The organism is Nocardia sp. CC227C, from assembly GCF_030767025.1.
Taxonomy (GTDB): Bacteria; Actinomycetota; Actinomycetes; order Mycobacteriales; family Mycobacteriaceae; genus Nocardia.
This window is the reverse complement of sequence record NZ_JASITE010000005.1, coordinates 1-56222: the sequence shown is the minus strand read 5'-3', so window position 1 is coordinate 56222 and position 56222 is coordinate 1. Positions and strand designations below refer to the sequence as shown.

Sequence of the window (56222 nt, the reverse complement as noted above, 5' to 3'; positions counted from 1 at the left end):
GAACAGCTCAATGACGAACAAGGTGCTCGATCGGGTCCGGGACCTGCTGCCCGCGATCCGGGAACGAGCCGTGCAGGCCGAGGAGCAGCGGCGGATTCCCGACGCCACCATCGCCGAGCTGTCCGCGGCCGGGGTGTTCCGCATGTTGCAGCCCGCGCGGTTCGGGGGCGCCGAGGAGTCGCCGGTGGCCTTCTACGAGGTGATTCGCGCCATTGCCACCGCCTGCCCGTCCAGCGCCTGGGTGGCGTCGGTGCTGGGCGCGCACCCGTGGCAGCTGGCCCTGTTCGACGATCGCGCCCAACAGGACGTGTGGGCCGAGAATCCCGACACCCTGGTCTCCTCCTCGTACGCGCCGACCGGCAAGCTGAATCCGGTCGAGGGCGGCTACGAGATCTCCGGCCGCTGGAGCTTCTCCTCCGGCTGCGACCACGCGCGGTGGGTGTTCCTGGGCGCGCTGGTGCCCTCGGACAAGGGCATGGACTACTTCACCGTGCTGGTGCCGCGCACCGACTACGTCATCGAGGACGTCTGGGACGTCTCGGGTCTGGCGGGCACCGGCTCCAACGACATCGTCATCGACAAGGCGTTCGTACCCGCCTACCGTGCCTACAGCGCCGAAGACCAGGCGAATCTGGTCGGCCCCGGCCAGGAGCTGAATACCGCTCCGCTGTACAAGATCTCGTTCGGCAGCGTGTTCTCCAACACCATCACCGCGCCCATCGTCGGTGCGGCGCAGGGAGCATACGAGGCGCATATCGCGCGGCAGCGGGAGCGGGTGCGGCTGTCCTACGGCGGCCAGAAGGTGGCCGAGGATCCGTTCGCCCACGTGCGCATCGCGCGCGCCGCGTCGGAGATCGACGCCGCGATCCTCCAGATGGAACGCAATATCGGCGAGCAGTTGCGTTATGCCGAAGCGGGCGAGGAGATTCCGTTCGAATCGCGGTTGCGGGCGCGCCGGGACCAGGTGCGTGGCACCGAACGGGCGCTGGAGGCCATCGACCTGCTGTTCAAGAACTCCGGCGGGCACTCCATCCGCCGCCCCAACCCCATCGAACGTCATTGGCGCGACGCGCACGCCGGAAGCGTGCACGCCATCAACGACGTGGAACGCGCCCTCGCCATGTTCGGCAAGGGAGCCATGGGGCTCGAGGTCACGGATCGGATGCTGTAGATGACGTTCACCGCCGAGGGCACCTCGCGCCGGTTCAGCGTGGACGGTATCGAACTGCGGTATCACGACGCGGGATCCGGTGCGCCGTTGGTACTTCTGCACGGCTCCGGGCCGGGGGTGTCGGGCTGGGCCAATTTCGGGGCCAACCTCGAAGCGCTGTCCCGGCACTTCCGCTGCCTGATCCTGGACCAACCGGGCTTCGGTGCCAGCGGGCGGCCGGAGGTGTACGAGCGCAACTATCTGCGCATCGCCATGGACGCGGTCATCGCGCTGCTGGACGAACTGGGCATCGACAAGGCGAGTCTGCTGGGCAATTCCATGGGCGGTGGGGTCGCGACGCTGACCGCGCTGGAACATCCGGGGCGGGTGGACCGGCTGGTGTTGATGGCTCCCGGCGGCGTGGGCGTGAACATCCTCGGACCGGAGCCGTCGGAGGGCATCAACCGGCTGATGGCCTTCAATGCCGATCCGACGGCCGGACGCGCCATCGACTGGTTGCGGACCATGGTCTTCGATCCGGCGGTGCTGACCGAGGAATTGATCGCCGCCCGCACGGCGGCGGCCACCGACCCCGCACAGTCCAAGGCGCTGGCCGATGCCTACGCCACCTTCTACGACCCGAATATGGCCGAACCGCTGCCGCTGTGGGTGCGCCTGAAAGGCGTTCGGCACCAAGCCCTCATGCTGTGGGGACGCGACGACCGCGTCACACCGGTGGAGGGCGCATTGTTCCCGGCCCGTCAGCTCCCGAATGCCGACCTGCGGATCTTCTCGCGCTGCGGGCACTGGGTGCAGGTCGAGCGCAAGGACGCGTTCGAACGCGCGGTGATCGACTTCCTCACCCGGGGAATGTGACCGTGTCGGTGCGTCGGTCGCGTTAGATTGCGAGAATGACTTGGACCGCACCGGAAGTCGACCGCCGCGCGTTGGCGTTCGTCGGTGACGAACGCACCCTGCTCCAGTCGTTCCTGGACCGCTCCCGCGACACGCTGCTGTGGAAGTGCCAGGGGCTCAACGGAGTTCAACTCACCGCACGCAGCGTGGAACCGTCCTCGATGTCGCTGCTCGGCCTCGTTCGGCATATGACCGAGGTCGAGCGCGGGTGGTTCCGGCAGACGGGGGCGGGGGAGCGGGTGGGGTACGTCTATTGCACCGAATCCAATCGGGACGGCGACTTCGACGATGTTTCGGCAGCGGACGCGGAGGCGGATATCGCACTGTATCGCGAGGAAATCGCATTGTGCGACAAGGCTGTTGCGGGGCTTCCGTTGGACTGCACCGTGAAGCATCCTCGGGGTGGGCGGGGTCTGTCGTTGCGGTGGATCTATCTGCACATGGTCGAGGAGTACTCGCGGCATCTGGGGCATGCTGATTTGCTGCGGGAGCGGGTGGATCGGGTTGTGGGGTATTGAGTGGGAGGGTTTCGGCCTTGTCCATGTGCTGTTGTCGTGCGGCCGCTCTCGTGCGGGGGTGTTGCTGCAGAGATGAAGAGAAATAGTGTGGTGGGGTTGGGTGCCTTTCCTGGCTTTCGCTGACGCCGGGTTGGGTGCCGTGGGCTGCGATTCCGGGGGGCGGACTGGCTGTGGGGGCGTTTCGAGACTTCGGGGGCCTGGGCTGGATGTGGTTGTCAGGCGTGAGTAGCGGGCGGACGCTTCGGTAGGGCTATGCCGGTTCGGGCCGTGCTTTCATCGAGAAGGGTGAGATATTCGTGCGCTCGGCGGCCGAGGCCGATCGCGGCCACGACTGAGGGGTGGGAACGAGTGCGGGCACCCCGGGAGCGGCACGGTGGCCGTGCGCCTGAAAGGGTGCTGCGGGCGCACGGTATTCGTGTGCGGCTGCGGGGTGGGTGGGTTAGTTGCGCAGGTGGGTGAGTTTGGCACGGTAGCGTTTCATGCTTTCGGCCAGGATGTGTTCGGGGTGGTGCAGGTGGTTGACCTGCGGGCGACGGGCCGGGTCGATGCCGATCGGGGGCCGCCACCGGGTGCGTCCGGCCAGTGCTGATCCGGGTGGGGTGGTGTCGGTGGCCCAGCCGTGCGGGTCGTCGGGGTCGGCGGTGATGTGGGCGTGGCAGCTGTCGCAGACCAGGGTCAGGTTGTCGATATCGGTGGGACCGCCTGTCGCCCACGGCACGATGTGGTGCATGGCGCACATCGTCGCCGCAGCGGTGCGGCCGGGGCGGGTGCAGCCGCGCTCGATCGCGGCCTTGGCCACCGCGACCGCCCAGTCCGAGGGCGCGATCTCGGCAACCCACGCCCGCGCGGTCATACGAGTGATGAACCGGCTCCCCGACGCCGTCGACACCGCCACCCGCGCGGTCGCCGAACACCACCTCGCCGACGCCGCCCGGCAGGCTCGGTTCGCGCACCGCGCCGCTGGGTTCGCGGAACACCCCCAACGCTTCGGCCGCGTCGATGCGGGAGGCGGCCTCGAACCGTGACAGGCGCAGGGTTTCCACCAGATACCGGTGCAGGCCCCGGCGGCCGAGCATGCGGGGCAGGTCCCGGTCCCCGATCTCGATCAGCAGGCGATGCGATACCGATTCGATTATGCGGCGGCAGGTTTCGAACTCGGCCAGCAAACCCTCGAACTCGCTATCGGTGAGGCCGGTGAGGTCCACGGTCTGCAACGCGGTCAAGCCCGCGCGCACAGCGGCGAGACCGCTGGTGTCGTGGATTTCCTCCCCCGGATTCATGCGTCTATTCTATCGCGGAATCGGTTGCGGCAGAAGCGAACAGGCTATCCGAACTGCGGATATTCAGACCCGAAATGTCTGTTCCGGACTGGATTCACAGCCCGTGCTCGTGCACCCACGCCGCAACTTGCGTGCGGGAGGTGAATCCGAGCTTGGTGAGAATGTGCTCCACATGCGTTTCCGCCGTGCGAGTGGAAATCACCAATTCGGTGGCAATGCGTTTATTGCTGTACCCGGCGGCGATCAGGCGGGCGACGTCCTTTTCCCGTCGGGTGAGCACGTCGGTCTCGGCGGTGGTCGTGGCGGGGGTGTGTGGCGGGCGTTTGCGGGGTTCGGGTTCGATGATCGGGGCGGGGGTGCGGCCGAGGGCGTAGTCGATGGCGTCTTCCAGCGGGAGTTTGGCTCCCGCGTCGAACTGTTCACGGAAGATCTTGTCGCCCAGTGCCTCTCGCACCCGGCGGCGTTCCTCGTCAGCGATGACACTGGTGATGTGGTGGGCGAGGCGGACCGTGCTGCGTTGCAGGGTTTCGGCAGCGCCCATGAGACGGGCGGCGCGGTGTGGCTCGCCGCGTGCGGCCTCGGTCCAGGCCAGGCCCTCGAAGGCCGAGGCCAGCCAGACGCAGCGTTCGAACAGCGCCAGCTGTTCGATGGAGCGGCCGTGGTACCGGGCGGCCGTGTCGTGGTCGCCGCGTCGCCAGTGCACGATGCCGACGGTCCACAGGGCCAGGCCGCCCAGCAGGTGGGAGCCGGAATCCTCGGTGAGCTTCAGGAAGCGTTCGGCCAGTTCCGCGCCGCCGGTGGCGTGGGTGACCTCCGCGCACATGAAAGCGAAAGCGTGGCTGTCCATTTCGATGGCGGGTTGGCGGGTGTCGACGGCCAGGTCGATGGCGGTTCGGGCCAGTTCCAGTGCTCGGGTGCCGTCGCCCTCGGTGAAGGCCAGCAGGGAGCGGTCCAGGTTGATCTCGGGCAGCAGGTCGGTACTGCCGATTTCCGTTGCCAGCGCCAGGCATTCGTGTACCAGGCGGGCCGCGGACGCTTGGTCGGACAGCAGGGCCGCCAGGGAGGCCGCGGAGGACAGGGCGCGGGCGCGGGCGCGGGTGGGTTCGGGGTTCAGTTCGAGTGCTTCGGTGAGCCAGCGGTAGCCCTCGGAGAGGAAGCGGTGGTGCTCCCAGAACGGGCGCAGCACGCTCACCGTCTCCATGGTGGCCAGTGGCTCGTCCTGGAGTCCGGAGCGCAGTGCCGCACGCAGATTCGCGTGTTCGCGGGTCAGGTCGCGGAACCAGGCCACGTCCTCGCCCGTCCAGTAGGCCGTCTGGCCGCGCAGCGCCAGCTGACGGTAGTGCTCGCGATGGCGAGTCCGCACGGCCTGTAGGTCGCCGCGTCCGGCCAGTCGTTCGGCGGCGAACTGGCGGATCGGCTCCAACATCGAATACCGGCCCACCGCACCGTCATAACGCGGCGTCAGCACCGATTTGTCCACCAGACCGGTGAGCGCCTCCATGAGGGACGCGCCGCCCAGATCGCACACCGCCTCGGCGGCGTCGATGTCGAAACCGCCGGCGAACACCGAAAGCTGTTCCCACAGCAGCTGTTCCGCGGGCGTGCACAGGTCGTAGCTCCAGCGGATCGCGCCCTCGATGGTCTGCTGGCGCTGCGGGGCCGTGCGCGGTCCGGCGCTGAGCAGATCCATGGTGTCGTCGAGCCGGGCCAGGATCTGTTCGGGGGTGAACATGCGCAGGCGCAGGGCCGCCAGTTCGAGGGCCAGCGGCATACCCTCCAGGCGTTTCACGATCTCGGCGAGTACGGGGCGGTTCGCCGCCGTCACCGCGAATCCGGGGTTCGCCGCGCTGGCCCGTTCGACGAACAGGCGCATGGCATCGCTGTCCTCGTCCGACCCCGCCTCCCGCACCGGCAGCGGCGGGACCGGCATCACCTGCTCGCCGGGAATCCCCAGCACCTCGCGGCTGGTCGCCAGTACCCGCACATCCGGTGTGGTGGCGATGATCCGACCCGCCAGCGCGGCGCACGCGTCGATCAGATGCTCACAGTTGTCGAGCACGAGCAGCAGCCGTTTGTCGGCCAGGAACTCGGTGAGCCGGGGCAGCGGAGCCGTGGTCTCGTCGCGCAGCTCCAGCGCCTCCGCCACGCTGAGTGTCACCAGGTTCGGATCCTGCACATCGGCCAGTTCCACCAGCCAGACGCCGTCCGGGAACGCGCGGGCCACCAACTTCCCGATCTGCCGGGACAGCCGGGTCTTACCCATGCCACCCGGCCCCAGCAGGGTCAGCACCCGAGTGGTGGGCAGCAGTCGCTTCGCGGTAGCCAGCTCGTCGCGGCGGCCGACGAAACTTGTGACCTCTTCAGCGAGGTTTCCGATGACACGCCGCGCCATGGGATCAACCTAAGGTATCGCGCACTGTCCCGGCCAGAACCCGCGAATAAAAGCCGGAAGAATCGGACAGGGCCTCGTGGCGGGATCGTGCCGTGGCGGCCGGTCGACGCGGGCATCTCCAGCCCCTCGGCGACCGCATCGGCCGCGGCGGTGGTCGGTACCCGCCTAGACTGAACCGGTGCCCGGCCGATCGCGACGCGCCCGACTGGACGATGTGCACGAACTCGCCCTGGGAATGCCGCATGTCACCGTGGACCACGCGGCGGGCGGGCGGCCGGTCTATCAGGTCGGTCGCAAATCGTTCATCTTCTTCCGCAATCCCCGGCCCGACGCCTTCGATCCCGCGACCGGGGAGCGCTACGACGATGTGATCGTGTTCTGGGTGCCCTCGCCTTCGGACAAACTCGCCCTGGTGCAGGATCCGGACACGCCGTTCTTCACCACCCCGCACTTCGACGGGCACCTTTCGGTGCTGGTGCGCGGCAGCCGCATCGGTGAGCTGAGCCTGCGGGAGCTCACCGAGGTGGTGCAGGACGCGTGGCTGTCGCGCGCCTCCGCCACCCGGGCCCGGCAGTGGCTCAGTGCGCGGCGGCTCCCGTGAGGAAGGACGTCATGGCGGCGGCCACCGCCTCGGGGCGGTCGAGCATGGACAGCACGTAGGCGTCGTCGATCTCGACCAGACGCCCACGGGGGAGCAGCTCGGCCAGGCGGCGGCCGTGCTCACGCGGCATCACCTTGCCCGCCGCGGACCACAGCACCAGGGCGTCGCCCGAGAAGTTCCGCAGCGCTTCGGTGTCGGCGATCAGTTCGGCCTTGCGGAGTCCGGATCGGGTGTAGGACCGCAGATCCCGGCGAATGCGACGGTCCCGCAGCCCGGGCTCGGTCCAGCCGTGCACCACATCGTCCGGCAGCGGCCGGCGCGCCATCCGGCCGAACATGAGCGGGGAGTCGCGCAGCCACGATATCCGCAGCTGCCGCAGCGCCAACCACAGTCCGCCCGGCACATAGGACGCGAGGACGGACATCCTGCCCGGCAATCCGGGCGGGAAGTTGTCGAATGCCTCGCACGGCGTGATGATCAGCCGCCCGACCCGCTCGTCCAGCCCGTAGGCGGTGAGGAAGAGTCCACCGCCCCAATCGTTGTGCACGAGGGTCGCCTCGCGCAGGTCCAGGGCGGCGAGGAAGTCGGCGATGATCCGGTTCTGGCCGCGCAGGCTCAGATCCGCGTCCGCCCGCATCGGCTCCGGATGCGCGCCCAGCGGCAGATCCGGCAGCAGGTACCGGAACCCCTCGGGCAGCCGGTCGAGCACCCGGTCCCACACGGTGTGATTCATGAACAGGCCGTGCAGCAGCACCACGGGTGGCCCCTCGCCGCGCTCGGCATAGTGGATTCGACCCGCGGCGATATCGACAGTGGGCATCTCGGACCTCCGGTAGAGCAGACGCTCTAGTGCGTTTGCTCTAGTCTGGTGGGGTGGGTGAGAAGATGTCAACCGGGACCAGGGAGCGCCTCGTCACGGCGGTCGCCGAACTCATGCGGGTGCACGGGTACAGCGCGGTCACGGTCAAACAGATCACCGCCGCTTCCGGTGCGCCGATGGGCTCGCTCTACCACCACTTCCCGGGCGGCAAGCCGCAGCTCGCGGCGGAGGCGCTGCGCACCTCCGGCGCGGCCTACATCCAACTGCTGCCCCTGCTCATGGACCCGCACGACGATCTGCGCGCTGCCGTCCCCGCCGCCTTCGCCGCGGCCGCCGACACCATCGAACAGAGCGGCTGGATGAACATGTGCCCGGTCGGCACCGTCGCGGGCGAGATCGCCGACAGCGAGCCCGCCCTACGCGAGGTCGCCGCCGAGGTCATCACCGACTGGATCGACCGGGGCACAACCTATTTCGTGCGCCGCGGCCTCACCCCGGCCGACGCCCGCGAGACCATCCTCGCCATCCTGTCCGCCCTCGAGGGCGCGTTCATCCTGAGCCGCACCCTCCGCTCGGCCGAACCCCTGCACGCCGCGGGCGCGGCCATGGCGGCGCGTCTGGACAACCTGCTGAACGCACCGGAAACCGGTGCGGTGGCACAGCGTGCGAACCACGCCGAGTAGTGCGCGCTCGGCCGACCGTGCCCGACCGGCCGCGCCGTGCCCTGGCCCGCTATCTCGACGCCACGCGCGCCGCCGCCGATCAGGGATAGCCGACGGCCGGGTCCACCTCGGTGAGGTGATGTCGCATGCGGTCGCGCTTGGCCCGCAGGTAGCGCACATTGTGTTCGGTCGGGCTGGTTTGCAGCGGGATGCGGTCGGTGACGGCGATACCGTGCGTCTCGAGGCCGGACTGTTTGGCGGGGTTGTTGCTGAGCAGCCGCACCGATCGGACGCCCAGATCGGTGAGGATGCGGGCGGCGGCCCCGTAGTCGCGGGCGTCGACGGGCAGTCCGAGTGCGAGATTGGCGTCCACGGTATCGGCGCCTTCATCCTGTAATTCGTAGGCGCGCAACTTGTTCAGCAGTCCGATGCCTCGGCCCTCCTGGCCGCGCAGATAGACCACCACCCCGCGACCCGCGTGGGCGACGGCCCGCAGGGCGGCGTCGAGCTGTGCGCCGCAATCGCAGCGCAGCGAGCCGAATGCGTCACCGGTGAGACATTCCGAGTGCACGCGCACGAGCGCGTCCGCGCCCGCCGGTTCCCCGTACACCAGCGCGAGGTGTTCCGCGCCCGAATGCTCGTCGGTGTAGCCGATCACCCGGAACTCACCCGCCGGAGTGGGCAGGCGGGTCTCGGCCACCCGGGATACGCCGTGCTCCAGCCGTTTTCGGTGGGCGATGAGATCGGCGATGGAGATGATGGGCAGCTGGTGGGCGTGCGCCAGGGTGAGCAGCTGCGGCAGCCGCGCCATGGAGCCGTCGTCGTTGACCACCTCGGCGATCACCCCGGCGGGCCGCATCCCGGCCAGCCGCAGCAGGTCGACGGCGGCCTCGGTGTGGCCCGGACGCCCCAGTACGCCACGGGGATTCGCGCGCAGCGGCAGCACGTGCCCGGGCCGCGTCAGCTGTTCCGGCGTCGTGCGCGGATCGGCCAGCAACCGCATGGTGTGCGCCCGGTCGGCGGCCGAGATCCCGGTGCTCACCCCGGCGGCGGCGTCCACCGCCACCGCGTAGGCGGTTCCCTTGGGGTCCTGGTTCACCGCGGTCATGGGCGGCAGCCGGAGTCGGTCGAGATCCGCGCCCGTCATGGGCACGCAGAGCAGGCCGCTGGTGTGCCGCACCAGGAACGCGATGCGTTCGGGCGTCGCGTGCTCGGCGGCGAGGACGAGATCGCCCTCGTTCTCGCGGTCCTCGTCGTCCACCACGAGCACCATGTCGCCGCGGGCGAGTGCCGCCACCGCATTCGCGATCGGGTCGAGTGCACCGGTCATCGTCGACCACCTCCTCCGGTCTTTCACATCGAAATATGCCGGGCCGAGAACAGCGAGGTAGCGTCCCGCTGACCGGATCCGGCCCGGAGGCACGACGCCTCCGGGCCGGATGTCGGTCGGACCGGGTCCACTCAGTAGGCGGTGCCGCCGGTGGCCGGGGTACGCCCGTGCTTCATCCAGATCGCGCCCAGCAGCGCGATGAGCGAGGTCGCGGCGATCACCCAGAAGGTGATCTCGTATCCGCGGTCGGAGAACAGCAGCGGTATCTCGTTGGTGACCGTCGGCTGCCCGGCCACCGTCACATCCGCGGCCACCGGATTGGCGTGCAGGAAGGCGGTCGCCACCGCGAGCCCGATGGCGACGCCCATGGCCTGCATGACGCCGAGCATGCCCGCGCTGACGCCCTGCTGCTGGGCGGGCACCGCCTCCACGATGAGGTTGGGGGTTGCGGCGTAGTAGATACCGAAGGCTATTCCGAAGACCGCGCTGATCAGGGCGAGGGTCACCCAGCCGTGCCCGAGCGCGGCATAGGCGACGGCCGCGCCGACGAAGATGCACAGCGCCACGATCAGCGGTACGCGCGCACCCGACCGGCGAATCCACAGCCCGGCCACGAAACCGAAGATCATGGAGATCACCGCCTGCGCCAGGGCGAGATGGGTGGCGAACTCCAGCAGACTGAAGCCTTCGCCGTAGGAGTATCCCGGGTTCATCTCCACCCGCACCATATCCGGCGGCAGCTGCGCGAGCACCGCCTCCTCGGGCACCTGGACCGCGCCCGGCGGCAGATCCACCCCGGGCGGCAGCTGTGCCCGCGCCTGCGCCTCGGCGGCGGCCTGCGCCTGTTGCATCGCACCGGATCTCACCTGTTCCCAGGTGGCGGCGGTGACCTCGCCCGCCACCGCGGACTCGGGCGGCGACTGGGTCATGTAGCCGATGGCGTAGGACTGGTACCCGATCATGAACGAGGCCAGCAGGGCGATGAACAGCACCACGCTCACCCGCGGCGTGAACAGCAGCTTCATATCCATGATCGGCTGCTTCACCCGCAGCTCCACCACCGGGAACAGCGCCAGCAGCACCAGGCCGCCGATCAGGTAGGCCAGCGAGGTGGGTTCGGTCCATCCCCACGCCTGGCCGTTGTCCAGGTAGATCAGGGTGAGCACCGCGCCCGCGCCGAGCAGCGCCGCGCCGACGACGTCGAGCCGCTGCGGCACCCGCAGTTTCGATTCGGGCACCACCAGAATCACCAGCGGGATCATGACGGCGGTGAAGATGAACAGGAACCAGAAGATGGCGCGCCAGCTGTTGTGTTCCACGATCCAGCCGCCGATGAGCGGACCGGCCAGCGCCGAGACGCCCAGACCGGTGGCGGCGATGCCGATGCCCACCGGAACCAGCCTGCGCGGCATGAGATCTCGAATGAGGCCGTAGGAGATCACCGCGGTGGCGATGGCCGTGGCCTGTAGGCCACGGCCGAACAGGAACAACAGCCAGTTGCTGGTGACCGCGCAGATGACGCAGCCGATCATGAACAGCACGCCGCAGGTGAGGAACATCTTCTTCTTGCCCCAGATATCGCTCAGCTTGCCGATGAGCGGTGAGGTGGCGGCGCCGATGACGCCGAAGATGATGATGGCCCAGTTCAGGTTGGCGCCGACGGTCGGGAAGCTGGGTGCGATCTGGCGCAGCGCCGCCGACACCATGACGTACTGCATGGGCGCGACCTCGGTGAACAGCACGATCACCGCGAGGACGCCGAAGATCCTCAGCTTCGACGCGCCGTCGAGACGGCCGGTGTCCTCATCGCCGACGCCGGGCGGCGTCGTGGTTTCGACGGAGGTGGACATATTCGTCCTCCAGGTGGGTAGGTAACACGATGGCGTGAACCGTGTCACACCCGGAGTTCGTCGAGAACAATCGAGTTCGGTCAGTGGGAACTATCGGAATTCCGGTTCTCGGTAGCCTTGCGCCGGTTACGCTTTCCCGCCAGTTTTTCCAGGTCGTCCAGGAGATCGCGGGCGAATTCCCGTTCCGCCTCGTAATGGCGTACGCACCAGCGCAACACCGCGCTCGGATAGGCCCATTCCGGATTGGCGTCCGCCCCGTCGGCGTCGGCCTGGGCGCGCCGCCGCATGGTTTCGGCGTAGTCGATGTGCTGGTTCAGTATTTCGCGCATCCGGTCCGGTTCGGCCAGGTGGCCGAGCCAGGCCCGCAGCATCACACTGTGTTTCAGCACCGGCGCCTCGACTGGGGAGTGGTTCACCCAGTGCGCGGCGGCCGCGCGTCCCGATTCGGTAATGGCGTACATGCGTTTTCCGCGCATGCCGTCTTCGGACACCACGGTGCGCGAGGTCGCGTAGCCGTGTTTCTCCAACCGTTTGAGTTCGGCGTAGATCTGACTGAACGACGGACTCCAGTAGAAGAACTGGAGACTCCAGTCGGCCCATTTCTTCAGGTCGTAGCCGGACAGTTCGTCCGCGTGCGAGAGCATTCCGAGTACGGCCCACGCGGTCGTCGGCAGGTCCGGGCGCTGCCCGTCGGAATGCCCGGACCGCGCTGCTGCGCCTTCGGTCATCACTGCAATCTACCCCCGGTCTTCCGGGCTCAGCGCCAGTGGGCACGACGCGGGAACAGGGTGCGACCGGCCTCGTGCGCCACCTCGAGCACCACCCTGGCCAGCCGGTCGAAACTCATGGCGTCGGCGCGGCCGGACAGCGAGATGGCCGCGGGCGCGGTGCCGCGACCCCGCAGCGGCGCTGCCACACAGGCGATTCCGACCACCGCCTCCTCGCGGTCGATGGCAACCCCCTGGCGCAGGCGGATCTGCTGGAGTTCGCGGCCGAGCGCGTCGGCGTCGCAGATGGTGCGCGAGGTCAGCCGGGGCAGTCGGGCGCGCACCGCGGCCTCTGCGATATTCGGTTCCAGGCAGGCCAGCATGGCCTTGCCGAGTCCCGTTGCGTGCGCGGGCATCCGGCCGCCGAGCCGGGTGGGCAGGCTGGCGGCGAAACGCCCACCGGCCTTGTCCAGGTACACCACATCGCGCCCGTCGAGCACCGCGAGATGGCCGACCATGCCGGTGCGCTGGGACAGTTCGTGCAGCAGCGGGCTCACCGCGTCGCGGATCTCGTTGTGGTCGGCGGTGAGGCCGCCCAATTCGAGGGCGCGCATGCCCAGCCGGTATCCGCCGGATGTGTGTGCCAGCCAGCGAAGTTTGATCATTTGGTCCAGAATGCGATGGACCGTCGAACGCGGCAGTCCGGTGCGCTCTACCAGGCCGAGCAGGGTGAGCGTCGGAGTGGAGGCATCGAACGCGTCCAGGATGAGCGTCATGCGCTCGATCATCGACACCGGGACCTCCCCGGTGGCGTTGCGGGCATCTTTGGCGTGAGAGTCTCTGCCGCGCATGGGGGTTCGATTCTCCGCCGAAGAGAGCAGGGCGACGGACATGAGTACCTCCGTTGGTTCGTGTCCAGTCTAGGACTATGCCGATTAGGCATGTACCTGTTTCGGACGTTGTGCTACCCATCACAGTGCCCTGCGGTACATACGGAGGAATCGGGAGAACTACGTATGTTCCACGGATCCGCGTCCCGGTGACCGAACCCCGATATTGACGCTTGTGCGGCCCGACCTGCTGTTATGACTGCCAGCGATATTTCGGATCGAAATAAGGAGTTGTCGTGGAACCGGCTCTCGACGAGGTTCCGGCGATCGACGCGGCGGCGTTCAAGGCCGTGCTGGGGCGGTTCTGCTCCGGCGTCACCGTGATCACCGCGCTGGCCGACGGGCATCCCGTCGGCTTCGCCTGCCAGTCCTTCGCCGCCCTGTCCCTGGACCCGCCGCTGGTGAGCTTCTTTCCGGCGCGCACCTCGACCACCTGGCCGCGCATCCGGCGGGCGGGCCGCTGCTGCGTGAACATCCTGGCCGACCACCAGGACGAGATCTGCCGACGACTCGGCCGTCCCGGACCGGACAAGTTCGCGGGCGTGGACTGGACGCCCTCGGCCAATGGCGCACCCCGGCTGGGCGGCGCGCTGGCCACCATCGACTGCGAACTCCACGACGAGGTCGACGGCGGTGACCACACCATCGTCATCGCCCGCGTGACCGGCCTGACCGAGCATTCCGACGCGTCACCGCTGCTGTTCTACCGGGCGGCCTTCGGGCGCCTCGCCCAGCGGTAGTCCGGCGTCTCGATCATCAGTGGCCACCTCCCGGCCAGTGGGACTTCGCCTGCCGACGCCCGGCACCGCGACCGCAACCTCGAATCAACGGATTCCCGAAAGGACCCTCACATGACCCCCATGGACAGTGAAGTGCGCGTGATCGACGCGGGCGCACCGCCCACGCGGTTCGCCCGCGGCTGGCACTGCCTGGGTCTGGCGGACTCCTTCCGTGACGGAAAGCCGCACCCCATTACGGCTTTCGGCACCGAACTGGTGGTCTTCGCCGGCTCCGACGGCACGCTCAACGTGCTCAACGCCTACTGCCCGCACATGGGCGGCAACCTGGCCGACGGCACCGTCAAGGGCGATTCGCTGGCCTGCCCGTTCCACGACTGGCGCTGGAACGGCAAGGGCAGATGCACCGGCATCCCCTACGCGCGCCGGGTGCCGCCGCTGGCCCGCACCAAGGCGTGGCCGACCATGGAGGAGAACAAGCAGCTGTTCGTGTGGAACGACCCGGAGCACCGGCAGCCGCCCGCCGAACTGGCCATTCCGCGCATCGACGGCGCGTTCGACGACGGCTGGACCGACTGGACCTGGAACACCATGGTCGTCGACGCCAATGCCCGCGAGGTCATCGACAATGTGGTCGACATGGCGCACTTCTTCTATGTGCACTACGGCTTCCCGACCTTCTTCAAGAACGTCTTCGAAGGCCATGTCGCCAGCCAGTACATGACCTCCGTCTCGCGCGAGGACATGATGGGCGAGACCGCGAAGGCCCTCGGCGGCAAGAACGTCCTGCACTCCGAGGCGTCCTACTACGGCCCCTCCTACATGATCGACTATCTGCGCAGCGAGAGCGCCGGGCTGACCGTCGAGGGCTACCTGATCAACTGCCACTATCCGGTCTCGGAGAACCGGTTCGTGCTCCAGTACGGGGCCATTGTCAAGAAGCCCGAGGGCATGGACGAGGACCGGGCCCTCGAGATCGCGAACAAGTTCGCGAATGGTCTGGGCAAGGGGTTCGAACAGGACGCCGCCATCTGGAAGCGCAAGAGTCGCATCAACAACCCGCTGCTGTGCGAGGAGGACGGCCCGGTGTACCAGCTGCGCCGCTGGTACGAGCAGTTCTACACCGATATCGCGGACGTCACCGAGGAGATGACCACCCGCTTCGAATTCGAGGTGGACACCACCCGCGCGGTCACCGCGTGGGAGGCGGAGGTCGCCGAGAACCTGGCCAAGGGCGCGACCGCGCCGTTCTGAGAGGTGGTGCCATGGAACAGGTTTCCTGCCGATCCTGCGGCACGTGCGTCTCGGTGGAGAAGTTCAGCCCGCAGCACACCAGCGTGCAGTGGAACACCGCGGCCGTGGCCGCGTGTACCGGCCTGGCACGCGACGGCCTGCGCTCGCATACCTGCCCGGCGCTGCGGTCCAGCATCGAGATCGCGGTGGCGGCCGGGGAATTGGGTGTGAGCACGCGCGATGTGGACGTGCGCACCCGCGGCCGGACGCTGCGCTGAGTTGTCGCGCCGCGCCGATCACTCCGGGCCGACGACAGGCGGCCGCCGCGGGGTCGAGCGCGCGACGAGTACTGGAGGAATGGATGACGGTGACAGAGCTGGAACCGGAAACGGCCCGGCGCGGCGGTGATATCGCCAGCGTGCGGGTGGTGCGCGTGGTGCGGGAAACCCATGACGCGGTATCGCTGGAACTCGCGCCGGAACCGGCGCACGCCGCGCGCTTCGGCTACCGGCCCGGCCAGTTCCTGACCCTGCGCATTCCCAGTGCGCTGACCGGCTCGGTGAGCCGCTGCTATTCGCTGTCGAGCGCACCGCACGAGGGCGGCCCGCTCAAGGTCACCGTGAAACGCACCCGGGAGGGGTACGGCTCGAACTGGTTGTGCGACAACGCCGTCGCGGGCACCGTGCTGGCCGCGCTGCCCCCGGCGGGCCTGTTCACCCCGGCCTCGCTGGATACCGATCTGCTGCTGTTCGGCGCGGGCAGCGGCATTACGCCGGTGCTGTCGATACTCAAGGAAGCGCTCGCCGAGGGCACCGGGCACATCACGCTGTTCTACGCCAATCGCGACGCCGAATCGGTGATCTTCGCGGGCGAACTCGCCGCCCTCACCGCGGCGCATCCGGATCGGCTGCTGGTATGGCAGTGGCTGGAGAGCGTGCAGGGCCTGCCGACCGTGGCGCAATTGGCCGCGGTGGCCCGCCCCTGGGCGGGGCGGGAGGTGTTCGTCTGCGGTCCGGGCCCGTTCATGGACGCGGTCACCTCGGCCATGACCGAACTCGGCGTGGACCGCAAGCGGGTGCATCTGGAGAAGTTCGTCTCGCTCGCCGGAAATCCCTTCGAGGACACCGTCGCCGACGCCGGACCCGACGCCGGACCCGACGCCGGTGCATCGGCGACGGCGCGCGTGGAGCTCGACGGCGAGCACCACGAGGTGGCGTGGCCGCGCCGCCGGACCCTGCTGGACACCCTGCTGGCCGCGGGGATCGAAGCGCCGTACTCCTGCCGGGAGGGCGCGTGCAGCGCCTGCGTGTGCAGGGTGGTCGCGGGCGAGGTCTCCATGCGCCGCAACGAGGTGCTCGCGGACGAGGATCTGGCCGAGGGCTATGTGCTCGCCTGCCAGGCCGTCCCCGAAACCGACGACGTCTCGGTCACCTATTCCTGACCACCTCCGATACCAGAGGAGTTCCCATGGCTGCCTTCAGCTCCCTCGGCTACGTGCGGGCGCGTATCGCCGACGTGCGGGCCTGGCGTGAATTCGCCTTCGACACCATCGGTTTCGCGGAAGGATCGGGGCCGAACGCGGAATCGGTCTACCTGCGCACCGACGAGCACACCTACCGCTTCGAACTGGTGCCCGGCGACCGCGACGAGGTGATCGCGGTGGGCTGGCAGGTGGCCGACGGCCGGTCGCTGAGTCTGGTGCGGGAAACCCTGGAGCAGGCGGGCGTCGCGGTCACCGCGCTGTCACCGGCCGAGGCCGTGGCGCGGCATGTGGAGGAGGCCATCGCCTTCACCGACCCGTCGGGCTTCACCATCGAGGTGTTCCACGGCCCGCTGCTCGACCACAGCCCGGTGCTCACCCGGCACGGCGCCCGCTTCGTCACCGGCGAGCTGGGACTCGGACATGTGGTGTTGCCGGTGCGCGATATCGAGGCCGCGCGCCGGTTCTACACGGAGGTACTGGATTTCACCGCGCGCGGCTCCTTCCGGGTGGGCCCGCCGGAGCAGCCGATCTGGATCCGGTTCCTGGGCGTGAACGCCCGCCACCACAGCCTGGCGCTGATCCCGGGCAGCCGTCCCGACGGTCCGGGCATCGTGCACGTGATGGTCGAGGTCGACACGCTCGACGACGTCGGCCGCGCCCTGGACCGCGTCACCGCGGCGGGCTACCACCTCTCGTCCACCCTGGGCCGCCACACCAACGACAAGATGATCTCCTTCTATGTCCGCACGCCGGGCGGCTGGGATCTCGAATTCGGCTGCGCGGGAATGCTCGTCGGCGACGACTACCTGGCGGAGGAGATGACCGCCGACAGCTACTGGGGCCACGAGTGGTCCAGGGGCTGAACCGGTCCGGGAGCTGAAGCGGTCCCACCACGATCGTCCCACAACTGCATATCCGCAAAGGAGCGTCCACACGTGCATCAGCCCACCACATCCGGACCCACCCGGTTCGGCTTCTTCATCGCGCCGTACCACCCGCTGAACGGCAATCCGACCCTGCAACTCCAGCGCGATCTGGAGCTGGTGGAACTGGCCGACCGGCTGGGATTCGCCGAAGCCTGGGTGGGCGAACATCATTCCGGCGGTATGGAGATCATCGCCGCGCCGGAGGTGTTCCTGGCCGCCGCCGCGCAGCGCACCACCCACATCCGGCTCGGGACCGGCGTGAACTCGCTGCCCTACCACCAGCCGATGATGCTGGCCGACCGGCTGTGCCTGGTCGACCACCTCACCAAGGGGCGGCTCATGATGGGCATCGGCCCGGGTCAGCTGGCCTCCGACGCGGCCATGATGGGCATATCCCAGTCCCGCCAGCGCGACATGATGCACGAGTCCATGGACGTACTCGTCCGGCTGCTGCGCGGTGAGGTGGTCAGCGCCAAGACCGACTGGTTCGAGCTCCACGAGGCCCGCCTGCAACTGCTGCCCTATCAGCAGCACGGTCTGGACATGGCGGTGGCGTCCACGATCTCGCCGTCCGGCGCGGTGCTGGCCGGGCGGCACGGCGCGGGACTGCTCTCCCTCGCCGCGTCCGATCCCAGCGGCTACGAGGCGCTGCTGCCCAACTTCCGGGTCTACGAGCAGACCATGGCCGAGCACGGCCACACCGTGCGCCGCGCCGACTGGCGGCTGGTCGCGCCCATGCACCTGGCCGAGACCAGGGAGCGGGCGCGGCGCGAAGTCGAATGGGGCATCGGACATCTGGTGGACTACATCCGCAAGCTCAGCGGAATGAACGTGCCCTGGGGCGATACCGCCGCCGAGGCGGTGGCGCAATGGGTCGGCCCCGGATTCCCCGCCTTCGGCCGCGCCACCATCGGCACCCCGGACGACGCCATCGCCGCCATCACCGATCTCGCCGAGCAGTCCGGCGGTTTCGGCACCTTCTTGGTGCTGGCGCTCGACGTGGCCGACCGGGATGCCACCCGGCGCTCGGCGCGGCTGTTCGCCGAACACGTGATCCCGCATTTCACCCGCGCCAATCGCAATCGTGTGGCCTCCCTGGACTGGGCCGAGGCCAACAGCGAACGGCTCATGTCCGGTATGCGCGCCGGAGTGGAGGCCGCGTTCGAACGCCACGGGCAGGCGCTGGCCGCCGCGGTCGCGCCACCCCGGGAAGGACAGTGATATGCGCGCGGTAGTCATGCGTGATCGGCGGCTGGTGGTCGACGAGGTGCCCGAACCGGTGCCCGGACCCGGTCAGGTGCTGGTGGAGACGATCGCCTGCGGGATCTGCGGTTCCGACAAACAGGCCCTCGACTACACCGACGAATTCCTGCGGGCGTCCCGCGACAGCGGTGTGCCCACCTTCCTGTTCGACCCGCACCGCGACCTGGTCATGGGCCACGAACTGGCGGCCCGCGTGATCGGGGCCGGACCGGATACGCCCTACACCGACGGCCAGGCCGTGGTCGCGCTGCCGTGGGCGTTGGACGCGGCGGGCGGCATCCACGGCGTCGGGTACTCCAACGACTTCCCGGGCGGCTACGGCGAGCGCATGGTGTTGCAAGCCATGGCACTGGAACCGATTCCCGACCACGTGCCGCCGCGGGTGGCCGCCCTGACCGAGCCGCTGGCCGTCGGCTTCGGCAATGTGGCGCGCACGGGTATCGGTCCCGAGGGCACCGGCATCGTGATCGGTTGCGGGCCCGTGGGTCTGGGCGCGGTGGCGGCGCTCGCCGAGCGCGGCGCGGCGCCGATCGTCGCCTCGGATCCGTCGCCGCTGCGCCGGGCGGCCGCGCTGCGGCTGGGCGCACACCGCGTGGTCGATCCGGCCGCCGAGGACCCGGTGGACGTCTGGCGGGAGCTGGCGTCGCCCGGGCAGCAGCCGCACGTCTGGGTGTGTGCCGCGGTGCCCGGTTTGCTCAACGACCTGCTGTACCGGTGTCCGCGCGAGACCCGGATTCTCCAGGTGGGTGCGGTGATGACCGATGACGTGATCCGGCCCATCGTGGGCATCTACAAGGACATCTCGGTGCAGATGTGCATGGTCTACCCGCACGAGGAGTACGCGCGCACGCTGCACCGCATCGCCGAAGGCACGGTCGACGCGGCCGCGCTCATCACCGACGAGGTCGGATTCGACGGCGTGGCGGGGGCGATCGAGGCCCTGCGCAATCCCGACGACCACATCCAGATCCTGGTCCGGCCGGATCTGTGAGCCCCGGGCAGGGCCGACGGCGGCCGTTCGAGCATTGGACTCGAACGACCGCCGTCGGGTATTCACCGGGATTCAGGTTCGGACGGGAGAATCCTGGTCGGTGAAGGTGACACGCACGGTAACGGGAGTCGTCTCCAGCGCGGCGAACATCGATCGGGCCAGTGGAGCCAGCAGCGGATGCGGCGCGAAGGTCCGCGCCCGCGCCACCACGTCGTCCTCCGGGAGCAGGGTGGCGGTGCCGGTGCGCCACCGATCGCCCTGGCGCACCCGGATGGTCGGATTCGCGGCGATATTGCGTCCCCACCCCGAGCGCATCCCGTGCTGGCAGATCATCCACGCACCCTCGCCGTCGAACAGCACCGAGACCGGAACCCGGCGCGGTGCGCCCGAGGTGCGGCCGATGGTCTCGATCTCGGTCGCCAGCGTGGTGCGCACGCCCACCCGATCCAGCGCCCGCACCGTCGGATTCATGACGTAGCGGCCGAGGGCGCGCTCCCGCCGGAACTTGCGGGCCGCCCTGTCGTCGCCCGAACGCGGGGCGGGGGAGCGCTTGTTGCGGAAGGCGTCCACCCCGTGGTGGCGCACCATGTTCACGGCCGTGAGCCAGGGGGAGCGGGCCGGATCCGGATCCGCGCCGGAGCCCATGCGGTGCAGTTGGTCGGTGTGCCACTGGAGATCGAGCGCACCGTCGAACGCCTTCAGATTGCCGCCTGCCGCCAGCCGCGGCGGCAGGCCCAGCGTGATGCGCGGCGCGTGCAGCGCCGCGCTGCGGCCGGAGAGCAGATCGCCCGCCGCCGTGGGGAACACGGCGGTCGGGCGGCCCAGCCCGACCGCATCGCAGTGCCCGGACGCGACCGCCTCGGCCATGGCCGTGCGGGTGCGGAATCCGCCAGTCACCGCGATCGGCGTGGTTCCGGCGACACCGCGCACGGTGTCGGCGTAGTCCAGGAAGTACGCCTCTCGGGCTCGGGTGCTCGCCGCGACCGTGCGCGGTCGGCCCATCATGGCGGGGGATTCGTAGCTGCCGCCGCTGATCTCGATGAGGTCGACGGCCTCGGCCGCCAGCCGGGCCACCACGTCCCGCGATTCCTGTTCGGTGAACCCACCGCGCTGGAAATCGGCCGAGTTCAACTTGATTCCGAGGGCGAAACCGGGGCTCACCTGCGCGCGAATGGATTTCACCAGCTCGAGCGCGAATCGAGCCCGCCGCTCGGGATCGCCGCCCCAGCCGTCGGTGCGCCGGTTCGACAGCGGCGACAGGAATTGCGACACCAGATAGCCGTGTGCCCCGTGGATCTGCACACCGTCGAATCCGGCCGCCTCCGCCACCCGGGCGGCGGTGCCGAAGCGCCGGATGATGTCGACGATCTCGTCCTCGGTGAGTTCTCGCGGCGTGGGCAGGCCCGGAATGGTCAGCGCGACGGCCGACGGCGCGACCGGGCGACGCCGGGTGACCAGCGGGTTGGCCTGCCGACCCGGATGGTTCAGCTGGACCCATACCGGCGTGCCGCCGTCCTTGCCCGCCTTGGCCCAGCGGGTCAGCGCCCCGAGATGGCGTTCGTCCTCCATGGCCACATTGCCCGGTTCGCCGAGGTGGCGGCTGTCCACCATCACATTGCCGGTGACCAGCAGCCCGTAGCCGCCCGCGCCCCAGCGGCGGTACAGCCGTTCCAGGCGCTCGTCGGGTGCGCGGTCGGAGTCGCCGAGGCCCTCGCTGAGGGCGGACTTCATAATCCGGTTGGGCAGGGTCCGGCCGCAGGCGAGCGGCAACGGGTCGTGCAGGGTCGGCATCGTCGGCCCCCGTTCGTGTGGAGTGGCTGCCCGGGTCGGCGGACCGAGCTGCCCGGGTTGGTAGACCAATCGGTATACTCGGACGGTAGTACACCAACCGGTCTAGGACAAGCCGTAGACTGATCACGGCGGGCCGACGCGGAAAGGGGTGCGCAGATGGGAGCCAGGGACAAACTGGTCGGCAGCGCGATCGACCTCATGCGCCGCTACGGCATCGCGGGTACGGGCGTGGCGCAACTGCTCGAGCACAGCGGCATCTCGCGCCGCTCGATCTATCTCAACTTCCCGGGCGGCAAGGCAGAACTGGTCGCCGAGGCCACTCGGGCCGCCGGGGCGGCGTCAAGTGCCCTTATCCGAACTTTCGCGGCGGGTGCGGACGCGGTCTCCGCTATCGCCGCCGTGCCGGGGATCTGGCGCGAAGCCCTCATCGCCAGCGATTTCTCCGCGGGCTGCCCGATCGTGGCCGCCGCGCTGGGCCGCGCGGAATCGGCGGCGGCCGCCGACGCGGCGGGGGACGTGTTCGCCGAGTGGGAGGACATCCTCACCGAGCGCCTGCGGGCCGAACAGGTCGATCCCGAGACCGCGCGCACACTGGCGACCACCATCATCGCCGCGGTAGAGGGCGCGATTGTCATGTCATTGGCACAGCGGTCCGTCGAACCGCTCGAGCGCACCGGGAAACAGCTGACGGCGCTGGTGGACCAGTACACGCGCGCGTCCGCCACCGCGAACTGACGCCTCGCGTAATACCGTGCAGTGCACGGTTTTCCGATCTTGCGGAGTCGGTCGAGGATTCGCTGCGATGCTGCTACTGTGTTCGAGTCGTCGGAATCGCAGTCCGCGCGCAATGAAAGCCGCTGCCGCGCGCGCGATCTCCGAACACTCGACATGAGCTGCGAGGAAGGGCGAGACCGAACGCTGTGAATCTATCCATCGCCATGGTGATTTCCTGGGTCGTCGCTCTGTTGCTCCTCGGAGCGCTCGGTGCCTACGCGGCACGGGAGCGCACGCGCGCCCGTGCGCTGGAGCACGAGCTTCGTATGCGCACCGAAGCCTGGGAACAGAGCCGACTCGAATTCGAAGAGGACGCGCGCCAAGCCATCGCCCGCGCCGAGGCGTCGGTGCGCGCCGAACTGGAATCCGGTGCGCGCACGGCCACCGGTGCGGCGGTGCGCTCCTTCGGCACCTCCGTGGTGAGCCTCGGCGCGGACGTGGGCCAAGTGGTGAGCAACGCGCTGCGCGAGCATCGCGGCGACGAGGTGTACGAAACCCTCACCCGCATCGACCACAGCGTGCAGCAGATGCTGCGGCAGGCGCAGTCCTACGTGATCGTCTCCGGTGGTCTGCCGGGCCGTCGCTGGCCGCAGCAGCCGCTCACCGACATCGTCGGCGGCGCGATCGGCCGCGTGCGCGACTTCACCCGGGTGCGGTTCAACCAGCTCGACCGGGTGGTCATCAGCCGCGCCGTGGAACCGCTGGTGCACACCATCGCGACCCTGCTCGACAACGCCCTGCGCTATTCGCCGCCCACCTCCTACGTGGACGTCGGATTCCAGGAGGGGCACCACGGCGTCACCATCATCATCGACGACGCCGGCGTGCGCATGAACAACGAGCAGATGGAGGAGGCGCGCCAGGTGCTGGCGGGCGAGCGCTCGGTCGACATCCACCAGCTCGGACCCACCCCCCGCGTCGGCTTCCCCAGCGTCTCCGCGCTGGCCCGGCGCTACGGCTTCACCGTCTACGTGGACGGCCCCAACGCCTACGGCGGTACCCGCGCGATGGTGTTCGTGCCCGAGGCGCTGTTCGTGCCCCGCCGTGCCGGAGTCGACGGCCCGGCGACCGAGGTCGTGCCGGTACCGCAGGTCGCCGCCCCCGCACCCGACCCCGCGCCGGCCCCGGCGCCGACCGAGGAGCCCGCATCGGTGCGCGACATCACCGAAGGTGGCCTGCCCAAACGCCGTCGCCGGTCCCCCGCGCTCGCGGCGGTGGGTACCGTCCGGGAACCGCGCCCTGAGGCGGAAACGCAGCAGGACACCAGCATTGCTCGACCCGATATCGCCGCCGCCTGGCACAGCGGTTCGCAGAGCGGCCGCGCCGCCGCGCGTTGACAGCGCACGTTGACACCGAAGGGATGACGTTTCCGATGGGAACACCCGGCACCGCCGTAACCGAGCACGCCAATAAATTGGCGTGGATGCTCAGCGAATTGGAGATTCCGGGCGTGCGCTTCGCCGTCCTACTCTCCGACGACGGGCTACGGATCGCGCACACCGGTGGTATCGGCGTGGACGACGCCGAGCGCTTCGCCGCCGCGGCGTCGGGCCTGCGTTCACTCGGCAAGGCGCTCGGCGAGTTCTGCGGCAATTCGAACTCGGTGCGCCAGAACATGACCGAGTACGACGGCGGGATGATCTTCATCACCGCCGCCGGAGTGGGTGCGCTGCTAGGGGTGGCGACCACCGCCGAGGTGGACGTCAGCCTGGTCGCGCACCGCATGAACGCGCTCGCGGTCCGCGTCGGGCACGAGCTGGGTTCGATGTCGAACCAGAGGGTTGGCGGCGACCTGCAATGACCGGGCAGCGGCGGGATCCGGACCTGGTCCGGGCGTACGTGCGCACGGGCGGCCGGAGCCGGCCGACCCGGAATCTGGGCTTGGTCACCCTGGTGGTCGCGGCGCGGGAACCCGAACTCGGAGCCACCCCCGACGCGATCCGGGTGCTGAGTATCTGCCGTCGTGGTGTCCTGTCGCTCGCCGAGGTCGCGGCATATCTCGACCTGCCGCCGTCCGTCGTGAAGATCGTCGCAGCCGACCTGCTCGACAGCGGACACCTGACCACTCCTACCCCGGCCGAAGAGATGCCGGATGCTGCGTTGCTGGAGGAGGTACTGAATGGGCTCCGCGCTCTCTCGGCCTGAGCTCGTCGTCGATCACGTTCCCGATACCGTCACCCGATCGGTGAAACTCTTGGTGGCGGGCAATTTCGGCGTCGGCAAGACCACCTTCGTCGCCAGCGTTTCCGAGATCCGGCCGCTGCACACGGAGGAGACCATTACCGAAGCCAGTGTGGGCGTGGACGATATGGCCGGATTGCCCGGTAAGACGACCACCACCGTGGCCATGGACTTCGGTCGCATCACCCTGAACCCGCGGCTGGCCCTGTACCTGTTCGGCACTCCGGGACAGCATCGTTTCGTCCCGCTGTGGGAGGAACTGGCCCGCGGTGCGCTGGGTGCGCTGGTCCTGGTCGACACCCGGCGGATCGAACAGTCCGACGAGGTGCTGGCCCTGCTGGAGGAGCGCGAGGTGCCCTACGCCGTCGGCATCAACGAATTCGACGATGCGATCCGGTACCCGCTCGGCGAGGTGCGCGACGCCCTCGATCTCACCCCGGACACACCGCTGATGGCGCTGGACGCCCGCGATCGCGGCACCTGTGTCCGCTCCCTGATCACGCTGGTGGAATACCTGTCCCGCCGTGCGGGGTCCATGCGGTGACCCGCAACTTCATCGAGCCCATCACCGCCCCGGTGCCCTACGGCTCGCCCATCGGTTCCGATGGACCCCGGATCGCCATGTACACCGCGGAATTCGCGGCCGATCCGCACGGCGCCTACGAGCAGATGCGCCGCCGCTTCGGCCCATTGGCGCCGGTGGACCTCGCCCCGGGCGTACCGGCCACCCTGGTCGTCGGATACCGCGCCGCCGTGCGCATCCTCAACGACCCCGAGCACTTTCCCGCCGATCCCCGGTACTGGCAGCGCACCGCCCCCGCCGACAGCCCGATCATGCCCATGCTGGAATGGCGGCCGAACGCCCTGCGCAGCGCGGGCAACGAGCACATCCGGTACCGGCAGGCCAATGTGGCCGCCATTCGCGCCGTGGACCTCTACGCGCTGCACGACACCGTGGAGCGCATCGCGGTACCGCTGATCAACGCCTTCTGCGGGTCCGGAAGCGCGGATCTGATGGCCCAGTACGCGTTTCCGCTCGCCTTCGAAGCGGTCAACGCCCTGCTGGGCTGCCCGGCGGAGATCGGCCAGCGCATCGCCGCCGGAATGGCCGCCATCTTCGACGGGGTCGATGCCGAGGAGGGCAACCGCGTCCTCACCGAGGCCATTCTGGAACTGGTGCTCAGCAAGCGATCCCGGCCCGGTGACGACATCGTCTCCCGACTGGCCGCCGACCCCGCCGAACTGTCCGACGAGGAGATGATCCACCAGATCGTCACCCTCTACGGCGCGGGCATCGAACCGGCGCAGAACCTCATCGTGAACGCGCTGCGGCTCATGCTCATCGACGGCACCATGGCCGACGGTCTGCACGCGGGCAGCCTCACCACCCGCGACACCCTGGACCGGGTGCTGTACTCCGATCCGCCGATGGCGAACTACTGCGTGAGCTATCCGCGCCAGCCCATCCTCATCGACGGGGTGTGGCTGCCCGCGCATCAGCCGGTGGTGATCGGCATGGCCGCCTGCAACAACGACCCGGATATCGGCGCGGGGCGGGCGCTGCACAACCGCGCGCATCTGTCCTGGGGCGTCGGCCCGCACGCCTGTCCGGCCCGCCCGACGGCGTACCTGATCGCCGAGGACGCCATCGACCAACTGCTCGACGCGCTGCCCGACCTGCGGCTCGGCGTCGCCGTGGACGAATTGGCCTGGCGGCCGGGACCTTTCCACCGGTCCCTCACCGCGCTGCCGGTCGTCTTCCCCCCGACTGCTCCGTTGACCGTGCCGTAAGGAGAAAGCGTGACCACCGAACCCATCGTCCTGGATCCCACGGGAGCCGACATCCAGGGCGAGATCGATCGACTACGTGAGCGTGGACCGGCGAGCCTGGTGGAACTGCCCGGCGGCGTGACCGCGTGGTCGGTCACCGATACCGCGCTGCTGTCGAGCCTGCTCACCGATTCGCGCGTCTCCAAGGATCCGCGCCAGCACTGGCCCGCCTTCATCAACGGTGAGATCCCGCCGGACTGGCCGCTGTTCCTGTGGGTGGCGGTCAACAATATGTTCACCGCCTACGGGGCCGATCACCGGCGGCTGCGCCGACTCGTCGCCCCCGCCTTCACCGCGCGCCGCACCACGGCCCTGCAACCGCGCATCGAGGCCATCACCGCGGAGCTGCTCGACGCCATCGCCGCCGCCCCGGCCGGGGAGCCGGTCGACCTGCGCGAGGCGTTCTGCTATCCGCTGCCCATCCGGGTGATCTCCGAACTCATGGGCGTGCCCGACGAATTGGTGCCCGGCCTGCGCAAGTGCGCCGACGGCGTCTTCGACACCACGCTCGGCCCCGAGGAGTCGCAGGCGAACTACATGGAGCTCTACCGGATTCTGGGTGAGCTCATCGCCTACAAGCGCGCGACGCCGGGCGACGATATGACCAGCGTGCTCATCACCACCCGCGACGAGGACGGTTCGACGCTGGAGGAGCAGGAACTCGTCGACACCCTGCTGCTGGTCATCACCGCCGGGCACGAGACCACCATCAACCTGTTGGACCAGGCCATCTTCGCCACCCTCACCCATCCGGAGGCGCGCGCCGACCTGATGGCGGGCCGGGCGGCCTGGTCGGATCTGGTGGAGGAGTCGCTGCGGCTCGAGGGCGCGGTCGTGCACGTGCCGCTGCGCTACGCGGTGGACGACATCGAACTCGACGGCGTGCGCATCGCCAAGGGCGATCCGATCCTGGCCTGCTATGCCGGGCCCGGCCGCGACCCGAAGGTGCACGGCGACACCGCCGATCAGCTCGATCTGGCGCGAGCGGACAAGAACCACATGGCCTTCGGCTACGGCGCGCACCACTGCCTGGGCGCGCCGCTGGCCCGGATGGAGGCCAATTCCGCGCTGCCCGCGCTGTTCCGGCGCTTTCCGGAGATGCGGCTCGCGGTCGCGCCGGACCAGCTGACTCCGCTGGCCAGCTTCATCTCCAATGGGCACGCCGAGTTGCCAGTGTATCTGCGGGCGTAGCCCGCAGCGGGGAACGCACCCGCGAACTCCACGTCGGCCCCGGGTGGCGGCGGGCCGCATCGGCCCCGTGCCGTCCGGGGCCGATGCGCGCCGCCGCACGCTAGTCGGCCGTGGCCGCCGCCTTGGCCTCCGGTGTCACCGGGTCCACGAGATCGTCGAAGTCGTGGTGCTTCTCCACGAAGTGGGCGACGAAGGGGCAGACGGGGACGATGCGTTTGCCCTGTTTCCGGGTCGCGGTGAGTGCCTCCCGGATCAGGACACTGCCCAGGCCCCGGCCGGAGAACCGATCATCGAGTTCGGTGTGGTAGAAAATGCGCTGGTCACCGGCGTCCACATAAGCGGCCAGTCCGGCGCGTTCGCCATCCACCTCGATATCGAACTGTTCCGGGGCGGCGTCGTCCCGCTGGATGACGGTCGGTTCGCTCATATCTCCTCGCTTTCGATCGGTTCGCCGCGCGGCGAAGTGGTTCAGCCCTGCTGGACGACCTCGATGCCGAGGGTCAGGGTGATCTTGTCGCCGATCACCGCGCCGCCATCGGCCAGAGGCATATCGATGGTGATTCCCCAATCTCGGCGATTGATGACCGCCTTCGCCTCGAAACCGGCGACCGGGCCTTGACCCATGCCCGGATTCACGCCCAGGAACTCCACCTCGAGCGTGATCGGCTTGGTGACACCGGCGATGCTGAACTCGCCGTCGACCTCGAAATCCTCGCCGACGACCCGGAAGCCGGTGGACTTGAAGGTGGCCAGCGGGAAGTTCTCGGCATTGAAGAAATCGGCGGTGCGCAGGTGGGCGTCGCGCTGCGGATTGTCGGTGGTCACCGAGTCCACGCGGATTTCCGCCTCGGCGCTGGCGGTGCCGTCCTCGCCGACGACGAGCCGGCCGGAGAAGTCGGTGAAGCGTCCGCGGACCTTGGACACCATCAGGTGGCGTACCGCGAAGCCGAGCGTGGAATGCGCGGCGTCGATGGTCCAGGTTCCGGCGGTCAGGGCGGTGGTGCTGGCGGTCATGGTCTCTCCTCGTTGTGGTTGTTCGTTATCGAGCGGTTTCGGCGGTCGCGGCGCGCTTCGCCAGCAGCGAGGCGTGGGTGGGCGCGTCCGGGACGTGTGAGGGGCGAGCGGCGGCGAATTCCCGGCGTAGCACCGGAATCACCTCTTCGCCCAGTAGCTCCAGCTGCTCCAGCACGGTGCGCAGGGGCAGTCCGGCGTGGTCGATGAGGAACAGTTGTCGCTGGTAGTCGCCGAAGGCTTCGCGGAAGGTCAGCGTCTTGTCGATGACCTGCTGCGGGCTGCCCACGGTGAGCGGCGTCTGGTCCATGAAGTCCTCGAGGGAGGGTCCGTGGCCGTAGACGGGCGCGTTGTCGAAGTAGGGGCGGAACTCGCGGATGGCGTCCTGGGAGTTCTTGCGCATGAACACCTGTCCGCCCAGGCCGACGATGGCCTGATCGGCCGAACCGTGCCCGTAGTGTTCGTAGCGCTGACGGTACAGCCCGATCAGCCGCTGGAAGTGCTCCTTGGGCCAGAAGATGTTGTTGGCGAAGAAGCCGTCGCCGTAGTAGGCGGCCTGCTCGGCGATCTCCGGGCTGCGGATGGAACCGTGCCAGACGAACGGCGCGACGCCGTCGAGCGGGCGGGGCGTGGCGGTGAAGCCCTGTAGGGGAGCGCGGAAGCGGCCCTGCCAGTCCACCACGTCCTCGCGCCAGAGCCGGTGCAGCAGTTGGTAGTTCTCGATGGCCAGCGGAATGCCGTCGCGAATGTCCTGGCCGAACCAGGGGTAGACGGGTGCGGTGTTGCCGCGTCCGAGCATGAGGTCGACGCGACCGTCGGCCAGGTGCTGGAGCATGGCGAAGTCCTCGGCGATCTTCACCGGGTCGTTGGTGGTGATGAGCGTGGTCGAGGTGGACAGGATGAGGTTCTCGGTGCGCGCCGCGATGTAGCCGAGCATGGTGGTCGGCGACGACGGCACGAACGGGGGGTTGTGGTGCTCGCCGGTCGCGAACACGTCCAGGCCCACCTCTTCGGCCTTCCGTGCGATGGCGACCATCGCCTTGATGCGCTCGGCCTCGCCGGGGGTGCGGCCGGTGGTCGGGTCGGTGGTGACGTCACCGACCGTGAAGATTCCGAACTGCACGCGTCCTCCTCGTCGTGGCATCCACTTGGTGGATGTGGCAACCATATCCAGAATTTGTGGACATGGCAACCAAGTGAACGGCGCAGCGGGGCGCGGTTATTCCGACCGGCGCACGGTGATGCCGGTCACGGAAGGCGGCGGAATCAGCCGCGCGAACGCGGATGCGAGCCGTGCTCGATCGGCTCCAGCGGCGGCCCGGTCACGGCGCAGTGCACCTTGCACTCCGGTTCGGCGTCGGGCGCGGCCGTGCTCAGCGTATCGTCGCGGACGGTGGTGAAGGTGACGACGGCGGCCCCGAGCATGAGCGCCACGCAGATCAGCAGTGCCACCCGGAAGCCGCTCGCGAAGGTCGACGGATCGTTGTAGGCGTCGCCGGTGAGCCCCGCCAGCGGCGGAATGGCGGCCACCGCGAGCAGACCGGCCGCGCGGGCCACGGCATTGTTCACACCACTGGCGATGCCCGCGTGGCGTTCGGACGCCGCCGCCAGCACGGTCGCGGTGAGCGGAGCCACGGCCAGCGACAGCCCGAGGCCGAACACCAGCGCGGCGGGCACCACGTCCCACAGGTAGGAGGTGTCCGGTCCGATCCGGGTCATGAGCAGCATGCCCGCCGCCGCGAGCAGCACGCCGACCGTGATCGGAATGCGCGGCCCGATCCGCTGCGCGAGGGCCCCGGCCCGCGCCGACAGCAGCAGCATGAGCACGGTGACCGGCAGCATGGCCGTGCCCGCCGCGATCGGATCGAAGCCCGCCACCACCTGCAGGGTGAGCACCAGCAGGAAGAACACCACGCCCATGGCCCCGTACATGACGAAGGTGACCAGGTTGATGGAGGTGAACTGCCGGGACTTGAAGAGGTCCACCGGCAGCATGGCGCGCGGCTGCGCGCGGCGTCCGGTGCGGCGGCGCTCCACCACGATGAAGGCGACGGCGGCGGCGACCCCGGCCACGCCGGCGGTGAGCACCAGCCCCGCATTCCCCGCCGCGTCGGGAGCCTCGGTGAGCGCGTAGGTGATTCCGGCCAGGCTCAGCGCCGCCAGCACCGCGCCGAGAATGTCGAACTTGCCGGTGGCCTCCTCGTCGAAGGTCTCCGGAACGTGCCGCAGCGTCACCGCGATCACCACGGCGGCCAGGGGCAGATTCAGCAGGAACACCCACCGCCAGCCCGCGACGTCCACCAGCCAGCCGCCCAGGAACGGTCCGATGGCGCCGGCCACGCCGCCCAAGCCGGACCACGCGCCGACCGCCTTGGCCCGATCCTCCCGCGCGAACGACGCCTGGATGATCGCCAGCGATCCGGGCGTCAGCAGCGCCCCGCCCACGCCCTGTAGCGCCCGCGCCGCGATGAGCATCGAAATATCCTGCGCCGCACCGCACAGCGCCGACGCGATGGCGAACCACACCACGCCGATGAGGAACACCTTCTTGCGCCCGAAGCGGTCCCCGAGCGATCCGCCCAGCAGGATCAGGCCCGCCAACGTCAGCGTGTAGGCATTGACCGTCCACTGCAAACCCGCCATGGACGAGCCGAACTCCGCGGCGATCTTCGGCAGCGCCACGTTCACGACCGTGGCGTCGAGCATGGCCATCCCCGACCCGAGCACCGTCGCCAGCAGTGTCCAGCGACCCGTCCCCGACGACATCCGAATGCTCGCGGCCATGAGCACACCGTAATGGCGGCCACCGACGAATGCCGAGTGGTCGGGCCGCCTAGGCTGTACCCATGACAGCAGGAACTGCCGCCGACCTGGACAACGTCCGCGAGGTGGTGCACGAGGCGGCGCGCCGGGCCCGGGTGGCCTCGCGCACGCTCGCACAGCTCACCACCGCACGCAAGAACGAGGCACTGCACGCCGCCGCCGACGCGCTGCTCGCCGCCGAGGACCGGCTGCTCGCCGCCAACGGCGAGGATATCGAGATCGCCGCGGCGGGCGGCACGGCCGAGGCGCAGCTGGACCGGCTGCGGCTGACCGCGGCCCGCGTCGACGGCATCGCCTCCGGCCTGCGGCAGGTCGCGGGCCTGCCGGACCCGATCGGCGACGTGGTGCGCGGGTCCACCCTGCCCAACGGCTTGGAGCTGCGGCAGGTGCGGGTGCCGCTCGGCGTGGTCGGCATGGTGTACGAGGCGCGGCCCAATGTCACGGTCGACGCCTTCGGGCTCACCCTCAAGTCGGGCAATGCCGCCCTGCTGCGCGGTTCCTCCTCCGCCGTGCGCTCCAATACCGCCCTGGTCGAGGTATTGCGCGAAGCCCTTGCCGCACAGGGACTCCCGTCGGACGCGGTGCAACTGCTGCCCGCCGAGGACCGTTCCAGCGTCACGCACCTGATCCAGGCGCGCGGGCTGGTGGACGTGGTGATCCCGCGCGGCGGTGCGGGACTCATCAATGCCGTGGTGCGCGACGCACAGGTGCCGACCATCGAGACCGGCACCGGGAACTGCCACGTGTACGTGCACCGGGACGCCGATCTCGCCATGGCGGAATCGATCCTGCTCAATGCCAAGACCCGCCGCCCGAGCGTGTGCAACACCGCCGAGACGGTGCTCGTCGACGCCGCCATCGCCGATACCGCGGTACCGCGCCTGATCCAGGCGCTGGAGGGCGCGGGCGTCACCATCCACGGCGACCTGCCCGGCCTGGTGCCCGCCACCGACACCGACTGGGCCGACGAATACCTCTCCCTGGACATCGCCCTGAAGGTGGTCGACGACCTGGACGCGGCCGTCGAGCACATCAACCACTGGGGCACGGGCCATACCGAGGCCATCGTGACCGGTGACCTGCGGGCCGCCCGCGAATTCACCAACCGGGTGGACGCCGCCGCCGTCATGGTGAACGCCTCCACCGCCTTCACCGACGGTGAGCAGTTCGGCTTCGGCGCGGAGATCGGCATCTCCACCCAGAAGCTGCACGCTCGCGGCCCCATGGGCCTGCCGGAACTGACCTCCACCAAGTGGATCGTGTGGGGCGACGGGCAGATTCGGCCCGTGTAGTACAACTGGTGCGGATGGGTTTGTACACCGTACGGTGTACCCATCCGCCCCTCCAGGAAGGACAGCACCCTTGGCTCCGACATCCACTCCCACCCAGGAGCCGATCTTCTCGTCGGTCGACGATGTGATCGAGCGTCTCGCCCGGACCGGCTACCTGGCCGACAAGGGCACCGCCACGTCGGTATTCCTCGCCGACCGGCTCGGCAAGCCGCTGCTCATCGAGGGACCGGCCGGCGTCGGCAAGACCGAGCTGTCCAAGGCCGTGGCCGAGGTCGCCGGGGCCGAACTGGTGCGGTTGCAGTGCTACGAGGGCGTCGACGAATCGCGGGCGCTGTACGAGTGGAATCACGCCAAGCAGATCCTGCGCATCCAGGCGTCCTCGGAAAACGACTGGGCCGAAACCAAAGCCGACGTCTTCACCGAGGAGTTCCTGCTCTCCCGGCCGCTGCTGACCGCCATCCGGCGCGCCGATCCGACGGTGCTGCTCATCGACGAGACCGACAAGGCCGATGTCGAGATCGAAGGGCTGCTGCTCGAGGTGCTGAGCGACTTCTCGGTCACGGTCCCGGAATTGGGCACCATCACCGCCGCCCGCCGCCCGTTCGTGGTGCTCACCTCCAATGCCACCCGCGAGCTCTCCGAGGCGCTGAAACGCCGCTGCCTGTACCTGCACATCGACTTCCCCGACGAGGACTTGGAGCGGCGCATCCTGGCCAGCCGGGTACCCGAGCTGAAGCCCGCGGTGGCGGCGCAGCTGGTGCGGATCGTGCACGTACTGCGCGGCATGCAGTTGAAGAAGTTGCCGTCGGTGGCCGAATCCATCGACTGGGCGCGCACCCTGCTCGCCCTCGGAGCCAGGGATCTGGACGAGAAGACGGTGCGCGCCACCCTCGGCGTGGTGCTCAAACACCAGGCCGACCACCTGCGTGCCCTCAATGAGCTGAAGCTGGCGTGACGTCATGCTCGGCGGCGTACCCAACAATCCGCGGGCGCTGGTCTCGGCCGCCAAGCGCGCGGTGAGCGGCGGTTCGGCCCCCGGCGCGCGCGGGCAGGCCGAACTCGGGCCGACCGCGCCGCACGGCCTGTCGGGCCATCTGGTCGGCTTCGTGGAAGCCTTGCGCGCCAGGGGCATTCCGGTCGGACCGTCCGAGACCGTGGACGCCGGACGGGTGGTCACCGTGCTGGATCTCATGGATCGCGAGGTGCTGCGCGAGGGGTTGGCGTGCGCGCTGCTGCGCCGCACCACCCAGCGCACCACCTTCGACGGGCTGTTCGACCTGTGGTTCCCGGCCGCGCTGGGGGAGCGGGTCGGGGCCGAGGACATCGAGATCCCGCACCGGGCCGACGGTTCGGTGGACATCATCGCGCTGCGGAAGATGTTGGGGGAGTTGCTGGCCCAGGATCCGTCGGGCGAGCGGGCGCAGCGGTTGCAGCTGTTGGCCGCGCAGCTGGTCGAGGAGTTGGGGCAGTACCAGTCCGCCTCGGGGCCGTCGTTCTCCGCCTATCAGGCGCTGAAGGATCTCCAGCCGGAACTGCTGGTGAGCAAGCTGCTGGCGGGGCTGGCCGCGGGCATGGACTCCGATGCCGCGCCGTCGGAGTTCGGCAACGAGGTCGCGCGCCGCGCGGCCCGCCAGCGGGTCAAGGCTTTTCGCGGCACCGTGGAGGCCGAGACCCGTCGCCGTGTCGCCGAACGGCTGGGCCGCGAGCGGGTCGCCACCTATGGTGTGCAGCGCCAGGCCGAGGACGCCGACTTCCTGCGGCTCTCCGAGAACGAACTGGCCGAACTGCGCCGCAGCTCGCAGCGGTTGGCGCGAGTGCTGGCCTCCCGCTTGGCATCCCGTCGCCGACGGGCGCGGCGCGGGGAGATCGATCTGCGCAAGACGCTGCGCAAGTCCATGTCCACCGGCGGGGTGCCGATCGACCTGGTCACCCGCAAGCCTCGCCCCGGCCGCCCAGATCTCGTACTGCTGTGCGATATCTCGGGTTCGGTGGCCGGATTCTCCAGCTTCACCATGGTGTTGGTGAATGCGCTGCGCGAACAATTCTCGCGGGTGCGGATTTTCGCGTTCGTCGACCGCGTGGACGAGGTCACCGGACTGTTCGACCAGGTCACCCCGCTCGACCAGATCACCAAGCGCATCTTCACCGAGACCCGGGTGGTCGGCATCGAGGGCCATTCCGACTACGGTTCGGCCCTGCGTGGTTTCGCCGACGACTTCCCCGACGCGGTCACCAGCCGCAGCTCCCTGCTCGTCCTCGGCGACGCCCGCACCAACTACCGCGACCCGGAACTGGCGGTGCTGAGCCGGCTCGCCGCCACCGCCAAACACTCCTACTGGCTCAATCCCGAAGCCGAGAAGATGTGGGGCACCGGTGATTCCGCGGCGAAGAAGTACGCCGAGATCGTCGAGATGCACGAATGCCGCAATGCCCGACAGCTGACCGCCGTGGTCGGCCGCCTGCTGCCGATATAGGAGGAGCGATGGACGAATGGCTCGCCTACTGCCTCGCCAAACCCGGTGCCTGGCAGGACGAACCGTGGGAAGGCGACGTGGTCGCCAAGGTCGGCGACAAGATCTTCGCCTTCTTCGGCGACACCTCCCTCACGCTCAAATGCGGCCGCAACCGCGAGGAGGCCGACGAACTGGTGCGCGTGTACCCCGACGACGTGTCGGCGTCGGCCTACATCGGCCGTTACGGCTGGAACAGCGTGAGTTTCGTCGGCAAGGTGCCCGAGGACGAGGTACGCGAACTCGTCGACGGCTCCTACGACGCCATCGTCGGCAAACTGCCCAAATCCCAACGCCCGGCCCGCTGATCGGAACAGGGGACCGCCATGATCGACCTGGGCCCGACCACCCCCGCCTTCCGCGCGGAAGTCGCCGCCTTCTACGCCGGCTTCGGCAACCCGACCGCCCTGCGCCAAACCTTCCGCGACGCCATCCTCCTGCTCCCCCTCACCCCCGACCGCCGCATCACCACCTCCACCTACGGCGGCGTCGACTGGATCTGCGCCTTCACCGACACCGAGGAGTACGCCCGATGGCTGGCCGCCCGCGACACCCCGACCCCGGACTCACCCCACGCCTACCAAACCCTCAGCGGCCAGCGCCTGACCGACTTCGCCACCACCCGCCCGAACCCGACCGGCATCGCGGTGGACATGACGGGCACCTCACCCATGGCTTTTCCACCGACCGTGCGCGATACGGCCGCCTGAACGGTGTCGGCGATGTCCGACAATCCGATACTGCATCGACTGCGCGCCTGCGGACGCATCCTGATCGCCGGTGTACGAGGCGATGATGTCGGTGGTCAGAGGGCGGCTGTCGTAGGCCGAGTAGGGTTTCCGGGCCGTGGAAGTATCCGGTCAGGCGTGCTCGCGTAGGTCGAGGATGCGGGCGAGGGCGTGTTCGAGGGCGTAGTTCGTGTCGGCCGCGCCGCCTTTGACGTCGGCGTTGAGGGCGGCGACCACCTGGAGGGCGTCGCCGATGGTGGCGGGGGTCCAGCCGCGGGCCTGGGCTTGGGCCTTCTTCACCTTCCAGGGCGGCATGCCGAGTTCCGGGGCGATTTTGAAGGGGTCGGCGCGCAGGCCGGCGGAGCCGACCCGGGCAATGGTGTGGACCGAATCAGCGAGGGCGTCGGCCAGCAGCACCGCCGGGACGCCGCGGTCGGTGGCCCAGCGCAGTGCCTCCATGGCGGCCGGGCGGTTGCCGGAGACCGCGAGTTCGGCGACGTCGAAGCCGGAGACCTCCGCTCTGCCCGAGTAGTAGCGCCGCACCGCCGCGATATCGATCTTGCCGCCGGTGTCGGCGGCCAGCTGGGAGCAGGCGGCGGCCAGTTCGCGCAGATCCGACCCCACGGCCTCCAGCAGCGTCTGCACCACGTCGGCGGATGCCCGCACTCCGGCGCCGCGGAATTCGTTGCGCACGAACTCGGCGCGCTCGTTCGCCTTGGTGAGCTTGGCGCAGTTGTGCACCACCGCACCCGCTTTCTGCAGCGCGGGCGCGAGCGCCTTGGCCCGCCCGCCCCCGGTGTGCAGCACCACCAGCACCACGCCGTCGGGCGGCGCGGCGGCGGCCGCCTGGATCACCCCGACCGCGTCCTTGCCCGCCTCGGCCGCCGACTCCAGCACGATCACCCGGTCCTCGGCGAACAGCGATGGACTCAGCATCTCCGCCAGTTCCGCCGTACCGGCGTCCCCCGCCCGCATCCGATCCACCGGCATGGCATCCGGATCACCGGTCACCGCCCGAGCCTGCCCGACGATCGCGGAGACGGCCCGCTCGATGAGCAGCTCTTCTTCACCGAGCACGAGATGCAGAGGCGCGGGGCGTTCGGTCACGCAGCCGATCCTACGAGTCCGCACCGACAGCCCGTCCCGCCGGGCGGGGGTACGATCTTGCTGTCCGTTTCGGCGAACGGAAGGGGACCGATGACCACGGGTCCGCAACCAGAACCGGTCTATGTCGATGGCTGGGGCTACTACATGCAACCGCCACCATCGCCGTCTCCTCCGCCTCCGACACAGCCGCCGCCGAGCAGGGCAGCTGTGCTGATCCTGATCGGATCCGCCGTGGTCGTCTTCCTCACCGTGGCCGCGGTCGCGGTCAACCTGACCGGTGCGGGCACCCGCGAGCCGGAGGCAACGGAACAGGATGTGGCGCAGATCGAATCGACCCTGCGGCGCTTCCTGCAGATCACCACCGTCGATGATCCGGCTTTCGTGGCGGTGACGTGCACCGCGTACCGCGACACGTACCGGGGGCTCCGCAAGACCGATATCACGGTGTACCGACCCGATGTGCTGAGTGTCGACCGCATCAGGATCACCGGTGATTCGGCCACCGCCCGAGTTCGTGCGATGGTTCTCGGTTCGGAAGAGGAGAAGACCTTCGATCTGGTGCGTGAGGATGGTGCCTGGAAGGCGTGTCCGCTGCCGGATCGGTAGCGTGCGGGCTATCCGGTCCGTGTGATTCTACGCCCCGCCAGGTATCCGAGCGTGCACAGACCGGCCGTGACCGATCCGGACCAGATGCCCGACGGTACCGTGATCGACGTGCCCAGGGCGGCCGCGTGCTCGGAGGCGGTGAGCAGCCACCAGAGCAGGGGTGCGGTGCCGTGGAGCGCCAGCTGGGCGAGCGGATTCCACAGCGATGCGAAGACCGCTCCCAGCGCACCGAGGACGGTGATCGGCGCGACGACCGGGGCCACCAGTACGTTGACCGCGATGGCCAGTGGGTTGAGGTGGCCGGTGAGGGCGATGATGACGGGGGTGGTGACGGCGAAGGCGGCGGCGGCCACGGCGAGTGCGTCGGCGGGGGCGCGCCAGCAGCCGTGTGCCTGAAGCCATTCCGACCAGCCCGGGGCGAGCAGGATGAGGCCCGCCGTGGCGAGCACCGAGAGGGTGAAGCCCGCGTCGACGGCCAGGTCGGGAGACCACGCGAGCAGGGCGATGACGGCCGTGCACAGGGCGGGTAGTGCCTGTTTGCGACGGCCGGTGCACAGGGCCAGCAGTGCGACCGCACCCATGACGGCGGCGCGCAGCACACTCGGTGTGGGGCGGGCCAGGATCACGAACATGACGAGGGCGGCACCGGCCACGACGGCGGCCAGGCGGGGGTCGACGGTGAGCGCGCGCATGGACAGCAGCACCGCGCCCAGCAGGATCGTGACATTCGCCCCGCTGACGGCGGTCAGGTGCGTGAGGTGGGTTTCGCGGAAGTTCGTCCGGACGTGGTCGGGTAGGCGCGAGGTGTCGCCGATGACCAGACCCGGCAGCAGCCCCGCCGCATCGGGTGACAGTGCGCGAGCGGCGGATTCGGCGAAATCCGTGCGTACGATGCCCGCTGTCCGCTGCCAGCCGGGTGGAGGGCCGATGCTCGCCGGTGGACCCTGCGCCCGCAGCACCGCCACCGTGAGATCGGACCGCCACGGTGGGTACACCCTGGCACGGAACACCACCCGCTGACCGGGCAGCAGGTGAGTCCAGGTGTCGCCGTACGCCAGGACCAGCACCCGCCCGCCGACGCGGACGGTGTCCGCGCCGTACCGGTACTCGACGAGCCGCGCTCGCACCAGCCACTGCTTGCCGCGAACCGCCTTGGCGGACAGTGTCTTCGGATCATCCGTCGGAATCACGCTCGCCCACACGTGCGTCCCCCGATCCAGGTCGCGCAGCGGATGCGCTGCCGTCCGGCTGTCGTGCCAGGCCGCGGCCGCCGCGAATCCCGCCCCGATCAGCACGGTCGCCAGTGCGGCGAGCACACCCTGCCCGGCACGCCGCGCGCCCCGCGTCACCCCAACCCACAGGGCGAACGCCACCGCCAGCAGTACCGCTGCCAGCAGCGCACCGACACGCCACCCGGCTACCACCCCGACAATGGTTGCCGCCCAACAACACAACGCCGGTCCGACCAGCCGCGCATCCAGTACCTGTACGGGTTCCGCCGCCCACCGGCCCGATGCCGCCGCCGCGGTCCCTCGACCCCCAGACCTTCGACCCCCAGACCTTCGAGCCGCAGCCGTCGCGGTACCGGCCGCTGTTGCCGCAGCCGTGGCCGCTGGTGCCGCCGATGTCGCAAGCGCGGCCCCCGCAGCCGAAGCCGCCGTACCCCCGTCGGACGGAGTTGCTACGGCCGCGGCCGTGGTCGGCGGTGCCGAAGTCGCCGTAGCCTCGGCCGCCGGAGTCGCCACTGCCGCAGAGGTTGCGGCCCGGGGCGCAGGTGCGGACGTGGTGGCCGTCGCGGTCGGGGCCGCCACGGATGCGGTTGCCGAGGCCGAGGCCGCTCGGGTCGCCTCCTCCTGCGTTACTGCCCGTCGCCGTGTCCGGGGTGATCTCGCCCTGCCTTCGGGTGGGTCGCTCATACCGTCACCAGTCCGCGCAGCCGCTCGAGTCGGGCCGGTCCGATGCCCTGGACGTCGGCGAGTTGGTCGACGGAGCCGAAGCGGCCGTGTTCGGTGCGCCAGGCGATGATCGCTTTCGCGGTGACCGGTCCGATGCCGGGGAGGGCGTCGAGTTCGGCCTCGGTGGCGGTGTTGAGGTTCACGACGGTGGTGGTGCCGGTGGGGTGCGGTGTGGCGGAGGGGGTTCGGGGCGTGCCGGGGTGCTGCGCCGCCGCGCCGACAATGCTGCTGCCCGCCTGCGGGGCGGTGGGATTCGGTCCGGCCCGGCCGATGACGATCTGGTCGCCGTCGGACAGATACTGCGCGAGATTCAGGCCGGACAGGTCCGCGTCCCCGCGCGGTGCTGCCGCGGCCAAGGCGTCGGCTACCCGCGCCCCGGTCGGAAAGCGCAGCAGCCCGCCGCGTTCGACGAGACCGACGACGCTCACGACCAGTACGCCGTTGGCCGAATGGCCGTTGATGCCGGTCGAGTCGCCCGCGCCGGGCGGTGCGGCCAGCCCGGGATCGACGGGGCCGGGTGCGCCGCCGCCCACCGGACCGAGACCCGCCCCCGCTGCTCCCGCCCCCGGCGTACTCGGCCAGGCCCCTGCTGCTCCGCCCCCGCCGTTCGAGGCACCCGGCGCAGCCCCCGCTCCGCCACTCGGCCCAGCCCCCGCTGCCCCCGGCCCACCGTTCACGGCACCGGGCCCGGCACTGAGCGCCCCGCTCCCGTCACCCGGCGCGCCCGGTACGCCACTCGCCACCACCTCGGTCCGCACCGCCGCCACCGGCGGAACCGCCTGCGTCATCGGCCGGTCCCGCAGCGACATGGCCCCCGCGATCAGCACCGCGAGCAACCCCACCCCGGCGAGCGCCAGCACCCCGCGCCGTCCCGGATCCCACCGCGTCCCGCGCAGCCGTTCCGGCACCAGCCGCTCGTGCCAGACCCCCGCGCGCCCGTCCGGTTCGAGCTCGTTCTCGTCCCAGCGCCCGGAGCGGGGTGGTTCGGGACCGTTCAGCGTGTCGAGTCGTCTGCGGACCTGCGTACTCTCATCGATGTGCGACATGCGGCCACGGTATGGCCGCCGCACGCCGGTCTCACCGCCCCGAACTGGGCTTTCAGAAAGTCTGTGGATAGCTCAGGGCTGTGGAGAACCAGCCGGTTCAGCCGCACCCACCGGGGACCACCAGGGCGCCCACGGCCCCCATGCCGAGATGCACCCCGAGCGTCGGCCCGAATTCGGTCACGATCATCTCCCGAATGCCCGGAATGAGCTCGCGCAGCTGCTCGACCACCGTGGTGGCGGCCTCCTCGGCTCCCAGATGCTGCACGGCCACCGCGGCTCCGTCCTCGCCCGCCGCGTCCACCGCCGCCGCCACCAGTTTGGTGATCGCCTTGGACCGGGTCCGCGCCTTCTCCCGCAACTCGATCCGCCCGTCCACGATCTGCAGAATCGGCTTGGTGACCAGTTCGGTCCCGAAAAATGCCGCCGCACTGGACAATCGGCCGCCCCGTCGCAGTTGTTCGGTGCGATTGACCACGATGAACGCCCGCCCCCGCACCGAGGCCGCCACCGCCGCGTCGTACGCCACGTCCAGCGAACCGCCGTCCCGTGCCCGCCGCGCCGCGGCCAGCACCGTCAGGCCGGTGCCGAGCCCGGCGCTGAGCGAATCCACCAACCGCACCCGGTCGGCGGCCTCCATATCCCGGATCGCCTGCCGCCCGGCCTCCCAGGTCCCCGACAGCTGTCGCGAAAGATGCACGGCCACAACGCCGTCGCCCGCGCTGAGCTCCAGCGCACGCTCGTACGCCTCGCGCAGTTCCCCCGGCGACGCCGCCGAGGTCGTCACCGCCGACGAACCGTAGTCGATATCGAATTCGTCCACTCCGTCCCGGAACTGGCGATCATCGACCAGTACGTGCAGCGGGACGGTGAGCACCCCGAGGTCGGCGACGAGGTCGGCGGGCAGACTGGCCGACGAGTCGGTCACAACCACCACGGTCATGCAGTGCGAACCTCGCTGGACCGCAGCTCCGACAGCACCTTCACCATGGCCCGCGCCACGGCCCCGTGCCCCTCCCAACCCCAGTGGATGCCATCGGGATTGGCGTCGCCGGAGAAGATGTTGTCGCGCACCGCCTCGCCGAGATCGACCAGCGGCACATCATGTTTCGCGGCCCATTCCCGGGTGGCGCGCACCTGCGGGTCGCGCCCGCGGTGCACCCGTCCGTACGCCTCGCAATCGTGCACCGACGGCAGTGTTCCCACCACCGGCAGGTCGGGCCGCAACTGCGCCAACGCGTTTCGCGCCTGCTCCAGATAGTCGACGCTCACCGACGGCGGCAGCGCCACCGGGTAGCCGAGGTGGGACAGCTTGGGCTGCAACCAGTTGTATCCGGTGCGCACCTGCCGTCGCAGGAACGGCGGCCGAATGTAGCGGATCAGCTCGCGCGCCGCGGTCGGCAGCGGTGAGGGCAGCGAATCCATTCCGCCGGTGGCGAATACCACCGCCCCGGCCCGCGGCACGGCGGCCCACACCCGTGGGTCGCCGATCAGCGCCCAGTAGGCGTCGCGACAGGTCCAGCCGATGCGCGCCACCAGCTCCACATCCCAATCCAGTTCGGCCCCAACCAGATTGGGCCAGATCCGGGGATGGTCGGCGGGCAGCCCGCCCTTGGGGCCGAAGTAGGACAGCGAGTCGGCGATGACGAGCAGCACCGGCCGCTCCCCGCCGGATGCGGGTTCGGGCTCCGGCTCGGGCGCGGGTGCGCCGAGCAGCGCGTCCGGCAGATGCCGGACCTGCTTCACCTCCGACGCCCGCCGCAGCAGTTCGTCGGATACCTGCCGTTCGCCGGATACACCGTCCAACTCAGAGGACATCAGGAGCTACCTTCGCCGCCGCGTTCCACACATCGAGTCGCCACCCTGGCTGCTCGAGGCTCGGACCGTGGCTGCTCAGCTGCACCCAACTGGTATTGGCGAGCCCGCCGAGGGCAGGCCAGTTCGCGGGCGGCAGGTCGAGTACAGCCGCGGTCAGCGCCGCGATGAGCCCGCCGTGCGCGACCAGGATGATGGTACGACCCGGCCAGTCCGCCCGCTCGGTGAACAGCTCGTGCACCACGGGTAGGGCGCGGCGGCCGACCTCGAGCTTGGATTCGCCGCCGGGCGGAGTCCACGAGGCGTCCATGCGCCAGGCGACGCGCGCGCCGGGAGCCATGGCGTCGACCTCGATATGGGTCAGGCCCTCCCAGTCGCCGAGGCTGGTCTCGCGCAGCCGCGGGTCGGTGGTCACCGGCAGGCCGATGCTGTCGCCGACCGCGATGGCGGTGTCGTGGGCGCGTTTGAGATCCGAGGAGACGATGCGGATGGCGCCGCAGTCGGACAGGTCCCGGGCGATGTCCTTGGCCTGGCGGCGGCCGAGCTCACTGAGTTCGGTGTCGATCTGGCCCTGCATGCGATCGGAGGCGTTCCACTCGGTCTGCCCGTGCCGCAACATGATCAACCGGCGCACGCCGGCAAGCTTGCTCACTCGTCGTCCCCGGCCTCGTCCTGATCGTCCGAGCGCTCCGACCCGGCCTTTCCATCGCCGATGCCGTCCACCGGCACCTGCGGGCAGTCCTTCCACAGCCGGTCGAGGCCGTAGAAGTCGCGTTCGTCATTGTGCTGGATGTGGATCACCACATCGGAGTAGTCGAGCAGCGCCCACCGCCCCTCGCGGGTGCCTTCGCGGCGCACCGGCTTGCGACCGGCCTCCCGCAGCTTCTCTTCGACATTGTCGACGATCGCGTTGACCTGCCGCTCGTTCGGCGCGGACGCGATCACGAAGCAGTCGGTGATCACCAGCTGCTCGGAAACATCCAGCACCAACACATCGGACGCCAGCTTCTCGTCCGCCGCCCGCGCGGCGACCTGCGCCATCTCCAGTGCCTCGACCGATGCGCTCACCCTGCAACCTTCCCGTTCTCCGGCACGTACAGATGCCGTTTGGATATGTACTGCACAACCCCGTCCGGCACCAGGTACCACACCGGACGTCCCTCCCCAGCCCGCTTCCGACACTCGCTCGACGAGATCGCCAGCGCCGGGATCTCGATCATGGTGACCGCGTCGGCGGGGTAGTCGCGAAGGTGTTCGGCCAGATGATCGACATTCAACTCGTACCCCGGTCGGCTCACGCCCACGAATCGCGCCAACTCGAACAACTCCGCCCAATCCTGCCACGTCAGGATGTTCGCCAGCGCGTCAGCACCGGTGATGAAGTAGATATCCGCGTCCGGATGTTGTTCCCGCAGGTCGCGCAGGGTATCCACGGTATACGTCATCTTGCTGCGATCGATATCGGCCCGACTCACGGAGAACCGCGGATTGGACGCCGTGGCGATCACCGTCATGAGGTACCGGTCCTCGGCCGGGCTGACCTTCTTCCCCGCCTTCTGCCACGGCTGCCCGGTCGGCACGAAGACCACCTCGTCCAGCTCGAACCGATGCGCGACCTCACTCGCGGCAACCAGATGCCCATGGTGGATGGGGTCGAAGGTGCCGCCCATCACCCCCAATTTGCGGCGACCCGTCGTATGCACGAATGCCGAGCTTACCGATGGGCGTTTCGAGACCGGCACACCGGCGGCGAATCCGCGTCGACGGACGGCCGCGGTGCGGGCACGACAAAAGCCGCCGTGGTCGTCGTGGCCACGGCGGCTATGCGTAAGCGCTTCCGGCGGTATGCCGGGGGGTGAATCAGCCGAGCTTGTTGAAAGCCAGCGACAGTGCCGACTTCTTGTTGGCGGCCTGGTTGGAGTGGATGACGCCCTTCGAGGCGGCCTTGTCGAGGCTCTTGCTGGCCGAGCGCAGCAGGTTCAGGGCCTGCTCCTTGTCGCCCTGCGCGGCGGCCTCGCGGAACTTGCGGATGGAAGTGCGCAGCGCGGACTTGACCGACTGGTTGCGCTGCCGCGCCAACTCATTGGTGCGGATCCGCTTCATCTGGGACTTGATGTTGGCCACGCCTGTTTCCTCGTGTTCCTTCGCTTGGTGGTTTTTACGCGGGATGCAAAGTCTGCGGGCGCGCACTACTGCCTGTAGCGCAGCACCGACGGTCGAGGTTACCAGGCGGCGTACCGCCACACGAAATCGGCCCGGCCGCCGCGGCGACACGTCTTCGTCGGGGTGGGCCGTGATTACGTGGATGCGCCGCCGCTCAGCGGTATCTTCGCGGTAGCGGTTCGACCGATCTCGAGGTCGCGGTGGAGACCACCCGCCTCGCGTGACGCGTGATGCAGCGGAACACAGGAGTTCTCCGCGACCGGCGGGGACGATCCGGGAAGGTGGCCGATGTCTCCCACAGCGCAGGAAGTCGTCGAGGGTCTCACGGAATTCGAGGAAGTGTCGCTCGGGCGCAAGCTGTTCGCCGAGGCGTTCGGCACCTTCGTCCTGGTCTTGGGCGGTGTCGGCACCGCGGTCTTCGCGGGCAGCCGGGTCGGCGCGCTCGGGGTGGCGCTGGCCTTCGGATTCACCCTGCTGTTCCTGGTCTACGCCATCGGCCCCGTTTCCGGCTGCCATGTGAATCCGGCGGTCACCGTCGGGCAGTTCCTGCTCGGCCGGGTCACCGCCGTGGTCGCGGGCGCGTACATGCTGGTGCAGGTCATCGGCGGTCTCGTCGCCGGTGCGGTCATCTACGCCATCGCCCAGAACCTTCCCTCCTACGACCGCGCCGAGGACGGTCTCGGCGCGAACGGCTGGGGCGCGCACAGTCCCTCGGCCACGGAGCTGGCGGGCGTCACGCTCAACGGCTACGGCCTGGCGGCCGTCATCACCGTCGAGGTCATCCTGACCGCCCTGCTGGTCTTCGTCGTGCTGGCCTCCACCGACCAGATCTCCGATGTGCCGCTGGCGGGCCTGTCCATCGGCATCACCCTGGCGGTCATCCACCTCATCTCGATTCCCATCGACAACACCTCGGTCAACCCGGCCCGCAGCCTCGCGGTGGCCTTCTTTCAGGACGGCGCGGCCGCCCAGGTATGGGCGTTCATCGTCTTCCCGCTGGTGGGCGGCGTGCTCGGCGCACTGGTCTACGGCCTGATCTTCGGCCGGTCCCGCAATCCACTGAGCTGAATCCGTTTGAGCTGAATCCGTTCGCGCTGTGCCCGCTCCCGAGCGGGGCACGGGCGCGAAGGGCCCGCGGTGCCGATGGAGCCTCTGTGCCGATGGGCCCTCAGTGCCAGTGGAATTCGGCGCACAGGCGGTGGGCCACCCGGTCGAAGGTCTTGCGGGGCAGGATCGCGCCCTCGCGGCGGATGCCCGCCTCCGGGACGTCGAGGACGCGGTCGAGGCGGACCCAGCTGTCGCGGCCGGCGTGGTCCCACGGGCCGGAGCCGATGCCCACCCAGTTGTCGTGGTGGGCGTGGTCGGCGTTGGAGGAGAGCATGAGGCCCAGCAGGGTGTCGCGTTCGCGGCCGACCACCAGGACGGGGCGGTCCTTGCCGTTGTCGGGGTCCTCCTCGTAGGGGACCCAGGTCCAGACGATCTCGCCGGGATCGGCACGACCGTCCAGCTGTGGGCTGTACACGACGCGGCGCGCGCGTTCGACGCTCGGCACCCCCGCCGATGCCGTCGGCCGCACCGCGACGCCCGGCTTCTTGCGCGTGCCGCCGAGGGATTGGATCGTCCGCGACAGCACCGACGACCGCTGCATCCGTCCGATCAGCTTCGGCCCCTGCTGCTTGACGATCTGCGCGCCCTGCTCCTTCGCGATCAGACCCAGCTGCTTTCCGAGAGCGTTCCACGTGCCCGCCATGTCGGCAGCTTAACGGGGCGCGGCCGGGTTCTCATCCGGGCCGGATCCGGCTGTCGCGGGGCCGCACCGGACCGGGGCACGGCCACATCGGCCGACCATGGGACGATGGACGGCAGTTCACCGATCACCTGAGGAGTGGAGTGCCAAGCTTCGCGGACACGACGTTCACCGATCCCGCGCGGATCCGGAACTTCTGCATCATCGCGCATATCGACCACGGCAAGTCCACGCTGGCCGACCGCATGCTGCAACTCACCGGGGTGGTCGAGGAGCGGCAGATGCGCGCCCAGTACCTGGACCGGATGGATATCGAGCGGGAGCGCGGTATCACCATCAAGGCGCAGAACGTGCGCCTGCCCTGGCAGGTCGACGGGGAGGACTTCGTCCTGCACCTCATCGACACGCCGGGGCACGTGGACTTCACCTACGAGGTGTCGCGGGCGCTGGAGGCGTGTGAGGGCGCGATCCTGCTCGTCGACGCCGCGCAGGGCATCGAGGCGCAGACCCTCGCCAATCTCTATCTGGCCCTGGACAAGGACCTGACCATCATCCCGGTCCTGAACAAGATCGACCTCCCGGCCGCCGATCCGGACCGCTACGCCGCCGAGCTCGCCCACATCGTGGGCTGTGAGCCGGACGAGGTGCTGCGCGTCTCCGGCAAGACCGGCGTGGGCGTGACCGAGCTGTTGAACAAGGTGATCCAGGAGGTGCCGCCGCCGGTCGGTCAGGCCGACGCGCCCCCGCGCGCGCTCATCTTCGACTCCGTGTACGACACCTATCGGGGCGTCGTCACCTATGTGCGTGTGGTGGACGGCAAGCTCACCCCGCGCACCAAGATCAAGATGATGTCCACCGGCGCGACCCACGAACTGCTGGAGATCGGCATCGTGTCGCCCGAACCCAAACCGACCCGGGGGCTCGGCGTCGGCGAGGTGGGCTATCTCATCACCGGTGTGAAGGACGTCCGCCAGTCGAAGGTCGGCGATACCGTCACCACCGCGCGCGACGGCGCCGCCGAGGCGCTCACCGGCTACCGCGAACCGCGGCCGATGGTGTACTCCGGCCTCTACCCGCTCGACGGCTCCGACTATCCGGATCTGCGTGACGCCCTGGACAAGTTGCAGCTCAACGATGCCGCGCTGACCTATGTGCCGGAGACCTCGGTGGCGCTGGGCTTCGGTTTCCGCTGCGGGTTCCTCGGCCTGTTGCACATGGAGATCACCCGAGAGCGGTTGCAGCGCGAGTTCGGGCTCGACCTCATCTCCACCGCGCCGAACGTGATCTACCGCGTGATCATGGAGGACGGGGTCGAGCACATCGTCACCAATCCGTCCTTCTGGCCGGAGGGCAAGGTCCGCGAGATCTACGAGCCGGTCACCAAGGTCACCATCATCGCGCCCAGCGAGTTCATCGGCACCATCATGGAGCTGTGCCAGAGCCGCCGCGGTGAGCTGCTGGGGATGGACTACCTGTCCGAGACTCGCGTGGAGATGCGCTACACGCTGCCCATGGCCGAGATCATCTTCGACTTCTTCGACTCGCTGAAGTCGCGCACCCGCGGCTACGCCTCGCTCGACTACGAGGAGGCCGGTGAGCAGCAGGCCGCGCTGGTGAAGGTCGACATCCTGCTCCAGGGTGAGGCCGTGGACGCGTTCTCCGCCATCGTGCACAAGGACGCCGCCCAGGCGTACGGGCACAAGATGACCACCAAACTGCGCGAACTCATTCCGCGGCAGCAGTTCGAGGTGCCGATCCAGGCCGCCATCGGCTCCAAGGTCATCGCACGCGAGAACATCCGCGCCATCCGCAAGGACGTGCTGGCCAAGTGCTACGGCGGTGACATCTCGCGGAAGCGCAAACTGCTCGAGAAGCAGAAGGAGGGCAAGAAGCGCATGAAGACCATCGGCCGGGTCGACGTGCCGCAGGAGGCCTTCGTGGCGGCGCTGTCCACCGAGTCGGCCTCGGACAAGCCGAAGAAGTAGCGCTCCCGACGGGTCGCGCGAACGACGCGGTGCCCCGCTGCCCACGGGCGGCGGGGCACCGGCGTTCCCGGGGTTGCGCGGACTGCCGCCCGGGTACAGGGTGTGGGCAGCCCCGCGCCCATCCTTAAACCTTCGTAAGGTTCGAATGCAGGCGAAATATGGGGCTTGGCGTCCGTATAGGACGGATGACAAGCTATCCGGTGCATCGGTGTGCGCACCTCACATGACCTGGAGGATGTGACAGGCCGGTTTATGAGAAATAAGGTGTGAAACGATCCGATTTTCGGCGGGCGCTCCGGAGCCGCCGGAACACCCGAGAGCGGAGCCTGTATGACGCGTGACCAGTCCTTCGACGACGAGGCCGGTCGGAGCGAGGACGCGGACACCGCGTATCGCTTGGCCACCGGTGTCTCGCGCGTGGCGAGGGCCGGAGCGTACGTCACCGGCGGCGCGCTCATCGCCGCCAACGGCAGCCCCGACCACACCGGCGAGGTCCACGACAGCCGCAATGTCGGCTGGGTGCAGCCCGACGATCCGCAACCCGACGCGCCCAGCCCGGTCATCACCTTCCCCGAACTGGACCCGGAGTCCGTGCCGCCGCTGCTCGGCGGCATCGAGCCGGTCGCCGAACAGCTGGGCACCGACGCGGGCCTGTTCCCGGCCGAGTTCGGCCAGCACGGCGCACCGGGATTCGGGGACTATCCCGGCAGCGACTGGGATCCCTCGGCGGGACTGCGCCAGCCGATCGGATCCGATCCGTCCGCCGGGCTCGGGCAATCCGACTACGACCCGTCCACGGGGATCGGGCAGCCGCCGAGTGCCTTCGACCCGTCCGCGGGACTGGGGCGGCCCACCGAGGGCTTCGACCCGTCCGCGGGTCTCCAGCGACCCGCCGATTTCGATCCGTCCACCGGACTGCCCGACGCCGACCACGGCTTCGGGATGCCGGGGATCGACGACCCGCAGCAGATGTGGAGCCAGTTCGGGCAGGGGCTGAAGCTGCCCGGTACCGAGGGACTCAACCTGCCCGGGATGAACGGGGGCGGGTTCGGCCCCGCGAATCCCGGAAGTGGTTCGGACAGCGGTATTTTCGACGGCATCGGGGAGAACTTCGGTGTGGTCGTCACGACCGACACCGGATTCTCGATGCACGTCGGCCTCGACGGGGTGTGGATCGACTCGCATATGAATGTCGACATCGGCGTCGGCGATGTCGGCGATCAGCTCGACCGGTTCAACCAGTCGGTCGGGGACGCGCTCTCGGATCCGTCCAAGATCAATCCGGCGACCACGCAGGGCTCCGGGCCGGTCGACCAGTCCGTCAGCGGCCTGTCCGGGCTGCGCGGGCAGGGCACGAATTCGCCCGGGGCGGGCGCCAATTCGGCACCCGGGGCCGCGCCGGGCGCGACCGGACCGAATCCGGTCAGCGCCCCGTCCTCCGCGGTGGCCGCACCCGTCGCCCCGGTGGCCCCGGCCGCTCCCGTCGCGCCGCCCGCCCCTGTCGCGCCGCCCGCCCCGGCCCCGGCCGCCGCCGCTCCGCCCGCGCCCGTTCCGGTGCCGGTCGCGCCCGCGCCGGCCGCTCCGGCGATCGCCGCCCAGCCGGTGACCGCCACCCCGTGGCAGACCACCATCCAGCCGGACGCCGCGACCAAGCCGATCGCCAATGTGCTGGCCGCGCCCGAGGGGCCGTCCGCGCTGACCGCGCCCGCCATCGCCGCGCCCGCGCTGCTCGACACCACCCGGCCCACGGAAACCACCGCGCAGCAGCCGACCGTGGTCGCACAGCCGACCACACCCACCGGCGGTGCGCCGACGACCGCACCGCAGATCAGCACCCCGGGCACCACCGACGCGGGCGGGCTGCTCACCTCCACTCCGGGTGCGCCCACCACGTTGCCGGACCTCACCGGCACCGACACAACCAAACTCCCCGGTGTCACGGACGGTGCGACCACCACGGCCCCGGATACCGATGGTGGTGCCACTACCGCTCCGGATACCGACGGTGGTACCACTACCGCCCCGGATACCGACGGTGGTACCACTACCGCCCCGGATACCGACGGTGGTACCACTACCGCCCCGGACACCGACGGTGGTACCACTACCGCCCCGGACACTGACGGCGGTGCCACTACCGCCCCGGACACTGACGGTGGTACCACTACCGCCCCGGACACAGACAGCCCCACCACACCGGATACCGGTGCGCCGACCGGGAACGTGCCCACGACCACACCTCCCGCGCCCACCCCCGGCACCGGAATCGATGTCACCCCGGCCCAGCCGGACGATATCGGTACCGGCGTGACGCAGGTGCCGTCGATCAGCGCGCCACAGCCGAGCGTCGACCTGCCCGACGGCAACACCCCGGATGTGGATGTGCCTACCGTCGCGCCCACGCCCGCACCGAGTCTGGATACGGACGGCGGCTTGGGTACGGACGGCGGCCTGGGTACGGACAGCGGCCTCGGTACGGACGGCGGCCCCGGCGCGGTCACCCCCGAGCCGCCGCCGACCATGCCGCAACCCGCGCCGACGCCGGTCAAACCATCCGTCGCGCCGCAGCCAGCGAAACCGATCGCGGACACACAGGACAGCGGGTACCACGCCGCCCTGTACAGCGGCCACGACGGTTTCGCCTACGACGGCTCGCTCGGGTACCACGGCGGCGCCCTGTCCGCCCAGCTCATGCCCGAGGCCGCCCTCGCCGAGACCCACCATCCGGTATCCGGCTCCCTCGACATCACGCTGTTGTGATCGACGGCGACAGTCTCGCCGTCGTGAAGCATCCGGATGCGATGGCCCCGTTGCTCGAGCTGCTCGACGAGCTGCTCGAGCTGACTCGCGCCGCCGCACGCGCCGATCTGACCGGCCGGCTGAATCTGGCGCGGGCCCGAGTCGCCGATTCCCGGGTCCGGCTGGTCGTGGTCGGCGAACCGGGCAGCGGGGCCACGACTTTGGTCAATGGCCTGGTCGGGGCGGAGGTCAGTGCGGTCGGCGGCCGGGTGCCGGTGATCGTCGAATACGGTCCGCTGTCCCGGGTGACCGTAGTGCGCCAGGGTGCGGGCGGGCGGGTCGAACGCCGCGTGATCGATCCCGCCGAACGCGTGCCCGCACTGGCCGCCGAGGGGGTCATCCGCGCCGAGCTGGCCGAGCCGAGCCCGCTGCTGGCCGAGGGTTTCGTGGTGCTCGAGGCGCCCGGATCGCTCGCCGACACCCCGGCGGCCTGGTCGCTGCTGGCCGCCGCCGACGCGGTGCTGTACGTGGCCGACGCGGGTGCGCCGTTCACACCCGAACAGCTGACCCTGCTCGGCCGCATCCAGCAGGTCTGCCCCATGGTGGTCTGCGTTCTCAACAAGATCGACCGGTACCCGCACTGGCCGCAGGTGCAGCAGGAGGACCGGCAGCTGCTCGACGGAGCCGGACTCGGCTTCGCCGTCGCGCCCGCCTCGGCGCAACTGCACGAACACGCCGCAGCCACCGGGGATCAGCAGCGCGATCTGGAATCCGGTGTGCCGCAACTACTCGACCACCTGCGCGGGTACGTGCTCGGACGCGCCGACGCCGTGGCGCAGGAGGCCGCGGTACGCGATATCCGGCTCATTACCGACCATTTGGCGCTCGCACTGCGCAGTGAGGCCGAAACCCTGCGTGACCCACGGCGTTTCGGTGAGATCACCGAACAGCTGCGCCGGGTCCGCGAGGAGGCCGACCAGCTGCGCCAGCGCACCGCCAACTGGCAGGTGGCGCTGGCCGACGGCGCGGCCGAGCTGATGGCCGATATCGAACACGACCTGCGGCACCGGCTGCGCAGCCTGATCCGCGACGCCGAGGCCGAGATCGTCAAGCGGGACCCGGCCAAGCACTGGAAGGAATTCGGCGCCGACCTGGACGCCAAGATCTGCGAGGCGGTGGAGGAGAACTTCGTCATCGCCCACTACCGGTCGGTGGAACTGGCCGAGCAGGTAGCGGAGAAGTTCCCGGACGGCACCCTGCCCAAGGCCGATCTGCGGTTGGAGAATCCGAGCGAGGTGCTGGAACCGGTCGCCGCGCTCGAAACCCTCGACAGCGCCAAAGCCGGTGTGACACAGCAGGCCCTGAGCGCGCTGCGCGGCTCCTACGGCGGCATCCTCATGGTCGGCCTTGCCACCAGCCTGCTCGGCATGTCGCTGGTGAACTGGTATTCGGCGGGCGCGGGTGTGCTGCTGGGCGTGAACGCGCTGTGGGACGACCGCAGGACCCGCACCCAGCGGCGGCAGGCCGAGGCCAAGGTGGCGGTGGCGCGGCTCATGGACGACGTGATCTTCCAGGTGAGCAAGGAATCGCGCAACCGGCTGCGGGGCGTGCAGCGCATCCTGCGCGATCACTTCACCGAGATCGCCAGCGCCACCCTGCGTTCGGCCGACGAATCGCTGCGCGCGGCGGAAGAGGCGGTGGCGGTGCATTCCGGTGAACGCCGGGAGCGCCGCCTCACCGAGATCGAGGCCGCGCTGGTGCGCCTGCGGGAACTACGCGAGTACGCCGACTCCCTCGGCGAAGCCCAGGAGAGCTGACACGACAGCGCCGCGCCGCCCGCGGAGGTCATCCGCGGGCGGCGCGGCGCTGATGCCCGGGCATCAGCCACCGTGCCCCCGGGGCGCGTCAGCGTCCCGGATGCGCCGGGCTGAACTGCCCCGCGCCGTGCGACTCCTCCGCGCGGATCACGTGCATGACCGCGTTGATGAGCGCCAGATGCGTGAACGCCTGCGGGAAGTTGCCCAGATGACGGCCGGTGCGGGTGTCGATCTCCTCGGCGTAGAGCTTGAGCGGGCTGGCGTAGCCGAGCAGCCGCTCGCACAGGTGCCGGGCCCGCTGTAGTTCGCCGATCTCCACCAGCGCCGACACCAGCCAGAACGAGCAGATGGTGAAGGAACCCTCCGCGCCGGACAGACCGTCGTCGGTGGTCTCGGTGTGGTAGCGCAGCACCAGGCCGTTCTCGGTGAGTTCGTCGGCGATGGCCAGCACGGTGGCGCGCACCCGGTGGTCGTCCGGCGGCAGGAATCGGTTGAGCACCACCAGCAGCAGGGAGGCATCCAGGGCGTCGTTGCCGTAGGCCTGGGTGAACACCCCGCGCGAGTCGACGCCGTGCTCCAGCACGTCGGCGTGGATCTCGTCGGCGATATCGCGCCACTTCTTGGCGTAGTCGTACTCCCCGTGCAGCTCGGCCAGTTTCGCGCCGCGATCCAGCGCCACCCAGCACATCACCTTGGACGAGGTGAAGTGCTGCGGCTCGCCGCGCACCTCCCAGATGCCGCGATCGGGCTTGCGCCAGTTCTCGATCGCCGCCTGTACCTGCCGTTCCAGCATGGGCCACAACGTCTCCGGCACCTGCTGGCGCGACTTCACGTGCAGGTACACCGAATCCAGCAGCGTGCCCCAGATATCGTGCTGAGCCTGCTGATAGGCGGCATTGCCGACGCGCACCGGCCGCGCGCCGTCGTAACCGGACAGGTTCGGCAGCTCGTACTCGCGGATCTCACGCTCGCCGCCGATGCCGTAGAGCACTTGCAGCGCAACGGGATCACCGTTGTCGTCGCGGCACACATCGTGCAGGAAGGCGAAGAAGTCGTCGGCCTCACGGTCCAGGCCCAGCGTGTACAGGCCCCACAGGGCGAAGGTGGAGTCCCGAACCCAGGTGTAGCGGTAGTCCCAATTGCGCTCCCCACCGGGCGTTTCCGGCAGCGACGTGGTGGCTGCCGCGAGCAGCGCGCCGGTCGGCGCGTAGGTGAGGCCCTTCAGCGTGAGCGCGCTGCGTTGCAGATATCCGCGCCACGGGTGATCCGGGAAGCGCCCCAGGGTGATCCACTGCCGCCAGCATTCGGTGGTCTGCCACATCTTCTCCGCCGCGTCGGCGAAGGTGCGCGGCGGCGGGAGCTCCGACCACGACAGGGCGACGAAGACCTCGTCGCCCTCCTGCATCCGGGTGCGGGCGCGGGCCTCACGCCCCTCGATACCCAGCCGCAGGTCGGTGGTGAGGGTCAGCGCGGGGCAGGCGTCGCTGCCGCGCGCGGTGGCCTGCTCGTACACCTCGCCGGAGTACTCCCAGCGGGCCGGGGCGCCGTGGTATTCGAAGGCCGGTTCGCAGCTCATCTCCAGTTCGACGACGCCGTTCACGCATCGCACGGTGCGCAGCAGCATGTGTTCGGCATCCCAGTCCATGGGTGTCCGGCGGTGGGTGCGGCTGCGCTGGTCGGTGTTGTGCCAGGGGCCGAGCACCAGCGCGTCGCGCACGATGAGCCAGCCGGTCTCGGTTTGCCAGGTGGTCTCCACGATCAGGCCGCCCGGCAGATAGCGGCGGGCGGCGGGCACATTGCGGCCGTACGGGCCGATCCGGAAGTGTCCGGCGCTGCGGTCCAGCATGGCGCCGAACACGCTGGGCGAGTCCGGTCGCGGCAGACACAGCCACTCCACCGAACCGTTGCGGGCGATCAGGCAGTTGGTCTCGCAGTCGGAGAGGAACGCGTAGTCGTCGATGGGCGGGAAAATGGAGCGGTGGCTCGGACCGGACGACGACGGGAGATACACGTCGGGTACGTCGGGTGGGTCGCCGATGCCGTCGCGGGGCGCGAGTATTTCGCCCGCCCCCCGATCGGCCGGGGTGGGGAGTCCACCGATAGTGTCGGCGGACCCGCCGCGTAGGGTCCCGTCGGGCTCCGGTTCGTCATTGGGCGCCATACCTCATCATGGGGTCACCCGGCCCAGCTCGTCCACCGCTTCGCCTTCGGCCTAGGCTGGAGCCGTGCATCGGATCGCAGATTGGTGGGACGGCGTAGAGCTCTGGGTCGCCGGACTGCCATTCGTACCCCAGTTCGCCGTCGTGCTGGCCGCCATGGTGCCGGTCTGCTTCGGCATCGCCTACCTGCTCGACCGGGCGTTGCGTATTGCCATGCGCTTACTGGGCCGCGACCGCGCCGCCGCGCGGGAAGCCACCGTCACCACTCCCGCGCCGCGCCGGATCTCGTCCAAGGAAGCCGCCTGATGCCTCGCTCTCGTGTCCAGCTCGCCCTGATCGCCCTGCTGGTCCTGGTCGTCATCGCCTGGTTCTTCACCCGCTGAGCGAATTTCACACGGTCGCCACCGGGTTCCCGCGCGGATTGTCACCTCGTTCGCGTACGCTCCGGCCCCATGACAACCGATGAGGGTGTGGAACTGGAACAGCTCCTCGAAGTGGAGTACGAAGACGAGCCGCGGCTCATCGCAACCCATTACTGCGGCCCCGACGAGGCCATCGACATGGTGAAGGCCGCCCAGCTGCTCGGCTTGGGCGTCCGCCTGTCCAACCGGATCCGGCCCGACGAGGACGACGCCGAATCCGCCACCGAGGAGTGGATGCTCGACATTCTGGAGACTCCGCCGGTGGTGGAGGAGGACTAGACGGCCGACCGCCCGTGGTGCGCCGGGCACGCGGCGCACCACCGCCCGGCTAGCGGCGGACGGCGAGTGCGCACACCAGCGCGCAGCAGGCCAGGACGAAGCCGAGGCCGCTGGCCGCCATCGCCAACGGTTCCCGGAGCGGGTAATAGATGGTGAGCGCGTACATATTGCGGCCCACGTAGTGCACATACAACTGGCTGCCCGCCGCCCCGGCCATGAAGCCGAGGCTGCCGAGCACGATCCAGCGCCGCCCGATGCGCTTGGACAGCGGCAGTAGCAGCGCACCCCCGGCCAGCAGGGCGGCGACGACACCGGCGAACCCCGACCCCGCGGCGAGATAGCGGTAGCCCGGATAGTTGACATCGCGCAACGCGTCGGGAATATAGCTCACCCCGCCGATCGGCCCGGTGAGCTGCACCACGCACAGCAGGGCGAGCAATGAACACACCAGCGCCAGACCCGCGGCCGCCCAGGCGGCCGTGTTCCGCCGCCCCGCCCCGGCAGCC

The 56222-nt window shown here is 69.5% G+C and carries 56 protein-coding genes; 32 read left to right on the top strand and 24 right to left on the bottom strand.

Annotation, left to right across the window (positions count from 1 at the left end):
• Positions 1 to 10: 10 nt before the first annotated feature.
• Genes hsaA through QMO76_RS11415 form a run of 3 tightly spaced genes read left to right on the top strand, consistent with a single transcriptional unit; the run spans position 11 to position 2583 of the window.
• Positions 11 to 1171 (top strand): 3-hydroxy-9,10-secoandrosta-1,3,5(10)-triene-9,17-dione monooxygenase oxygenase subunit, encoded by a 1161-nt coding sequence (gene hsaA / locus QMO76_RS11425; protein ID WP_306361214.1) that lies wholly within the window; start codon positions 11 to 13, stop codon positions 1169 to 1171.
• Positions 1172 to 2026 carry an alpha/beta fold hydrolase gene (locus tag QMO76_RS11420; protein ID WP_306361213.1) on the top strand — a complete coding sequence of 285 codons (855 nt, stop codon included), beginning with the start codon at positions 1172 to 1174 and terminating at the stop codon, positions 2024 to 2026. It abuts the gene before it with no gap.
• Between the two features lie 35 nt (positions 2027 to 2061).
• Positions 2062 to 2583 (top strand): DinB family protein, encoded by a 522-nt coding sequence (locus QMO76_RS11415; RefSeq protein WP_306361212.1) that lies wholly within the window; start codon positions 2062 to 2064, stop codon positions 2581 to 2583.
• Between the two features lie 439 nt (positions 2584 to 3022).
• On the opposite strand, the gene QMO76_RS11410 is transcribed toward QMO76_RS11415, so the two are convergent.
• Entirely contained in the window at positions 3023 to 3313 is a 291-nt protein-coding gene (locus QMO76_RS11410; protein WP_306361211.1) for an HNH endonuclease signature motif containing protein, read from the bottom strand.
• Here QMO76_RS11410 and QMO76_RS11405 point away from each other — a divergent pair.
• The gene (locus QMO76_RS11405; RefSeq protein WP_306361210.1) at positions 3312 to 3608 is read left to right on the top strand and encodes a hypothetical protein; all 297 of its coding nucleotides are present in this window, start codon (positions 3312 to 3314) and stop codon (positions 3606 to 3608) included. The two genes, QMO76_RS11410 and QMO76_RS11405, sit on opposite strands and share 2 nt — an antisense overlap.
• Positions 3609 to 3957: 349 nt before the next feature.
• Here QMO76_RS11405 and QMO76_RS11400 read toward each other — a convergent pair whose 3' ends face one another.
• Positions 3958 to 6255: a LuxR C-terminal-related transcriptional regulator gene (locus tag QMO76_RS11400; RefSeq protein ID WP_306361209.1), complete on the bottom strand. Its 2298-nt coding sequence runs from the start codon at positions 6253 to 6255 to the stop codon at positions 3958 to 3960.
• Between the two features lie 235 nt (positions 6256 to 6490).
• Between QMO76_RS11400 and QMO76_RS11395 the strand changes: the two genes are divergently transcribed.
• Positions 6491 to 6856: an MmcQ/YjbR family DNA-binding protein gene (locus QMO76_RS11395; protein ID WP_372341961.1), complete on the top strand. Its 366-nt coding sequence runs from the start codon at positions 6491 to 6493 to the stop codon at positions 6854 to 6856.
• Here QMO76_RS11395 and QMO76_RS11390 read toward each other — a convergent pair.
• The gene (locus QMO76_RS11390) at positions 6834 to 7676 is read right to left on the bottom strand and encodes an alpha/beta fold hydrolase (RefSeq protein ID WP_306361207.1); all 843 of its coding nucleotides are present in this window, start codon (positions 7674 to 7676) and stop codon (positions 6834 to 6836) included. The genes QMO76_RS11395 and QMO76_RS11390 overlap by 23 nt on opposite strands.
• 65 nt (positions 7677 to 7741) lie before the next feature.
• On the opposite strand from QMO76_RS11390, the gene QMO76_RS11385 reads away from it, so the two are divergent.
• A complete protein-coding gene (locus QMO76_RS11385) occupies positions 7742 to 8359 on the top strand; it encodes a TetR/AcrR family transcriptional regulator (protein WP_306361206.1) in 618 nt (205 codons plus the stop codon).
• A gap of 79 nt (positions 8360 to 8438) precedes the next feature.
• On the opposite strand, the gene QMO76_RS11380 is transcribed toward QMO76_RS11385, so the two are convergent.
• The 4 genes from QMO76_RS11380 to QMO76_RS11365 all read right to left on the bottom strand — a co-directional run bounded on the left by QMO76_RS11380 (position 8439) and on the right by QMO76_RS11365 (position 13118).
• Positions 8439 to 9668, bottom strand: a complete 1230-nt coding sequence (locus QMO76_RS11380; RefSeq protein ID WP_306361205.1) for a bifunctional 3,4-dihydroxy-2-butanone-4-phosphate synthase/GTP cyclohydrolase II — start codon at positions 9666 to 9668, stop codon at positions 8439 to 8441.
• A 131-nt stretch (positions 9669 to 9799) separates the two neighbouring features.
• Positions 9800 to 11518 (bottom strand): MFS transporter, encoded by a 1719-nt coding sequence (locus tag QMO76_RS11375; RefSeq protein WP_306361204.1) that lies wholly within the window; start codon positions 11516 to 11518, stop codon positions 9800 to 9802.
• A gap of 80 nt (positions 11519 to 11598) precedes the next feature.
• Positions 11599 to 12246: a PadR family transcriptional regulator gene (locus QMO76_RS11370; protein ID WP_306361203.1), complete on the bottom strand. Its 648-nt coding sequence runs from the start codon at positions 12244 to 12246 to the stop codon at positions 11599 to 11601.
• 29 nt (positions 12247 to 12275) lie between these two features.
• Positions 12276 to 13118, bottom strand: a complete 843-nt coding sequence (locus tag QMO76_RS11365) for an IclR family transcriptional regulator (protein ID WP_306361202.1) — start codon at positions 13116 to 13118, stop codon at positions 12276 to 12278.
• A 233-nt stretch (positions 13119 to 13351) separates the two neighbouring features.
• Between QMO76_RS11365 and QMO76_RS11360 the strand changes: the two genes are divergently transcribed.
• The 7 genes from QMO76_RS11360 to QMO76_RS11330 all read left to right on the top strand — a co-directional run bounded on the left by QMO76_RS11360 (position 13352) and on the right by QMO76_RS11330 (position 19748).
• Entirely contained in the window at positions 13352 to 13855 is a 504-nt protein-coding gene (locus tag QMO76_RS11360; RefSeq protein ID WP_306361201.1) for a flavin reductase family protein, read from the top strand.
• Positions 13856 to 13966: 111 nt separating this feature from the next.
• Positions 13967 to 15106 carry a Rieske 2Fe-2S domain-containing protein gene (locus tag QMO76_RS11355; protein WP_306361200.1) on the top strand — a complete coding sequence of 380 codons (1140 nt, stop codon included), beginning with the start codon at positions 13967 to 13969 and terminating at the stop codon, positions 15104 to 15106.
• Positions 15107 to 15117: 11 nt separating this feature from the next.
• Positions 15118 to 15363 (top strand): hypothetical protein, encoded by a 246-nt coding sequence (locus tag QMO76_RS11350; protein ID WP_306361199.1) that lies wholly within the window; start codon positions 15118 to 15120, stop codon positions 15361 to 15363.
• 83 nt (positions 15364 to 15446) lie between these two features.
• Complete coding sequence (locus QMO76_RS11345) at positions 15447 to 16526, top strand: ferredoxin--NADP reductase (RefSeq protein ID WP_306361198.1); 1080 nt, start codon at positions 15447 to 15449, stop codon at positions 16524 to 16526.
• 26 nt (positions 16527 to 16552) lie between these two features.
• Positions 16553 to 17431 carry a VOC family protein gene (locus QMO76_RS11340; RefSeq protein ID WP_306361197.1) on the top strand — a complete coding sequence of 293 codons (879 nt, stop codon included), beginning with the start codon at positions 16553 to 16555 and terminating at the stop codon, positions 17429 to 17431.
• A 72-nt stretch (positions 17432 to 17503) separates the two neighbouring features.
• On the top strand, positions 17504 to 18715 hold the full coding sequence (locus QMO76_RS11335; protein ID WP_306361196.1) for an LLM class flavin-dependent oxidoreductase: 1212 nt from the start codon (positions 17504 to 17506) through the stop codon (positions 18713 to 18715).
• Between the two features lies 1 nt (position 18716).
• On the top strand, positions 18717 to 19748 hold the full coding sequence (locus QMO76_RS11330) for a zinc-binding dehydrogenase (RefSeq protein WP_306361195.1): 1032 nt from the start codon (positions 18717 to 18719) through the stop codon (positions 19746 to 19748).
• A 72-nt stretch (positions 19749 to 19820) separates the two neighbouring features.
• Here QMO76_RS11330 and QMO76_RS11325 read toward each other — a convergent pair whose 3' ends face one another.
• Entirely contained in the window at positions 19821 to 21539 is a 1719-nt protein-coding gene (locus QMO76_RS11325) for a nitroreductase family deazaflavin-dependent oxidoreductase (protein ID WP_306361194.1), read from the bottom strand.
• 156 nt (positions 21540 to 21695) lie between these two features.
• Between QMO76_RS11325 and QMO76_RS11320 the strand changes: the two genes are divergently transcribed.
• From QMO76_RS11320 to QMO76_RS11290, 7 genes are all read left to right on the top strand, one after another.
• Positions 21696 to 22274 carry a TetR/AcrR family transcriptional regulator gene (locus QMO76_RS11320; RefSeq protein ID WP_306361193.1) on the top strand — a complete coding sequence of 193 codons (579 nt, stop codon included), beginning with the start codon at positions 21696 to 21698 and terminating at the stop codon, positions 22272 to 22274.
• Between the two features lie 185 nt (positions 22275 to 22459).
• Entirely contained in the window at positions 22460 to 23650 is a 1191-nt protein-coding gene (locus QMO76_RS11315) for an ATP-binding protein (protein ID WP_306361192.1), read from the top strand.
• A gap of 35 nt (positions 23651 to 23685) precedes the next feature.
• Entirely contained in the window at positions 23686 to 24114 is a 429-nt protein-coding gene (locus QMO76_RS11310; protein ID WP_306361191.1) for a roadblock/LC7 domain-containing protein, read from the top strand.
• The gene (locus QMO76_RS11305; protein ID WP_306361190.1) at positions 24111 to 24458 is read left to right on the top strand and encodes a DUF742 domain-containing protein; all 348 of its coding nucleotides are present in this window, start codon (positions 24111 to 24113) and stop codon (positions 24456 to 24458) included. The genes QMO76_RS11310 and QMO76_RS11305 overlap by 4 nt, the downstream gene beginning before the upstream one ends.
• Positions 24433 to 25038 (top strand): ATP/GTP-binding protein, encoded by a 606-nt coding sequence (locus tag QMO76_RS11300; RefSeq protein WP_306361189.1) that lies wholly within the window; start codon positions 24433 to 24435, stop codon positions 25036 to 25038. Before QMO76_RS11305 ends, QMO76_RS11300 begins: the two co-directional genes overlap by 26 nt.
• A gap of 77 nt (positions 25039 to 25115) precedes the next feature.
• Positions 25116 to 26285: a cytochrome P450 gene (locus QMO76_RS11295; RefSeq protein WP_306361584.1), complete on the top strand. Its 1170-nt coding sequence runs from the start codon at positions 25116 to 25118 to the stop codon at positions 26283 to 26285.
• 9 nt (positions 26286 to 26294) lie between these two features.
• Complete coding sequence (locus tag QMO76_RS11290; RefSeq protein WP_306361188.1) at positions 26295 to 27515, top strand: cytochrome P450; 1221 nt, start codon at positions 26295 to 26297, stop codon at positions 27513 to 27515.
• A 100-nt stretch (positions 27516 to 27615) separates the two neighbouring features.
• Here the strand turns inward: QMO76_RS11290 and QMO76_RS11285 are convergent, their stop codons facing one another.
• The 4 genes from QMO76_RS11285 to QMO76_RS11270 all read right to left on the bottom strand — a co-directional run bounded on the left by QMO76_RS11285 (position 27616) and on the right by QMO76_RS11270 (position 31310).
• The gene (locus QMO76_RS11285; RefSeq protein ID WP_306361187.1) at positions 27616 to 27942 is read right to left on the bottom strand and encodes a GNAT family N-acetyltransferase; all 327 of its coding nucleotides are present in this window, start codon (positions 27940 to 27942) and stop codon (positions 27616 to 27618) included.
• Between the two features lie 41 nt (positions 27943 to 27983).
• Positions 27984 to 28529 (bottom strand): YceI family protein, encoded by a 546-nt coding sequence (locus QMO76_RS11280; RefSeq protein ID WP_306361186.1) that lies wholly within the window; start codon positions 28527 to 28529, stop codon positions 27984 to 27986.
• A 25-nt stretch (positions 28530 to 28554) separates the two neighbouring features.
• Entirely contained in the window at positions 28555 to 29649 is a 1095-nt protein-coding gene (locus QMO76_RS11275; RefSeq protein ID WP_306361185.1) for an LLM class flavin-dependent oxidoreductase, read from the bottom strand.
• 143 nt (positions 29650 to 29792) lie between these two features.
• Positions 29793 to 31310 carry an MFS transporter gene (locus QMO76_RS11270; protein WP_306361184.1) on the bottom strand — a complete coding sequence of 506 codons (1518 nt, stop codon included), beginning with the start codon at positions 31308 to 31310 and terminating at the stop codon, positions 29793 to 29795.
• A gap of 62 nt (positions 31311 to 31372) precedes the next feature.
• On the opposite strand from QMO76_RS11270, the gene QMO76_RS11265 reads away from it, so the two are divergent.
• The 5 genes from QMO76_RS11265 (at position 31373) to QMO76_RS11245 (ending at position 35861) form a co-directional block, all read left to right on the top strand.
• Entirely contained in the window at positions 31373 to 32641 is a 1269-nt protein-coding gene (locus tag QMO76_RS11265; protein ID WP_306361183.1) for a glutamate-5-semialdehyde dehydrogenase, read from the top strand.
• 70 nt (positions 32642 to 32711) lie between these two features.
• The gene (locus tag QMO76_RS11260; RefSeq protein ID WP_306361181.1) at positions 32712 to 33596 is read left to right on the top strand and encodes a MoxR family ATPase; all 885 of its coding nucleotides are present in this window, start codon (positions 32712 to 32714) and stop codon (positions 33594 to 33596) included.
• A gap of 4 nt (positions 33597 to 33600) precedes the next feature.
• The gene (locus QMO76_RS11255; RefSeq protein ID WP_306361180.1) at positions 33601 to 35115 is read left to right on the top strand and encodes a VWA domain-containing protein; all 1515 of its coding nucleotides are present in this window, start codon (positions 33601 to 33603) and stop codon (positions 35113 to 35115) included.
• 8 nt (positions 35116 to 35123) lie between these two features.
• Positions 35124 to 35459, top strand: coding sequence for an MmcQ/YjbR family DNA-binding protein (locus tag QMO76_RS11250; protein WP_306361179.1), 336 nt, complete (start codon positions 35124 to 35126; stop codon positions 35457 to 35459).
• A gap of 18 nt (positions 35460 to 35477) precedes the next feature.
• Positions 35478 to 35861 carry an SseB family protein gene (locus tag QMO76_RS11245; protein WP_306361178.1) on the top strand — a complete coding sequence of 128 codons (384 nt, stop codon included), beginning with the start codon at positions 35478 to 35480 and terminating at the stop codon, positions 35859 to 35861.
• Between the two features lie 150 nt (positions 35862 to 36011).
• Here the strand turns inward: QMO76_RS11245 and holA are convergent, their stop codons facing one another.
• Positions 36012 to 36986 carry a DNA polymerase III subunit delta gene (gene holA, locus QMO76_RS11240; protein ID WP_306361177.1) on the bottom strand — a complete coding sequence of 325 codons (975 nt, stop codon included), beginning with the start codon at positions 36984 to 36986 and terminating at the stop codon, positions 36012 to 36014.
• 207 nt (positions 36987 to 37193) lie between these two features.
• Here holA and QMO76_RS11235 point away from each other — a divergent pair, with 207 nt between their 5' ends.
• Entirely contained in the window at positions 37194 to 37592 is a 399-nt protein-coding gene (locus QMO76_RS11235; protein WP_306361176.1) for a hypothetical protein, read from the top strand.
• 8 nt (positions 37593 to 37600) lie between these two features.
• Here the strand turns inward: QMO76_RS11235 and QMO76_RS11230 are convergent, their stop codons facing one another.
• The 8 genes from QMO76_RS11230 to rpsT form a co-directional block, all read right to left on the bottom strand.
• Entirely contained in the window at positions 37601 to 39016 is a 1416-nt protein-coding gene (locus QMO76_RS11230) for a ComEC/Rec2 family competence protein (protein WP_306361175.1), read from the bottom strand.
• 488 nt (positions 39017 to 39504) lie between these two features.
• Entirely contained in the window at positions 39505 to 40593 is a 1089-nt protein-coding gene (locus tag QMO76_RS11225; protein WP_306361174.1) for a ComEA family DNA-binding protein, read from the bottom strand.
• Positions 40594 to 40690: 97 nt separating this feature from the next.
• The gene (locus tag QMO76_RS11220) at positions 40691 to 41533 is read right to left on the bottom strand and encodes a DegV family protein (RefSeq protein WP_306361173.1); all 843 of its coding nucleotides are present in this window, start codon (positions 41531 to 41533) and stop codon (positions 40691 to 40693) included.
• Complete coding sequence (octT, locus tag QMO76_RS11215) at positions 41530 to 42408, bottom strand: diglucosylglycerate octanoyltransferase (RefSeq protein ID WP_306361172.1); 879 nt, start codon at positions 42406 to 42408, stop codon at positions 41530 to 41532. Before octT ends, QMO76_RS11220 begins: the two co-directional genes overlap by 4 nt.
• A complete protein-coding gene (locus QMO76_RS11210) occupies positions 42398 to 43024 on the bottom strand; it encodes a histidine phosphatase family protein (RefSeq protein ID WP_306361583.1) in 627 nt (208 codons plus the stop codon). The genes octT and QMO76_RS11210 overlap by 11 nt, the downstream gene beginning before the upstream one ends.
• Positions 43025 to 43053: 29 nt before the next feature.
• A complete protein-coding gene (gene rsfS / locus QMO76_RS11205) occupies positions 43054 to 43473 on the bottom strand; it encodes a ribosome silencing factor (protein ID WP_306361171.1) in 420 nt (139 codons plus the stop codon).
• Entirely contained in the window at positions 43470 to 44108 is a 639-nt protein-coding gene (nadD, locus tag QMO76_RS11200) for a nicotinate-nucleotide adenylyltransferase (RefSeq protein ID WP_306361170.1), read from the bottom strand. The genes rsfS and nadD overlap by 4 nt, the downstream gene beginning before the upstream one ends.
• 157 nt (positions 44109 to 44265) lie before the next feature.
• The gene (gene rpsT, locus QMO76_RS11195; protein ID WP_306361169.1) at positions 44266 to 44529 is read right to left on the bottom strand and encodes a 30S ribosomal protein S20; all 264 of its coding nucleotides are present in this window, start codon (positions 44527 to 44529) and stop codon (positions 44266 to 44268) included.
• 327 nt (positions 44530 to 44856) lie between these two features.
• Here rpsT and QMO76_RS11185 point away from each other — a divergent pair, with 327 nt between their 5' ends.
• Positions 44857 to 45636: an aquaporin gene (locus tag QMO76_RS11185; protein ID WP_306361168.1), complete on the top strand. Its 780-nt coding sequence runs from the start codon at positions 44857 to 44859 to the stop codon at positions 45634 to 45636.
• 100 nt (positions 45637 to 45736) lie between these two features.
• Here the strand turns inward: QMO76_RS11185 and QMO76_RS11180 are convergent, their stop codons facing one another.
• Entirely contained in the window at positions 45737 to 46318 is a 582-nt protein-coding gene (locus QMO76_RS11180) for a type II toxin-antitoxin system PemK/MazF family toxin (RefSeq protein WP_306361167.1), read from the bottom strand.
• Between the two features lie 140 nt (positions 46319 to 46458).
• Between QMO76_RS11180 and lepA the strand changes: the two genes are divergently transcribed.
• From lepA to QMO76_RS11165, 3 genes are all read left to right on the top strand, one after another.
• A complete protein-coding gene (lepA, locus tag QMO76_RS11175) occupies positions 46459 to 48300 on the top strand; it encodes a translation elongation factor 4 (RefSeq protein ID WP_306361166.1) in 1842 nt (613 codons plus the stop codon).
• A 330-nt stretch (positions 48301 to 48630) separates the two neighbouring features.
• Positions 48631 to 51060, top strand: coding sequence for a hypothetical protein (locus tag QMO76_RS11170; protein ID WP_306361165.1), 2430 nt, complete (start codon positions 48631 to 48633; stop codon positions 51058 to 51060).
• Positions 51061 to 51083: 23 nt separating this feature from the next.
• Entirely contained in the window at positions 51084 to 52856 is a 1773-nt protein-coding gene (locus tag QMO76_RS11165) for a hypothetical protein (RefSeq protein WP_306361164.1), read from the top strand.
• An 88-nt stretch (positions 52857 to 52944) separates the two neighbouring features.
• Here the strand turns inward: QMO76_RS11165 and QMO76_RS11160 are convergent, their stop codons facing one another.
• Positions 52945 to 55017, bottom strand: coding sequence for a glycoside hydrolase family 15 protein (locus QMO76_RS11160; RefSeq protein WP_306361163.1), 2073 nt, complete (start codon positions 55015 to 55017; stop codon positions 52945 to 52947).
• Between the two features lie 64 nt (positions 55018 to 55081).
• Between QMO76_RS11160 and QMO76_RS11155 the strand changes: the two genes are divergently transcribed.
• Together QMO76_RS11155 and QMO76_RS11150 are read left to right on the top strand one after the other, a co-directional pair.
• Complete coding sequence (locus QMO76_RS11155; protein ID WP_306361162.1) at positions 55082 to 55321, top strand: hypothetical protein; 240 nt, start codon at positions 55082 to 55084, stop codon at positions 55319 to 55321.
• 146 nt (positions 55322 to 55467) lie between these two features.
• Positions 55468 to 55716 carry a hypothetical protein gene (locus QMO76_RS11150; RefSeq protein WP_306361161.1) on the top strand — a complete coding sequence of 83 codons (249 nt, stop codon included), beginning with the start codon at positions 55468 to 55470 and terminating at the stop codon, positions 55714 to 55716.
• A 49-nt stretch (positions 55717 to 55765) separates the two neighbouring features.
• On the opposite strand, the gene QMO76_RS11145 is transcribed toward QMO76_RS11150, so the two are convergent.
• Positions 55766 to 56222, bottom strand: a 457-nt coding sequence (locus QMO76_RS11145; RefSeq protein ID WP_306361160.1) for a hypothetical protein, incomplete at its 5' end; no start/stop codon positions are given.

What these genes read in the sequence shown, in the direction of transcription:
- QMO76_RS11250 (WP_306361179.1), top strand. Translation starts at nt 35,124, where the DNA reads ATGGACGAATGGCTCGCCTACTGCCTCGCCAAACCCGGTGCCTGGCAG.
- octT (WP_306361172.1), bottom strand. Translation starts at nt 42,408, where the DNA reads ATGTCCTCTGAGTTGGACGGTGTATCCGGCGAACGGCAGGTATCCGAC.
- QMO76_RS11330 (WP_306361195.1), top strand. Translation starts at nt 18,717, where the DNA reads ATGCGCGCGGTAGTCATGCGTGATCGGCGGCTGGTGGTCGACGAGGTG.
- QMO76_RS11420 (WP_306361213.1), top strand. Translation starts at nt 1,172, where the DNA reads ATGACGTTCACCGCCGAGGGCACCTCGCGCCGGTTCAGCGTGGACGGT.
- QMO76_RS11350 (WP_306361199.1), top strand. Translation starts at nt 15,118, where the DNA reads ATGGAACAGGTTTCCTGCCGATCCTGCGGCACGTGCGTCTCGGTGGAG.
- QMO76_RS11370 (WP_306361203.1), bottom strand. Translation starts at nt 12,246, where the DNA reads ATGACCGAAGGCGCAGCAGCGCGGTCCGGGCATTCCGACGGGCAGCGC.
- QMO76_RS11345 (WP_306361198.1), top strand. Translation starts at nt 15,447, where the DNA reads ATGACGGTGACAGAGCTGGAACCGGAAACGGCCCGGCGCGGCGGTGAT.
- QMO76_RS11390 (WP_306361207.1), bottom strand. Translation starts at nt 7,676, where the DNA reads ATGCCCACTGTCGATATCGCCGCGGGTCGAATCCACTATGCCGAGCGC.
- hsaA (WP_306361214.1), top strand. Translation starts at nt 11, where the DNA reads ATGACGAACAAGGTGCTCGATCGGGTCCGGGACCTGCTGCCCGCGATC.
- QMO76_RS11305 (WP_306361190.1), top strand. Translation starts at nt 24,111, where the DNA reads ATGACCGGGCAGCGGCGGGATCCGGACCTGGTCCGGGCGTACGTGCGC.
- QMO76_RS11340 (WP_306361197.1), top strand. Translation starts at nt 16,553, where the DNA reads ATGGCTGCCTTCAGCTCCCTCGGCTACGTGCGGGCGCGTATCGCCGAC.
- QMO76_RS11210 (WP_306361583.1), bottom strand. Translation starts at nt 43,024, where the DNA reads ATGTTGCGGCACGGGCAGACCGAGTGGAACGCCTCCGATCGCATGCAG.
- QMO76_RS11385 (WP_306361206.1), top strand. Translation starts at nt 7,742, where the DNA reads ATGTCAACCGGGACCAGGGAGCGCCTCGTCACGGCGGTCGCCGAACTC.
- QMO76_RS11170 (WP_306361165.1), top strand. Translation starts at nt 48,631, where the DNA reads ATGACGCGTGACCAGTCCTTCGACGACGAGGCCGGTCGGAGCGAGGAC.
- QMO76_RS11270 (WP_306361184.1), bottom strand. Translation starts at nt 31,310, where the DNA reads ATGGCCGCGAGCATTCGGATGTCGTCGGGGACGGGTCGCTGGACACTG.
- QMO76_RS11325 (WP_306361194.1), bottom strand. Translation starts at nt 21,539, where the DNA reads ATGCCGACCCTGCACGACCCGTTGCCGCTCGCCTGCGGCCGGACCCTG.
- QMO76_RS11265 (WP_306361183.1), top strand. Translation starts at nt 31,373, where the DNA reads ATGACAGCAGGAACTGCCGCCGACCTGGACAACGTCCGCGAGGTGGTG.
- QMO76_RS11255 (WP_306361180.1), top strand. Translation starts at nt 33,601, where the DNA reads ATGCTCGGCGGCGTACCCAACAATCCGCGGGCGCTGGTCTCGGCCGCC.
- QMO76_RS11285 (WP_306361187.1), bottom strand. Translation starts at nt 27,942, where the DNA reads ATGAGCGAACCGACCGTCATCCAGCGGGACGACGCCGCCCCGGAACAG.
- QMO76_RS11280 (WP_306361186.1), bottom strand. Translation starts at nt 28,529, where the DNA reads ATGACCGCCAGCACCACCGCCCTGACCGCCGGAACCTGGACCATCGAC.
- QMO76_RS11380 (WP_306361205.1), bottom strand. Translation starts at nt 9,668, where the DNA reads ATGACCGGTGCACTCGACCCGATCGCGAATGCGGTGGCGGCACTCGCC.
- QMO76_RS11180 (WP_306361167.1), bottom strand. Translation starts at nt 46,318, where the DNA reads ATGGCGGGCACGTGGAACGCTCTCGGAAAGCAGCTGGGTCTGATCGCG.
- QMO76_RS11320 (WP_306361193.1), top strand. Translation starts at nt 21,696, where the DNA reads ATGGGAGCCAGGGACAAACTGGTCGGCAGCGCGATCGACCTCATGCGC.
- QMO76_RS11300 (WP_306361189.1), top strand. Translation starts at nt 24,433, where the DNA reads ATGGGCTCCGCGCTCTCTCGGCCTGAGCTCGTCGTCGATCACGTTCCC.
- QMO76_RS11295 (WP_306361584.1), top strand. Translation starts at nt 25,116, where the DNA reads ATGTACACCGCGGAATTCGCGGCCGATCCGCACGGCGCCTACGAGCAG.
- QMO76_RS11410 (WP_306361211.1), bottom strand. Translation starts at nt 3,313, where the DNA reads ATGCACCACATCGTGCCGTGGGCGACAGGCGGTCCCACCGATATCGAC.
- QMO76_RS11160 (WP_306361163.1), bottom strand. Translation starts at nt 55,017, where the DNA reads ATGGCGCCCAATGACGAACCGGAGCCCGACGGGACCCTACGCGGCGGG.
- QMO76_RS11220 (WP_306361173.1), bottom strand. Translation starts at nt 41,533, where the DNA reads ATGACCGTGGTGGTTGTGACCGACTCGTCGGCCAGTCTGCCCGCCGAC.
- QMO76_RS11365 (WP_306361202.1), bottom strand. Translation starts at nt 13,118, where the DNA reads ATGTCCGTCGCCCTGCTCTCTTCGGCGGAGAATCGAACCCCCATGCGC.
- QMO76_RS11355 (WP_306361200.1), top strand. Translation starts at nt 13,967, where the DNA reads ATGACCCCCATGGACAGTGAAGTGCGCGTGATCGACGCGGGCGCACCG.
- QMO76_RS11225 (WP_306361174.1), bottom strand. Translation starts at nt 40,593, where the DNA reads ATGTCGCACATCGATGAGAGTACGCAGGTCCGCAGACGACTCGACACG.
- QMO76_RS11405 (WP_306361210.1), top strand. Translation starts at nt 3,312, where the DNA reads ATGGCGCACATCGTCGCCGCAGCGGTGCGGCCGGGGCGGGTGCAGCCG.
- QMO76_RS11400 (WP_306361209.1), bottom strand. Translation starts at nt 6,255, where the DNA reads ATGGCGCGGCGTGTCATCGGAAACCTCGCTGAAGAGGTCACAAGTTTC.
- QMO76_RS11415 (WP_306361212.1), top strand. Translation starts at nt 2,062, where the DNA reads ATGACTTGGACCGCACCGGAAGTCGACCGCCGCGCGTTGGCGTTCGTC.
- QMO76_RS11150 (WP_306361161.1), top strand. Translation starts at nt 55,468, where the DNA reads ATGACAACCGATGAGGGTGTGGAACTGGAACAGCTCCTCGAAGTGGAG.
- QMO76_RS11395 (WP_372341961.1), top strand. Translation starts at nt 6,491, where the DNA reads ATGCCGCATGTCACCGTGGACCACGCGGCGGGCGGGCGGCCGGTCTAT.
- QMO76_RS11375 (WP_306361204.1), bottom strand. Translation starts at nt 11,518, where the DNA reads ATGTCCACCTCCGTCGAAACCACGACGCCGCCCGGCGTCGGCGATGAG.
- QMO76_RS11185 (WP_306361168.1), top strand. Translation starts at nt 44,857, where the DNA reads ATGTCTCCCACAGCGCAGGAAGTCGTCGAGGGTCTCACGGAATTCGAG.
- QMO76_RS11245 (WP_306361178.1), top strand. Translation starts at nt 35,478, where the DNA reads ATGATCGACCTGGGCCCGACCACCCCCGCCTTCCGCGCGGAAGTCGCC.
- QMO76_RS11310 (WP_306361191.1), top strand. Translation starts at nt 23,686, where the DNA reads ATGGGAACACCCGGCACCGCCGTAACCGAGCACGCCAATAAATTGGCG.